The sequence below is a fragment of the Corynebacterium sp. TAE3-ERU30 genome (genome assembly GCF_019209925.1).
GTDB classification, from domain to species: Bacteria; Actinomycetota; Actinomycetes; order Mycobacteriales; family Mycobacteriaceae; genus Corynebacterium; species Corynebacterium megadyptis.
Window position 1 is genome coordinate 1 of the sequence record NZ_JAHUTO010000001.1, and the last position, 57671, is coordinate 57671.

Annotated in this window: 53 protein-coding genes, 1 tRNA gene and 1 rRNA gene (1 of these 55 running past the window's edge); 29 read left to right on the plus strand and 26 right to left on the minus strand. The window is 63.2% G+C overall.

Annotated features, from left to right (window positions below; all coding sequences use genetic code 11):
• The first annotated feature begins 3 nt into the window (after window positions 1-3).
• The 20 genes from rrf to der all read left to right on the plus strand — a co-directional run bounded on the left by rrf (window position 4) and on the right by der (window position 19526).
• Window positions 4-120: ribosomal RNA gene (gene rrf, locus KR227_RS00005) — 5S ribosomal RNA — on the plus strand.
• Window positions 121-282: 162 nt separating this feature from the next.
• A complete protein-coding gene (locus KR227_RS00010) occupies window positions 283-1449 on the plus strand; it encodes a M48 family metallopeptidase (protein WP_218363184.1) in 1167 nt (388 codons plus the stop codon).
• A gap of 116 nt (window positions 1450-1565) precedes the next feature.
• A complete protein-coding gene (locus tag KR227_RS00015; protein WP_218363185.1) occupies window positions 1566-2585 on the plus strand; it encodes an HAD-IIA family hydrolase in 1020 nt (339 codons plus the stop codon).
• Between the two features lie 3 nt (window positions 2586-2588).
• Window positions 2589-2792 (plus strand): hypothetical protein, encoded by a 204-nt coding sequence (locus tag KR227_RS00020; RefSeq protein WP_218363186.1) that lies wholly within the window; start codon window positions 2589-2591, stop codon window positions 2790-2792.
• The gene (locus KR227_RS00025; protein ID WP_218363187.1) at window positions 2792-3613 is read left to right on the plus strand and encodes a TlyA family RNA methyltransferase; all 822 of its coding nucleotides are present in this window, start codon (window positions 2792-2794) and stop codon (window positions 3611-3613) included. Before KR227_RS00020 ends, KR227_RS00025 begins: the two co-directional genes overlap by 1 nt.
• Window positions 3610-4593 carry an NAD kinase gene (locus tag KR227_RS00030; RefSeq protein WP_218363188.1) on the plus strand — a complete coding sequence of 328 codons (984 nt, stop codon included), beginning with the start codon at window positions 3610-3612 and terminating at the stop codon, window positions 4591-4593. The genes KR227_RS00025 and KR227_RS00030 overlap by 4 nt, the downstream gene beginning before the upstream one ends.
• An 82-nt stretch (window positions 4594-4675) precedes the next feature.
• On the plus strand, window positions 4676-6409 hold the full coding sequence (recN, locus tag KR227_RS00035) for a DNA repair protein RecN (protein ID WP_218363189.1): 1734 nt from the start codon (window positions 4676-4678) through the stop codon (window positions 6407-6409).
• A 75-nt stretch (window positions 6410-6484) separates the two neighbouring features.
• Entirely contained in the window at window positions 6485-7690 is a 1206-nt protein-coding gene (gene steA / locus KR227_RS00040; RefSeq protein ID WP_218363190.1) for a putative cytokinetic ring protein SteA, read from the plus strand.
• On the plus strand, window positions 7691-8731 hold the full coding sequence (locus KR227_RS00045; protein WP_218363191.1) for a copper transporter: 1041 nt from the start codon (window positions 7691-7693) through the stop codon (window positions 8729-8731).
• A 95-nt stretch (window positions 8732-8826) separates the two neighbouring features.
• Window positions 8827-9474: an NUDIX hydrolase gene (locus KR227_RS00050; RefSeq protein WP_218363192.1), complete on the plus strand. Its 648-nt coding sequence runs from the start codon at window positions 8827-8829 to the stop codon at window positions 9472-9474.
• Window positions 9475-9480: 6 nt separating this feature from the next.
• Window positions 9481-10392 carry a site-specific tyrosine recombinase XerD gene (gene xerD / locus KR227_RS00055; protein ID WP_218363193.1) on the plus strand — a complete coding sequence of 304 codons (912 nt, stop codon included), beginning with the start codon at window positions 9481-9483 and terminating at the stop codon, window positions 10390-10392.
• 175 nt (window positions 10393-10567) lie between these two features.
• On the plus strand, window positions 10568-11440 hold the full coding sequence (locus KR227_RS00060; protein WP_151528838.1) for a ParA family protein: 873 nt from the start codon (window positions 10568-10570) through the stop codon (window positions 11438-11440).
• 40 nt (window positions 11441-11480) lie between these two features.
• Window positions 11481-12311 carry a ScpA family protein gene (locus KR227_RS00065; protein WP_255549027.1) on the plus strand — a complete coding sequence of 277 codons (831 nt, stop codon included), beginning with the start codon at window positions 11481-11483 and terminating at the stop codon, window positions 12309-12311.
• 84 nt (window positions 12312-12395) lie between these two features.
• On the plus strand, window positions 12396-13220 hold the full coding sequence (locus KR227_RS00070; RefSeq protein WP_218363195.1) for a sulfurtransferase: 825 nt from the start codon (window positions 12396-12398) through the stop codon (window positions 13218-13220).
• 41 nt (window positions 13221-13261) lie between these two features.
• On the plus strand, window positions 13262-13792 hold the full coding sequence (gene scpB, locus KR227_RS00075) for an SMC-Scp complex subunit ScpB (protein WP_218363645.1): 531 nt from the start codon (window positions 13262-13264) through the stop codon (window positions 13790-13792).
• A 206-nt stretch (window positions 13793-13998) separates the two neighbouring features.
• Window positions 13999-15288: an adenosylmethionine--8-amino-7-oxononanoate transaminase gene (locus KR227_RS00080; RefSeq protein WP_255549028.1), complete on the plus strand. Its 1290-nt coding sequence runs from the start codon at window positions 13999-14001 to the stop codon at window positions 15286-15288.
• 93 nt (window positions 15289-15381) lie between these two features.
• Window positions 15382-16068 (plus strand): dethiobiotin synthase, encoded by a 687-nt coding sequence (gene bioD / locus KR227_RS00085; RefSeq protein ID WP_218363197.1) that lies wholly within the window; start codon window positions 15382-15384, stop codon window positions 16066-16068.
• Window positions 16069-16094: 26 nt separating this feature from the next.
• Window positions 16095-17042, plus strand: a complete 948-nt coding sequence (locus KR227_RS00090; RefSeq protein WP_218363198.1) for a pseudouridine synthase — start codon at window positions 16095-16097, stop codon at window positions 17040-17042.
• A gap of 22 nt (window positions 17043-17064) precedes the next feature.
• A complete protein-coding gene (gene cmk, locus KR227_RS00095) occupies window positions 17065-17850 on the plus strand; it encodes a (d)CMP kinase (RefSeq protein ID WP_218363199.1) in 786 nt (261 codons plus the stop codon).
• Window positions 17847-19526 carry a ribosome biogenesis GTPase Der gene (gene der, locus KR227_RS00100; RefSeq protein ID WP_218363200.1) on the plus strand — a complete coding sequence of 560 codons (1680 nt, stop codon included), beginning with the start codon at window positions 17847-17849 and terminating at the stop codon, window positions 19524-19526. The genes cmk and der overlap by 4 nt, the downstream gene beginning before the upstream one ends.
• Before the next feature lie 83 nt (window positions 19527-19609).
• On the opposite strand, the gene KR227_RS00105 is transcribed toward der, so the two are convergent.
• The 4 genes from KR227_RS00105 to KR227_RS00120 all read right to left on the minus strand — a co-directional run bounded on the left by KR227_RS00105 (window position 19610) and on the right by KR227_RS00120 (window position 22447).
• A complete protein-coding gene (locus KR227_RS00105) occupies window positions 19610-20446 on the minus strand; it encodes a PASTA domain-containing protein (protein ID WP_218363201.1) in 837 nt (278 codons plus the stop codon).
• Between the two features lie 211 nt (window positions 20447-20657).
• A tRNA-Pro gene (locus KR227_RS00110) sits at window positions 20658-20731 on the minus strand.
• Between the two features lie 77 nt (window positions 20732-20808).
• On the minus strand, window positions 20809-21252 hold the full coding sequence (locus KR227_RS00115; RefSeq protein WP_370625105.1) for a YchJ family protein: 444 nt from the start codon (window positions 21250-21252) through the stop codon (window positions 20809-20811).
• Window positions 21245-22447, minus strand: coding sequence for an alpha/beta fold hydrolase (locus KR227_RS00120; RefSeq protein WP_218363202.1), 1203 nt, complete (start codon window positions 22445-22447; stop codon window positions 21245-21247). The genes KR227_RS00115 and KR227_RS00120 overlap by 8 nt, the downstream gene beginning before the upstream one ends.
• A gap of 262 nt (window positions 22448-22709) precedes the next feature.
• Here KR227_RS00120 and secA2 point away from each other — a divergent pair, with 262 nt between their 5' ends.
• From secA2 to KR227_RS00145, 5 genes are all read left to right on the plus strand, one after another.
• Window positions 22710-25025, plus strand: a complete 2316-nt coding sequence (gene secA2 / locus KR227_RS00125) for an accessory Sec system translocase SecA2 (RefSeq protein WP_218363203.1) — start codon at window positions 22710-22712, stop codon at window positions 25023-25025.
• A 292-nt stretch (window positions 25026-25317) separates the two neighbouring features.
• Entirely contained in the window at window positions 25318-25752 is a 435-nt protein-coding gene (odhI, locus tag KR227_RS00130) for an oxoglutarate dehydrogenase inhibitor Odhl (RefSeq protein ID WP_151528827.1), read from the plus strand.
• 189 nt (window positions 25753-25941) lie between these two features.
• Window positions 25942-26607: a MerR family transcriptional regulator gene (locus KR227_RS00135; RefSeq protein WP_218363647.1), complete on the plus strand. Its 666-nt coding sequence runs from the start codon at window positions 25942-25944 to the stop codon at window positions 26605-26607.
• Window positions 26608-26697: 90 nt separating this feature from the next.
• The gene (locus tag KR227_RS00140) at window positions 26698-27288 is read left to right on the plus strand and encodes a bifunctional nuclease family protein (protein ID WP_218363204.1); all 591 of its coding nucleotides are present in this window, start codon (window positions 26698-26700) and stop codon (window positions 27286-27288) included.
• A gap of 224 nt (window positions 27289-27512) precedes the next feature.
• A complete protein-coding gene (locus KR227_RS00145) occupies window positions 27513-28055 on the plus strand; it encodes a MerR family transcriptional regulator (protein WP_151528825.1) in 543 nt (180 codons plus the stop codon).
• 134 nt (window positions 28056-28189) lie between these two features.
• Here KR227_RS00145 and KR227_RS00150 read toward each other — a convergent pair whose 3' ends face one another.
• The 6 genes from KR227_RS00150 to gndA are packed head-to-tail and all read right to left on the minus strand — an operon-like array spanning window position 28190 to window position 35899.
• A complete protein-coding gene (locus KR227_RS00150) occupies window positions 28190-29653 on the minus strand; it encodes a hypothetical protein (protein ID WP_218363205.1) in 1464 nt (487 codons plus the stop codon).
• A gap of 57 nt (window positions 29654-29710) precedes the next feature.
• Complete coding sequence (locus KR227_RS00155; RefSeq protein ID WP_218363206.1) at window positions 29711-30592, minus strand: 3-methyladenine DNA glycosylase; 882 nt, start codon at window positions 30590-30592, stop codon at window positions 29711-29713.
• Window positions 30585-31652 carry a hemolysin family protein gene (locus tag KR227_RS00160; protein ID WP_218363207.1) on the minus strand — a complete coding sequence of 356 codons (1068 nt, stop codon included), beginning with the start codon at window positions 31650-31652 and terminating at the stop codon, window positions 30585-30587. The genes KR227_RS00155 and KR227_RS00160 overlap by 8 nt, the downstream gene beginning before the upstream one ends.
• A complete protein-coding gene (locus KR227_RS00165; protein ID WP_218363208.1) occupies window positions 31649-33034 on the minus strand; it encodes a hemolysin family protein in 1386 nt (461 codons plus the stop codon). The genes KR227_RS00160 and KR227_RS00165 overlap by 4 nt, the downstream gene beginning before the upstream one ends.
• Window positions 33035-33072: 38 nt before the next feature.
• The gene (locus KR227_RS00170) at window positions 33073-34437 is read right to left on the minus strand and encodes a DEAD/DEAH box helicase (RefSeq protein ID WP_218363209.1); all 1365 of its coding nucleotides are present in this window, start codon (window positions 34435-34437) and stop codon (window positions 33073-33075) included.
• A 7-nt stretch (window positions 34438-34444) separates the two neighbouring features.
• Window positions 34445-35899 carry an NADP-dependent phosphogluconate dehydrogenase gene (gndA, locus tag KR227_RS00175; protein ID WP_218363210.1) on the minus strand — a complete coding sequence of 485 codons (1455 nt, stop codon included), beginning with the start codon at window positions 35897-35899 and terminating at the stop codon, window positions 34445-34447.
• 104 nt (window positions 35900-36003) lie between these two features.
• Between gndA and KR227_RS00180 the strand changes: the two genes are divergently transcribed.
• Both KR227_RS00180 and KR227_RS00185 read left to right on the plus strand, forming a co-directional pair.
• Entirely contained in the window at window positions 36004-36444 is a 441-nt protein-coding gene (locus tag KR227_RS00180) for a PaaI family thioesterase (RefSeq protein WP_218363211.1), read from the plus strand.
• 37 nt (window positions 36445-36481) lie between these two features.
• A complete protein-coding gene (locus tag KR227_RS00185; RefSeq protein WP_218363212.1) occupies window positions 36482-37090 on the plus strand; it encodes a bifunctional 2-polyprenyl-6-hydroxyphenol methylase/3-demethylubiquinol 3-O-methyltransferase UbiG in 609 nt (202 codons plus the stop codon).
• On the opposite strand, the gene KR227_RS00190 is transcribed toward KR227_RS00185, so the two are convergent.
• The 6 genes from KR227_RS00190 to KR227_RS00215 form a co-directional block, all read right to left on the minus strand.
• Entirely contained in the window at window positions 37087-37848 is a 762-nt protein-coding gene (locus KR227_RS00190; protein ID WP_218363213.1) for a cyclase family protein, read from the minus strand. The two genes, KR227_RS00185 and KR227_RS00190, sit on opposite strands and share 4 nt — an antisense overlap.
• 102 nt (window positions 37849-37950) lie before the next feature.
• Window positions 37951-39222 (minus strand): amino acid permease, encoded by a 1272-nt coding sequence (locus KR227_RS00195; protein ID WP_218363214.1) that lies wholly within the window; start codon window positions 39220-39222, stop codon window positions 37951-37953.
• A gap of 305 nt (window positions 39223-39527) precedes the next feature.
• A complete protein-coding gene (gene pflA, locus KR227_RS00200) occupies window positions 39528-40397 on the minus strand; it encodes a pyruvate formate-lyase-activating protein (protein ID WP_218363215.1) in 870 nt (289 codons plus the stop codon).
• Window positions 40398-40440: 43 nt separating this feature from the next.
• Window positions 40441-40692 (minus strand): autonomous glycyl radical cofactor GrcA2, encoded by a 252-nt coding sequence (gene grcA2, locus KR227_RS00205; RefSeq protein WP_018019663.1) that lies wholly within the window; start codon window positions 40690-40692, stop codon window positions 40441-40443.
• Between the two features lie 82 nt (window positions 40693-40774).
• Window positions 40775-42883 (minus strand): pyruvate formate lyase family protein, encoded by a 2109-nt coding sequence (locus tag KR227_RS00210; RefSeq protein WP_218363216.1) that lies wholly within the window; start codon window positions 42881-42883, stop codon window positions 40775-40777.
• A gap of 375 nt (window positions 42884-43258) precedes the next feature.
• Window positions 43259-44686, minus strand: a complete 1428-nt coding sequence (locus KR227_RS00215) for an NAD(P)/FAD-dependent oxidoreductase (protein ID WP_218363217.1) — start codon at window positions 44684-44686, stop codon at window positions 43259-43261.
• Between the two features lie 422 nt (window positions 44687-45108).
• On the opposite strand from KR227_RS00215, the gene KR227_RS00220 reads away from it, so the two are divergent.
• Entirely contained in the window at window positions 45109-46425 is a 1317-nt protein-coding gene (locus tag KR227_RS00220) for a cyclopropane-fatty-acyl-phospholipid synthase family protein (protein WP_218363218.1), read from the plus strand.
• Window positions 46426-46682: 257 nt separating this feature from the next.
• Here KR227_RS00220 and KR227_RS00225 read toward each other — a convergent pair whose 3' ends face one another.
• From KR227_RS00225 to KR227_RS00250, 6 genes are all read right to left on the minus strand, one after another.
• Window positions 46683-47243, minus strand: coding sequence for a hypothetical protein (locus tag KR227_RS00225; protein ID WP_218363219.1), 561 nt, complete (start codon window positions 47241-47243; stop codon window positions 46683-46685).
• A gap of 103 nt (window positions 47244-47346) precedes the next feature.
• Window positions 47347-47493 (minus strand): hypothetical protein, encoded by a 147-nt coding sequence (locus KR227_RS00230; protein ID WP_192796001.1) that lies wholly within the window; start codon window positions 47491-47493, stop codon window positions 47347-47349.
• Window positions 47494-47556: 63 nt separating this feature from the next.
• On the minus strand, window positions 47557-47886 hold the full coding sequence (locus KR227_RS00235; protein WP_192796000.1) for a hypothetical protein: 330 nt from the start codon (window positions 47884-47886) through the stop codon (window positions 47557-47559).
• Window positions 47887-49345: 1459 nt separating this feature from the next.
• The gene (locus KR227_RS00240; protein ID WP_192796229.1) at window positions 49346-49507 is read right to left on the minus strand and encodes a hypothetical protein; all 162 of its coding nucleotides are present in this window, start codon (window positions 49505-49507) and stop codon (window positions 49346-49348) included.
• A gap of 9 nt (window positions 49508-49516) precedes the next feature.
• Complete coding sequence (locus tag KR227_RS00245) at window positions 49517-50230, minus strand: YceI family protein (protein ID WP_370625108.1); 714 nt, start codon at window positions 50228-50230, stop codon at window positions 49517-49519.
• Window positions 50231-50251: 21 nt separating this feature from the next.
• Entirely contained in the window at window positions 50252-50587 is a 336-nt protein-coding gene (locus KR227_RS00250) for a hypothetical protein (protein ID WP_192795998.1), read from the minus strand.
• 166 nt (window positions 50588-50753) lie between these two features.
• On the opposite strand from KR227_RS00250, the gene KR227_RS00255 reads away from it, so the two are divergent.
• On the plus strand, window positions 50754-51152 hold the full coding sequence (locus KR227_RS00255; protein ID WP_151528807.1) for an RNA polymerase-binding protein RbpA: 399 nt from the start codon (window positions 50754-50756) through the stop codon (window positions 51150-51152).
• 141 nt (window positions 51153-51293) lie between these two features.
• Here KR227_RS00255 and KR227_RS00260 read toward each other — a convergent pair whose 3' ends face one another.
• The 4 genes from KR227_RS00260 to cobN all read right to left on the minus strand — a co-directional run.
• Window positions 51294-52103: a polyprenol monophosphomannose synthase gene (locus tag KR227_RS00260; protein WP_218363221.1), complete on the minus strand. Its 810-nt coding sequence runs from the start codon at window positions 52101-52103 to the stop codon at window positions 51294-51296.
• 74 nt (window positions 52104-52177) lie between these two features.
• A complete protein-coding gene (gene lnt / locus KR227_RS00265; RefSeq protein WP_218363222.1) occupies window positions 52178-53641 on the minus strand; it encodes an apolipoprotein N-acyltransferase in 1464 nt (487 codons plus the stop codon).
• A complete protein-coding gene (locus KR227_RS00270) occupies window positions 53641-54192 on the minus strand; it encodes an FxsA family protein (RefSeq protein ID WP_218363223.1) in 552 nt (183 codons plus the stop codon). Before KR227_RS00270 ends, lnt begins: the two co-directional genes overlap by 1 nt.
• Window positions 54193-54340: 148 nt before the next feature.
• On the minus strand, window positions 54341-57671 hold the 3' portion of the coding sequence (gene cobN / locus KR227_RS00275; protein WP_218363224.1) for a cobaltochelatase subunit CobN. The gene runs 290 nt beyond the window's last position; the window shows 3331 of its 3621 coding nt (coding positions 291-3621); its start codon lies off the right edge, out of view — the gene reads right to left on this strand; it ends in the stop codon at window positions 54341-54343.

The following is a 57671-nucleotide window of genomic DNA, read 5'->3' on the forward strand; positions in this document are numbered from 1 at the left end:
TGTGTCGGTGGTTATAGCATCGGGGACACGCCCGGTCCCATTCCGAACCCGGAAGCTAAGCCCGACAGCGCTGATGGTACTGCACCCGGGAGGGTGTGGGAGAGTAAGTCACCGCCGACCTAAAACTTCACAGTGCAACATATAAAGGATGTGATAGGTAAGAACGGAGTATTCTCTGCTTACCTATCACATCCTTTTTTTGCATGCCCGAACCAGAACTGCTCTAATCTAGAGCCCATAGAGCACGACCACAGAGCCCAAGAAAGGGTGTCACAACCTCCCATGGCAGACAACGACGGACGCCACCGCGATAACTCCTCCCATTCCCCACGCCGCGAACACGGCCATAAGCACGGCGGCGGCAACCGCGGATCCCAGGGACGCTCGCGGGGTGACCGTGAGCACCGCGGCTACAAAGACCGGGACGGTCGCCGCTGGGAGGAACGAGGAGATCGCCGCCAGCGCGACGACCGCCGTGATCGTCGTGACCACCGCGACCGCGATAACCGCGGCTACCGCGGCGGTGATAGGCGAGAGCGCTATGAGCGTGGCGATAACGAAGAGCGTCGCCATAACGGACAGCGCCGCGACCGCGATGACCGCGGCTACCGCGGCGGCGAACGCCGAGGCGGGCAGGGCCGTGACTCTGACCGTCGCGATCGCCGCAACGACGGCCCGCGGGGTGGTTCTCGCGGCCACGCACAGCGCGGCGGCCGTAACCGCACTCCCGGCTATCGCAGCGGCGGCACCCGGGCCAACTTCCGCAATGAAAAAGAACGCGCCCGCCAGAACGAGCCGGCCATTCCTGAAGATATCAACTGGAAGGATCTCGATCCCTCCGTTCGTCAGGACCTGCGGAGCCTGTCAAAGGACAACGCGGAACGCGTCGGCGCCCACATGGTTGCTGCCGCCGCCTTCATGGCCGAGGATCCCGCGAAGGCCCTCGCTCACGCCCGTGCCGCCAAGGACCGCGGCGGCCGCGTCGCTGTGGTGCGCGAAACCGCAGGTATCGCCGCCTATCACGCCGGCGAGTGGAAGGAAGCCCTCTCCGAGCTGCGCGCCGCGCGCCGCATGAGTGGTGGACCGGGGCTTCTCGCAGTGATGGCGGACTGCGAGCGCGGCCTCGGCCGCCCAGAAAAGGCAATCGAGATCGCCCGGGAAGAATCCACCTCCGGTATGAGCAAGGCCGACAAAGCCGAACTCGCGATCGTGATCGCCGGCGCCCGCCGTGATTTGCAGCAATTCGACGCCGCCGTGCTCGAGCTGGAACGCTTCGGCCTGGAAGATATCGAGCCGGACTTGAGCGCCGCCCGCCTGCACTACGCCTATGCCGATGCTCTCATCGATGCCGGCCGCAGCGGCGAGGCAAAGAAGTGGTTCGAAAAGGCTATCTCCGAAGACCACGAGGAGCTTCTCGACGCCCGTGCTCGCCTCGCCGAGCTTGGCTAAACGAGGCCGCATACCCGAGATCCCCGCACCAGCCACCACCCGCAGCATCGTGGGTGGTGGCTGCGCTATGCAGGGGCTCTCGGTGCCGCGCTGCGCGGTGGGTAGAATGATGAGCCATGTGCCTGAGCAAGAATTTTGACCTGCTGATCTTCGACCTTGATGGAACGGTCTACGCCGGCGGCGACCCTATCGAGCACGCCGTGGAATCCATCACAGCGGCAGATATGAACTGCCAATACGTGACCAATAATGCCTCTCGCGCCCCCGAAGTCGTCGCCCAGCAGCTCAGCTCCCTCGGCTTAACGGTGAGCCCTGGCGATGTACTCACCTCCGCCCAAGCCGCCGTGGCGATGCTCGCCCAGGAAGTCGAGGCCGGGGCACGGGTGTATGTGCTCGGCGCGGACTCCTTCAAAGAACTCACCCGCGATGCCGGCTTCGAGGTGGTCGCATCCGCCGATGATCGCCCGGCCGCAGTGTTGCACGGCCATAGCCCCGCCACTGGGTGGGCGGAGCTCTCCGAGGCCGCCCTCGCCATTGGGCGCGGGGCACGCTATTTCGCCTCGAACCTGGATACCACCCTGCCCATGGAACGTGGCCTGCACGTGGGCAATGGCTCCATGGTGGCGGCCGTGGCCACGGCCACCGGCGTTACCCCGCAGTCCGCGGGCAAACCAGGACCCACGATGTTCCTCGCGGCAGCGCACCGCGCCGGCGCCCGCCGCCCGCTGTCTATCGGCGATCGCCTGAACACCGATATCGCCGGAAGCGTGGCTGCAGGAATGCCGAGCTTGCATGTGCTCACCGGCGTCAGCGGCTGCTGGGACGTGCTCAACGCCCCGGTCGCAGAACGCGCCACCTATGTGGCCGCAGACTTAAGGGCGCTGGATCTTGCCGCCGACGCCGTGGATCCTTTCCACAGCGATAGCCACGGCAATTTCACCGCCACCTTTGATCCCGCACGCGGCGAGCTGAGTATCGGCGGCACGGCCATCGATGACGACGATGCCGCCTTCGAGGCACTCCGCGCCGCACTCGGTGCCGTGTGGAGCGATAGCGAGGACGCTCATGAACTCACCGCCGCCGCGGTGCGCACCACCTCCGATGCGGCCGAGCGCGCCGTCGCCCAGTGGTGGTAGACCGTGGCGCCACAGTCCATGCCCACCCCCGGTGATCTCTATGCCGCCCAGAGCGGCAGCGGAGAGGGCGACGTCGATAAGCTCAAAGAAGAGGTGACTGCGCTCTTAGAGCAGCCGACCGCCGATGCGGCGGAGGAGGCGCGCGTGCTGGCGCAGGCCCATGAATTGGTGCATCAGGCCTTGGAAAGAAAAGTAGAAGGATCCTAGTGAGTGGACGCAGACGGCTCGATCAGGAGCTGGTGAAGCGCAAGATCGCCCGGTCGCGGGAACAAGCCCAACAGATGATCCGCGAGAACAGGGTAATGGTGGCGGGCATGCTGGCCACCAAGCCCGCTACCCAAGTGACCGGGGATATCTCCATCAAGGTGCAGCAGGCCGACTCCGATCAGTGGGCCTCCCGCGGGGCACACAAGCTGCTCAGCGCGCTCGATGCCTTCCGCGAGGAGGGCCTCAGCCTCACCGACAAGCAGATCATTGATGCCGGCGCCTCGACCGGCGGGTTCACCGATGTGTGCCTCCAGCAGGGCGCGGCGCAGGTCCACGCCGTGGATGTCGGCTATGGCCAGCTGGTGTGGCGGCTGCAAAACGATGCGCGGGTGCATGTGCTCGACCGCACCAATATTCGGCATCTCACCCCAGAGATGCTCGGCGGGCAGGCCGACATGATGGTGGGCGATCTTTCCTTCATCTCCTTAAAGCTGGTGCTGCCGGCTATCGTCTCCTGCCTGCGCGATGGGGCGGAACTGCTGCCCATGGTCAAGCCCCAATTCGAAGTGGGTAAAGATCGTATCGGCGCCGGCGGGGTGGTGCGCTCCGCGCAGCTGCGCGAGGAGGCGGTGCGCGATATCATCGACGCCGCCGCCGACTTGGGGCTCAGTGTGCGCGGAGTTGTGGCCAGTGGCCTGCCCGGCCCCGCTGGCAACGTAGAGTATTTCCTGTGGTTGATCAAGGATGGCGGCGCGAGCCAGCCTGCCGCCGCACGCATTGACGCGATGGTTCATCGCGCCATCGAGGAGGGACCCCAATGAGCAACACGGCACCTGAGACCCCCGCGCACCCCGCCGCGGGCCAGGACGACACCACGCGCAGCGTGTTGTTGGTGCCACACACCGGACGCAGCTCGAATGTGGAGGCCGCCGCGCGCGCCGCAGAATTGCTTCTCGACGCCGGCATCGAGGTACGGGTATCTGTCGATCCGCAGGCAGCGCCCCTGGACAGCCACCCTATTTTTTCTCGGCTCAAGCAATTCGGGCACGATGTTTCGGCCACCGAGGGCGTGGAGATGGTGCTCGTGCTCGGCGGCGATGGCACCTTCCTCCGCGGCGCCGACCTCGCCTATTCCGCGGACCTGCCGGTGCTCGGCATCAACCTCGGCCATGTGGGCTTCCTCGCCGAATGGGACTCCGATTCGCTCGACCTAGCTATCGAGCGGGTGGTGGCCCGTGATTATGAGGTGGAAGACCGCATGACCATCGAAGCGGTGGTGCGGGGGCCGAATAATGAGGTGGCCGGGCGGAGCTGGGCGCTGAATGAAGTGAGCGTGGAAAGTCTCAACAGTCGGGGAGTGCTGGATGCGATCCTCGAAGTGGATGGCCGTCCCGTAAGCTCCTTCGGCTGCGATGGCGTGCTCGTGTCCACCCCCACCGGCTCTACCGCCTATGCCTTTTCTGCGGGAGGCCCGGTGCTGTGGCCGGAACTCGATGCGATCCTGGTGGTGCCCAATAACGCCCATGCGCTCTTCGCGAAACCGCTAGTGGTCAGCCCAGATTCGCAGGTGGCGGTGGAATCGGTGTCCACGACCTTCCCCGCCCAGGCAGTGATGGATGGTTTCCGGCAAGTGGCCATGCCGCCGGGGTCGCGCATCGAGATCAACAAGGCCGCCACCCCAGTGCGCTGGGTGCGTCTCGACCGCAAGCCCTTCGCCGATCGGCTCGTGACCAAATTCCGGCTTCCCGTGGAGGGCTGGCGCGGCCCCTCGGCCGCGAATAATCCGCACGCTACAGCGTGACGACGCCGTCTGCCTGCCAACTGGTGCTCGCGGGCGCATCCTCAACGCACAGCTGCACCCCGCTTCCGCTACGCTTTAAGGCATGCTTGCTGAACTGGCGATCAACAACGTAGGCGTGATCCCCTCGGAGAGTGTCGAATTCTCGGGGGGATTAAGCGTGCTCACCGGCGAAACCGGCGCGGGTAAGACGATGGTGGTCTTTGGTCTGCGCATGCTTGCCGGCGATCGCGCCGACGCCTCTAGGGTGCGCAGTGGGGCCAGTGAAGCCGCCGTGGAGGGGCGTTTTTCCACCGCCGGTATGGCCAGCACCCAGTGCGCCACGGTGGAAGAGATCGTGAGCGAGGCAGGGGGAGCGCGCGACGAAAATGAGGAGTTCATCGCCACCCGCGTGATCAAGTCCACCGGTCGCTCGCGGGCGCATCTGGGCGGACGCTCGGTGCCGGCCGCGACGCTGAAACACTTCGCGGGGGAGATGCTGGCCATTCACGGCCAAAACGATCAGCTGCGCCTGGTCAGCCCCGAGCACCAGCGCGCCGCCCTAGATCGCAGCGACGAGGCCATCGCGCCCCTGCTCGCTACCTACACCGAGTGCTACACCACTTGGCGCAACCTGGCGCGCGATCTTGCCCAGCGCACCGCCTCACGCCGTGAGATGGCCCAAGAAGTCGATCGGCTCCAGTTCGCCATTAACGAGATCAGCACAGTAGATCCCCAGCCCGGGGAAGATACCGAGCTGCAGGCCATGATCCGCCGACTACAGGACGTCGACACCCTGCGGGAGCAGGCGCAGAACGCCCTGGTTGCCCTCGACGGTATGGAGGCACTAGGCGATGGCGGCTTCGACGAGCAGGCCTCGGCATCCGATCTGCTCGGGGAAGCCAGCGGCGCGCTCGCCGGATCCGAGGACCCAGATCTTTCCCAGCTGGCCGAGCGCCTAGAAGAACTCACCAGCCAGCTGGGCGAGATCAGCGGCGAGCTCGGCATGTTTCTTTCCACCCTGCCCTCGGACCCGCAGGCGCTGGAGGAGTCCCTGCAGCGGCAGCAGGATCTGAAATCCCTCACCCGCAAATACGCCCCCGATATCGCCGGGGTGCTGGCGTGGAAAACCAAAGCCGAAGCCAAGTTGGCCAGCATCGATACCTCGCCGGAGGCGCTGGAAGAGCTGAAAAAGAAGGTCGCGCGCGCGGAGAAGAAACTCACCGCGGCCGCGAAGAAGCTCAGTGCCGCCCGTGCCCGCGCCGCCACCGCCTTGGAACAGGACGTGACCGCGGAGATCCGCGGACTTGCCATGCCCAAGGCGGAGTTTGTGGTCTCGCTTGAGGCGTGCACACCGACACCCCACGGCGCAGAGACCGTGGAATTTCGCCTCGCCGCCCACCCAGGTGCCAGCCCCCAACCCATCGCGAACGCGGCATCCGGCGGTGAGCTCTCCCGTGTGATGCTCGCCCTCGAAGTGGTGGTGGCCCAATCTCAAAGCTCCACCACCTTAGTATTCGACGAGGTGGATGCCGGGGTAGGCGGGCGCGCCGCCGTGGAGATCGGGCGCCGGCTGGCGCGACTCGCCCAGCGCAATCAGGTGATTGTGGTGACGCACCTGCCGCAGGTGGCCGCCTATGCGGATCAACACCTGCACGTATCGAAGGATGTCTCCGATTCTTCTGTGACCTCGGCCGTGGAGGATCTCACGGGGGAGCGCCGCGTCGAGGAGCTGGCGCGCATGTTGGCCGGATTGGATGACACCGAAACCGGTAAGGCCCACGCCACGGAGCTACTCGCCACTGCGGCGCGGGACAAAGAGGGCTGGGGCGAGGGCTAAGAAAATATCGCAGCGGAGGGGATTTGTGCAGCGCGTCCGCGCGCCTCACCCACTTCAGCGCCGAGAACTTGCACAATGGCGGGCATGAGTCTGTTCTCGAAGAGCGATGACCTCCCAGGTGTGCACGCCACTGCCCGCGACTGCACGGCACGGGGTCGCGGATGGAAGAAACTATCGGAAGGCGATATTGCCGTCGTAGACGCCCCGGATATCACCCGTGCGCAGGCGCAACGGCTTATCGACGCCCGCCCGGCGGCCGTGGTGAATATCGCCCAGTTCTCCACCGGCGCTATGCCTAACTTTGGGCCGCAGCTAATGGCGGACGAGGGCATCATGCTGGTCGAAGGACTCGGCGCCGAGGCGTGGTCGACGCTGAAGAACGGCAAAAAAGCCCGCCTCACCGAGGAGGGCGAGTTCTTCCACGGCAGCAGCCTTATCGGCTCCGGCGATGTGCTCACCGCAGAAGAAGCATTGAGCCGCTTCGGTGAAGCGCAGCAGACCCTGGTGGATAATATGGAAGCCTATTTTGGCAATACCACCGAGTTCATTCGCTCTGAGTCGCCGCTGCTCATCGATGGTATCGGCATCCCCGATATCGATTCCGACCTCAAAGACCGCAAGGTTGTGGTGCTTAGCCCGGGACGGGGCCACCGCGAAGAGCTGAAGCGCCTGCGCAACTTCATTCGGGAATACAGCCCCGTGCTCATCGGCGTTAATGCCGCCGCAGACACCCTCGTCGAGGATGGTTACACCCCCGATATCATCGTCGGTAACCCCACCACGATCGGCGCGGACGCCCTGCGCTCCGGGGCGCTGGTGATTCTGCCGGCCGACCCCGATGGCTATGCCGCCGGTTTGGAGCGCATCCAGGATCTCGGGGTGGGCGCGATGACCTTCCCGGCAGCTACCGAGTCCGCGACGGATCTTGCGCTGCTGCTCGCCGATTATCACGGCGCCTCGCTGATCGTGAACGTCGGCGCCGTCTTCGACTTACAGCACATGTTCGCCAACGCTGAGACAGCCACCCCCTCGGGCCTGCTCACCCGCGCCAAGGTGGGCAATAAGCTCGTCGATGGCCACGCTGTGGCCGATCTCTACACCGTGCGTTCCAGTGCCTCGCTCGGATGGATGTGGGCGTTGCTGGGTATCCTTGTTGCTCTCGCCGTGATCGTGGTTATCGCTGGCACCAGCGGCGATGCTAGTTTCACCCAGAACCTCGTGGACACCTGGAATAGCTTCGCTCTCGCTGTGCAGGATCTTGTGAAGGGATGGTTTAACTAGATGGGTACAACATCCGGATCAGCCTCCATTGCCATTGCTGGCGCCGCCTTCGGTGTGGCAGCTGGCGTGCTCTTTGGCACTTATGCCCTGGCTCCGAACTTGCCGGGAGACAGCGTCGGCGTGCTCAAGAGCGAGAGCTCGAAGAAGCTCGAGGCGCTGGAATCCCAGTCCGAGATCGCCGCCGCCCAGGCGGATGCGGCGGACTCCGTGGCCCGCAATGTCGCCGAGGCCGTGGTCCAGGGCACCCTCAACGACACCCCCGTGCTGGTGCTGCGCACCCACGACACGGTGGGCGAAGACTTCGACGTCATTAACGACCTCTTGACCAAGGCCGGTGCCAGCAGTGCCGGCTCGATCACGCTCGACGAGAGCTTCTTCAGCCCCGCTGGCGCGGACAAGCTGAAGTCGATCGTCACCGCCACCTTGCCGGCGGGGGCCCAGCTCTCCGAGGAGCGCCTCGATTCCGGCTATCACGCCGGCGAGGCCCTTGCCCAGGCGCTGCTTCGCAAGCCCGATAGTGAGGAAGGCCGGGCCTCGGATGCGGATCGCGATGCTCTGCTCGGAGCGCTGAAGGAGGCCGGCTACCTCGACTATGAAGAGGGAAGTCTCTCCCCGGCTGCGGCCGTGGTGATCCTCAGCGGCGATTATGAGAACACCGGCGATAGCGACAACGCCGGTGACGTGGCCAAGACCGCGAAGAATCTCGCTGATTTTGCGGAGGCCATGGATGGCCGCGATAGCCCTACCGTGTTGGCCGGGCGCTACTCCGCGGCGGCCGAGAATGGCCCTTTGGGCATCGTGCGTGCCAACCCCGAGGCCGCGGAGGGCGTGAGCACCGTGGATTCCATCAACCGCGCCTATGCCCGCATGAGCGTGGTGCTGGCGGTGAAGCAGCAACTTGACGGCGGCAGCGGCGCCTATGGTGCCGCCCCGAACGCCGAGGCTGCACATCCGCCGAGCAGCAATACACCCGTCGATGACGAGGTTGTCGACGCCACCGGCGACGCCGCTGAGGACAACGCCGAGGACAGCGCCGAATAGGCCCGGTCGCGGCAGAATTGAGAACTGGCGGGCTGATGCGTAGTAGCATTCAGCCCGCCACACGTATTTGGCCCCACCCAGAAAGAACCCTCACCATGAGCCACGAATTCATCGTCGAAGATTCCGAAATTCTCAACGAGTCGCCCATTCTGGCGCTGCGTCGCGACACGGTCACGATGCCTGGGGGCAGCTCGGCGAAGCGGGAGATCATCGAGCACTTCGGTGCTGTGGCGGTGGTGGCGCAGCGCGACTCCGGCGAGATCGCGATGGTGCGCCAGTACCGTCATTCGGTGCAGCAGCGGCTGTGGGAGCTGCCGGCCGGGCTGCTCGATGTGGCCGAGGAGCCGGCTTTGCGCTGCGCCCAGCGGGAACTCCAGGAGGAGGCGGGTTTGAGCGCCGCACGCTGGCATCTGCTGTGCGATGTCGTCTCCTCGCCGGGCTTTTGCGAAGAGGCCATCCGCATCTTCTTGGCGCGCGATCTCACAGAGGTGCCGCGGCCGGAGGCGGTGGATGAGGAAGCAGATATGACCCTCGAGTGGGTGCCAGTGGAGAAGGCCGCCGCTGCGGTGCTGCGCGGGGAGATCGTTAATTCCATCGCCATCTCTGGGATTATGGCTGCCTACTACGCAGCAGAGCATGAGGACGTGCTGCGTAGCGTGGACACCCCCTTTGAGCTGCGCCCGACCCGCTTGGCGTCCCGGCGTGCCGCGCAGTGGGGCGAGGGAGACCTGAAGCGGGTGTAGCTGGTTGTGACTCCCGAATCTCTTGCCGAGCGCTGGCTCGTGCACCTGCGCGTGGAACGCGGTCTCAGCGCCAATACGCTCTCGAACTATCGCCGCGATGTCCAGCGTTATCTTTCCTGGCTGGACGTGCAGGGGGTGCGGGATCTCGCCGCCGTGGATGCCAGCATGGTGGAAACATTCTTAAGCGATATTCGCCGCGGCGGATTGTCGGTGCGCTCGGCGGCGCGGGCGCTCTCGGTGGTGCGCGGGATGCATGCCTTCGCCCTCGAGGAAAACGCGGTGGCGGCGAATGTGGCCAAGGAGGTCACGCCGCCGAGCCCACCGCAGCACCTGCCGGATACGCTCAGCGTGGCGCAGGTAACGGCCATGCTCGATGCGGTGCCGCAGGGGGAGCACGCCTCGGCGGTGGATCTGCGCGATCTGGCGGTGCTCGAGCTGCTCTATGGCACCGGCGCGCGTATTTCTGAGGTGGTGTCTTTGCGTGTCGACGACATCTCGGGGATCGACGAGGGTGCACTCCTGCTCAAAGGCAAGGGGGATAAACACCGCGTCGTTCCCGTCGGCGGTGCGGCCCATAGGGCTGTGGAGGCCTATATGGTGCGGGCGCGGCCGGCGTTGAACACCAAAGGCGATCATCACCTCTTTCTCAACCTGCGCGGTGGCCCATTGTCGCGGCAGTCCGCGTGGGCTCTGGTCAAGCGGGCTGCGGCGCGGGCCGGTATCACGGAGTCGATCTCCCCGCATACGCTGCGGCATAGCTATGCCACCCACTTGATCGAGGGCGGTGCTGATGTGCGCGTGGTGCAAGAGCTGCTGGGGCACTCGTCTGTGACGACTACTCAGATTTATACTCATATTTCAGCGGATGCCCTGCGCGAGTCCTGGGCGGCGGCACATCCCCGCGCGCGGGAAAAGTAAAGCATAAGACCTTGACTTAAGGGTGCTGTGCAACGCGCCGTCGATAAGCGTAGGGTGAAGCGCTGCCGCCCGTGTAATCTATGGGTAAAGAACACTGATGTGATTCGAGTGATCTCGCGCGTGTGGGGCGCGCCGCGAACCAGCGGGCGAGATAGTCAAGGAAGAAGGGTTGATCGTGGGAGAGCAGGGATTGTTCGACAAGCCAGAGGACGAGTACGGCTTGACGGGCCGACCCCTGCGCACGCTGCCCGAACCGGCGCCGGTGGATCGTCATGGTCCGGCGCACATCATTTCGATGGTGAACCAGAAGGGCGGAGTGGGCAAGACCACCTCCACGATTAACCTCGGCGCCTGCCTCGCGGAGCTGGGGCGCAAGGTGCTGCTGGTGGATCTCGATCCGCAGGGCGCGCTGACCGCAGGGCTGGGGATCGCGCATGATGAGCTGGATCTGACCATTTATGACGTCATGCTGGACTCCCGCTCGTCGATCCTGAACGCGATTCATAGCACCGCCATGCCTGGGCTGGATCTGGTGCCCGCCAATATCGATCTCTCGGCGGCCGAAATTCAGCTGGTGAATGAGGTGGGGCGCGAGCACACCTTGGGTCGCGCGCTGCGTCCGGTGCGCAAGGATTATGACTTCATCATTCTGGACTGCCAGCCGTCCTTGGGCTTGCTCACGGTGAACGCTTTGGCGGCCTCGCATGGGGTGATCATTCCCATGGAATGCGAGTACTTCTCGCTGCGCGGGCTGGCGCTACTTACGGACACCGTGGAGAAGGTGCGCGACCGCCTGAACTTCGATCTGGAGATCACCGGCATTTTGGTGACCATGTTCGACCGCCGTACCTCGCATGCCCGCGAGGTGATGTCACGGGTGATCGAGGTCTTCGAGGATCAAGTCTTTGACACCGTCATCACCCGCACGGTGCGTTTCCCCGAAACCTCGGTGGCGGGCGAGCCCATCATCATGTGGGCGCCCAGCTCCCAAGGCTCGCAGCAATATCGTGAGCTGGCGAAGGAAGTCATTGAGCGCAGCGAAATCTAGCGCCGCCCGTTCCACCTCCCGTGCCGCAGGCGGGGCAACCCTGCGGCAATCCCAGGAGGCGATCGAGGCGTCCTCGCAGCCGGAGATTCCCGGCTTTCAGCTCAGCCTGCACAATTTCACCGGGCCTTTCGATCTGCTGCTGCATCTGATCAATCGTCGGACCCTCGAGATCACCGAGATCGCCCTCAGCGAGGTCACCGACGAATTCATCTCCTACACCAAGCAGCTCGGCGAGATGCACGACCGGCTCGATGAAACCACCGAGTTTGTGCTCATCGCCTCCACCTTGCTGAGCTTGAAGGCCGCGCGCTTGCTGCCCCAATCAGGAGATGAGGACATCGAGGACGCCGAGGTTCTCGAGATGCGCGATCTGCTCTTTGCTCGCCTGCTGCAATACCGCGCCTATAAGAAGGTGGCCGATCTTTTTGCCGAATGGCAGCGCAGCGCCCAGCGCCGCTATCCCCGGGCCGTGGCCTTAGAGGAGCGCTTCGCCGAGCTGCTGCCGCCGGTGCACCTGGGCATGGACGCCCAGGGTTTCGCGCAGCTTGCCGCCGGCGTTTTTCGCCCCCGCCCGCCCGAGGAGGTTTCGACCTCGCATCTGCACTTCCAGCCGGTATCCGTGCCGGAGCAGGCCGGTAAACTGCTGGGCCTGCTGAAATTCATGGGCGCATCCCAATGGGCCAGCTTTGCCGCGCTCACCAAGGACTGCGGGGTGAGTATGGAGATCGTCGGCCGTTTCCTTGCCCTCCTGGAGCTCTATAAGGCCCATGCGGTGCAGGTGGAGCAAGAAGAGGCGCTGGGAGAGCTGCGAGTGGCGTGGACCGGCAAAGATGTGGACCCCGCCGTGGTGGCCTCCGCCAACTGGTCCTAATCCCACACCTCGGCGCGCCTGTGGTTATGCCGCGGGGGCACTCGCCGGCGCCAGTGTCCGCTGCGATGCCTATAGTTGGGTGACATGAACGCAGTAGTATCTCCGACGTGGTTGGCCGAACGCCTGAATGAGAATCCAGAGAGCATCGTGGTGCTTCTCGCGGCGATGGGACGCCCGCGCGATAGCTATACCGTGATTCCTGGCTCCAAGCTGGCCGATATTGAGACCGAGTTTTCTGATACCAGTGATCCGCGGCCGCATACCGCCCCCGCCGATCTGGCGCGCGTGTTCGCCCAGGCTGGGGTACGCGCCGATACCACGGTGGTGGTCTATGACCGGCACGGCATCATGGTGGCCCCGCGTATCTGGTGGCTGGCCCGCCAGGCAGGCATCGACAATGTGAAGGTTCTCGATGGCGGTCTCCCGGCATGGACTGCCGCTGGATTCAGCACCGAGGAGATCTCGCGCGAGCAGGCGCTGGAGTGGACCAGTGCCGAGGCGGGCGAACTCGACACCACCGAGCGGAACCTGCTCGTGGACATGGACGAGGTAGAGGCCGCCCTCGCCGCCGGCCGACCCGTGTTCGATGCCCGCAGCGCCGGTCGCTTCGACGGCACCGAGCCCGAACCGCGGGAGGGGCTGGCCTCCGGCCACATGCCAGGCTCTGTCAATATTCCCTTTAGCTCGCTTCTCGACGATAACCAGCAGCTGCGCGACGCCGCGGTGCTCAAGGAGCGCTTCGGTGGCCGTGCCGCCGATGAGGAGCTCATCATGAGCTGCGGCTCGGGTGTGACTGCCTGTGTGCTGGCGCTGGCCGCCACCGAGGCGGGCGCGGAGAATGTCAAGGTCTATGACGGTTCCTGGTCCGAGTGGGGGAATCCCGCCAATAACAAGCCGGTAGCGCCCTAGTGACAGAGCAGGACACCACCCACCCAGCACCCGTTAGCGGGATGCGGGCGCGTCTCGAGGCCATCGTGTTGGTAATCGATGCGCCCGTGTCCACGGCGCAGCTCGCCCGCGTGCTGGAGACCACCCCAGCGCTGGTGGAGCAGGAGCTGCGCGCCATGGCCGCCGAATTCGATGCCCGCGGTAGTGGCTTCGATCTGCGCGAAAGCGAGGACGGCTGGCGGCTGTATACCCGATCCGAGTACGCCGATAGCGTGGAGCGCTTCGTGCTCGATGGGGAGAAAACGAAGCTCACCCGCGCCGCCTTGGAGACCTTGGCTGTGGTGGCCTATCGCCAGCCGGTGACCCGCGCCCAAGTGGCTGCGGTGCGCGGGGTGAATGTGGATGGCGTGATGCGCACCTTGGCGCAGCGGGGCTTAATCCGCGAGGTCGATCCGCCCGAGCCGAGCACGGGCGCGCATCGCTATGAGACCACGCAGCTCTTCCTCGAGACTCTCGGAATCGAGGATCTCGGGGCCTTGCCCTCCTTGGCGCCGCTGCTTCCGGACGTGGAATCCATCGAGGAACAGTTCTGAGAATATAAACCTAAACGCCGTTCAAATGCGGTGTAATGGGCGGAATTAAACAACGTCCAAGTGCTGCTGGGAAAGCCCGCCGGTAATGGCCAAAGTCCATGGTGAAGGGGTGTAGCCTAAAGGGCGTGGTTCACCAGTTGCATAACACCAGCGTCCCATCCGCAGCCCCGGATACTACGTATCAGCCCGCCGCGGCACAGAGTCGACTGCGTAGTAGCACGGATCTTCTCGACTTCGATCGCCGCCACGTGTGGCATCCCTATGGCCCCATGCCCGCGGCCATGCAGAGCCGACTCGTCAGCGCCGCCGAGGGTGTCTACCTTGAACTCGATGGTGGCAGCCGAGTGATTGACGGCATGAGTTCCTGGTGGGCGGCCTGCCATGGGCACCGCCACCCAGCCTTAGTGGCCGCCGCCCAACGGCAGATCGACACTATGCCGCATGTGATGTTCGGCGGTCTCACCCACGCCCCAGCAATTGAGCTGGCCGAGCAGCTCGTGGATCTCACCCCGGCGGGTCTCGACAAGGTGTTTTTCGCGGATTCCGGCTCGGTCTCGGTGGAGGTCGCGATCAAAATGGCGCTGCAGTATCAGCGCGGTCAGGGCCACCCCGAGCGCACCGGTCTGCTCACCTGGCGCTCCGGCTATCACGGCGATACCTTCGGCGCGATGAGCGTGTGCGATCCCGAGGGCGGGATGCATTCGCTGTGGCAGGGCGTGCTTGCTACCCAGCGCTTCGCGCCCCCGCCGCCAGTGCGCGGTTGCGATCCGGCCGAGAGCGAACGCTATCTGCGCCAGATGGAGGAGCATATCGACGCCACCACGGCCGCGATCATCATCGAGCCCGTGGTCCAAGGCGCCGGCGGCATGCGCTTTCATGATCCCGCCCTGGTGGCCGGGATTCGCCGGCTGTGTGATCGCCACGATCTGGTGCTCATCGCCGATGAGATCGCCACCGGCTTTGGCCGTACCGGCGAGCTATTCGCCACCAGCGGCGCCGGTATCACTCCCGATATTATGTGCGTGGGCAAGGCCCTGAGCGGCGGGTTTATGACGCTCGCTGCCGCTCTGACCACCGCGGAGGTGGCGGAGGCTATTTCCAGTCCTGCTGGCGGTGGCGCCCTCATGCACGGCCCCACCTTCATGGGCAACCCGCTGGCCTGCGCCGTGGCCGGGGCCAGCGTGGAGCTGATCGCCTCGGGCTATTGGCGAGAGAGCGTGCCGCGGATCGAAGCTGAACTCACGGCGGGTCTCGAGGGGCTTGCCGATCAACCCGGCGTGGCGGATGTGCGGGTGCTCGGCGCTATTGCCGTGGTGGAAATGGAGAAGGCAGTAGACATGGAGGCCACCACCGCCGCCGCTCTGGCCGAGGGCGTGTGGCTGCGGCCCTTCGGCCGGCTCATCTATGCCATGCCGCCCTTTATTTCCAGCAGCGAGCACATCGCCAGCATTACCCGAGCGCTGCGTAGCGCGGCCGCAGCGGCGCTGCAGCACTAACACAGCCGCGCCCTTAGCCGCGCCCGCGCCGCCGAGCATTGTAGTCACCCTTGCGGCACAGCCTGCCGCACGTCCGCGAAGGAGCCGCCCACCATGGCCATTGTTGTGATCACCGGAACCAATACTGATGTGGGAAAAACCTATGCCACCGCCGCGCTGGCGGCCGTCGCCAGCGATATGGGCCTAGAAGTCACCGTGGTGAAACCCGCCCAGACCGGGGAACCGGAGGGGCAGGGGGATCTCGCCACCGTGCAGGCACTGTGCCCAGCGGTGGAGCGGGTGGTGGAATATGCCCGTTATCCCGAGCCGCTTGCACCGAATATCTCGGCCCGGCGCGCCGGCATGGAACAGCTGGAGCTGGAACCCACCGTGCAGCAGATCGCGGAACTCGATGGCCCGGGCCGGTTGGTGCTCGTCGAAGGCGCCGGCGGGCTGCTGGTGCGGATTGCCGACGAGTGGACCATTGCCGATGTGGCCGCCCGCCTGGAGGCGCCGCTCGTGGTGGTCACCTCGGTGGGGTTGGGCTCGCTCAACCTTGCAGAGCTCAGTGTGGAGGCGGCCCGGGCCCGCGGGATCACGGTGGCGGGATTGATCGGCGGCAGTGTGCCGCCGGAGCCAGATCTTGCGACCCGGCTCAATCTTGAGGAATTTAGTGTGGTCACGTCCACGCCCTATGTGGCGAGTGTGCCGCAGGGGCAGGCGCGGCTGGCCGATGAGACTGCCGCGCGCGCTCTGATAGCCACTCTGACCGGCTGCGGTGATACACTGGGCGGTCGATAATTGCACCGCAAGTTTTAGGAGCATACATGACATCTTCCGCTCGCCGAGATGGCACACCGGACAACAAGGGCTTCCGCTCGCGTTCGTCTCATAGTGCCGAGTCGGCTCAACCGAATTCCACCGAGCAGCCCGAACAGCGCGCCCAGCGTGGCAGCTCCATCTACGTCTCGCAGGCGAAGCCGGCGCGACACCAGCACGTCAGTCCCGAGGACATCACCGCCAACCCCTCCCACGACAAGGGCGAGGGCGTGCGTTTGCAAAAGGTGCTTGCCCAGGCCGGCGTGGCCTCGCGACGCATGTCCGAGCGTCTCATTGATGAGGGGCGCGTCGAGGTCAATGGCCGTATCATCACCACCCAGGGGGTGCGCATCGATCCGAATAACTCGGTGGTGCGCGTCGATGGGGTGCGCGTGCGCATTGATGAGAACCTGCAGTACTTCGTACTCAATAAGCCCCGCGGCATGCAGTCCACCATGAGCGATGACATGGGTCGGCCCTGCGTGGGCGATATCGTGGGGGAGAAGCTCTCCGCCGGACAGCGGCTCTTCCACGTCGGCCGCCTCGACGCCGATACCGAGGGTCTGCTGCTGCTGACCAATGACGGCGAGCTGGCTAACCGGCTCATGCACCCGCGCTATGAGGTATCGAAGACCTATGTGGCCAATGTGCTCGGTGAGGCCGATCGGAAGCTCATCCGGCAGCTGCGCGAGGGCATCGAGCTCGAGGATGGCATCGCGAAGGCAGACAAGGTGAGCATCATTGATGCCAACCAAGGTCGCTCCCTAGTGCGCCTGGACCTGCACGAGGGCCGTAAGCACATTGTGCGCCGCATGCTCAAAGAGGCCGGCTATCCCGTCCAGCGACTGGTGCGCACCAAGCTGCACACCGTGCAGCTGGGCGAGCAGACTCCGGGCTCGCTGCGGGCGTTGAACGACTCCGAGCTGCGCAGCCTCTACAAGGCTGTGGAGCTCTAGATCAAGGGGCGTGTGATCAACTATGAAATGCAGCATTGCTAATAAGCCCGCAGGCGGCTTGATCGTGGCCATCGATGGCCCCTCCGGCACCGGCAAATCCAGTGCCTCCCGCGCCCTGGCCACCCGGCTGTGCGCCAAGTATCTCGATACCGGCGCGATGTATCGCGTGGCCACCTTGCACGTATTGCGGCGCTCCATCAAACCCGAGGACACCGCCGCCGTTGTTGAGGCGACTGTGCACCTGCCGCTGGCCGTCAATGACGATCCTGAGTCCACCGAGGTGCTGCTCAATGGCAAGGATGTCTCGCAGGAGATCCGTGGCCCCGAGGTGACCAAGGCTGTCTCCGCGGTGTCCGCGATCCCGCAGGTGCGCGAGAACCTCGTGCGCCTGCAGCGCACCTTGGCTGCCTCCGCAGGGCGCTGCGTAGTAGAAGGCCGCGATATCGGTACCGTGGTGCTTCCCGACGCCCCCGTGAAGGCCTATTTGACCGCCAGCCCCGAGGTACGTGCCGAAAGGCGCCATAAGCAAAACCGCAAGGAGGGCCGCGGTGGCTATTTCGAGGACGTGCTGGCCGATGTGAAACGCCGCGACCAGGCCGATTCTTCTCGCGCCGCCTCGCCGCTGAAACCGGCCGAGGACGCGCACATCATCGACACCTCGGACATGAGCTTCGATGAGGTCCTCGACACCCTGATGGCCTTGGTCGAAGACTCCGCCATCGCCACTGACACCGACTCTGCGTCTGCGGGCACGGAGACGGCGTCGACAAGCACCACCGATACCACCACCGAGAGGAGGCGATCATGAGCACCACTCACAGCGCTGGAGACAGCGAGAACCACGAGGATCTCGATCGCGACACCGAGTTCGTCTACGCCGTAGCTGATGGCGGCGAACTGCCCGCCGATGAGGCCTTCACCGAAGAGGATGTGCTCGCCCCAGGCGAGGGCTATGGCGCCTCCGATTTTGATGAGGACGATTTCGACGAAGCCGACTTTGGCGAGGTCTACTACGCATCAGGCTATGGCACCGAGGATCTCGAGGATCTTGAGGTCGAGGGGCCCGTGGATGAAAACGACCCCCGCTTTGGCCCTGATGGCCCCCGCACCGAGGAAGAGTGGGCGGAGCTCGAGGCCGCGTTGGGGATCACCTCCCCAGAGATCGTGGAAGAACAGCTGTGCACCGTGGCGATTGTGGGCCGGCCCAATGTGGGCAAGTCCACGCTGACGAACCGCTTTTTGGGTCGCCGCGCCGCCGTGGTGGAGGACTTTCCTGGGGTGACCCGCGATCGCGTCAGCTATCTTGCGGAATGGAATGGTCGCCGCTACTGGGTGCAAGATACCGGTGGCTGGGACCCCGACGCCAAGGGCATGCATGCCGCCATCGCCCGCCAGGCAGAGAATGCCATGGCCGAGGCCGACATCATCCTATTCGTGGTCGATACCACGGTGGGTATCACCGATGCGGACGCGGTGATGGCCCGCAAGCTGCACCGCGCCGACGTGCCGGTGCTGGTGGTGGCCAATAAGTTTGAATCGGATGGCCAATACGCCGAAATGGCGGAATTCTATGCGCTCGGCCTCGGAGATCCCTACCCGGTATCCGCTCTGCATGGTCGCGGCGGCGCCGATGTGCTCGACGAGGTTGTGCGGCTATTCCCCGATACGCCCAAGGCAGCCTCTATTACCTCCGGCCCGCGTCGCGTGGCGCTGGTGGGCAAGCCGAACGTGGGTAAATCCTCGCTGCTGAACAAACTCACCGGCGAGGACCGCGCGGTGGTGGACAATGTTGCGGGCACCACTGTGGACCCGGTGGATTCCTTGGTGCAGCTGGATAACCAGTTGTGGAAGTTCGTGGATACCGCGGGTTTGCGCAAGAAGGTCAAGCATGCCCGCGGCCACGAGTTCTACGCCTCCTTGCGCACCAAAAACGCGATCGACTCCGCCGAGGTGTGCGTTCTCTTGGTCGATTCCTCCCAGCCGATCACGGAGCAGGATCAGCGCGTGCTCGGCATGGTGATCGAGTCCGGTAAGGCCCTGGTGATCGCCTATAACAAGTGGGATCTGATGGACGAGGACCAGCGGGATCTGCTGGAGCGTGATATCGAGGAGAAGCTCGCGCATGTGCCGTGGGCGCGGCGCGTGAATATCTCCGCGAAAACGGGGCGTGCCCTGCAAAAGATCGAACCCATGCTCATCGAGGCGCTGGAGAGCTGGGATACGCGTATTTCTACAGGCAAGCTCAATAACTGGGTGCGCGAAACCATTGCCCAGAACCCGCCGCCGATGAAGGCTGGCCGGTTGCCGCGCGTGCTCTTCGCCACCCAGGCCTCCACCCGTCCGCCCGTGATCGTGCTGTTTACCACCGGCTTCCTCGATGCCGGCTATCGCCGCTACCTAGAGCGCAAGTTCCGCGAGTCCTTCGGTTTCGAGGGCTCGCCGGTGCGCATCGCCGTGCGCGTGCGCGAAAAGCGGAAGCGTTAATCGCACGCTTATCGACGCAACAATGCCCCTCAACCTCTGATGGTTGAGGGGCATTGTTGTCTGCTGCTGCGAGCGAGAAGGAGCTACTCGATGACCAAGGTGATCGGTGTGGCCTTATCCGTCTCGGTGGCGACGGGCGGATCCACCCGAGTGACCGTGCCGGTGAGCAGATCCGTGCCGCTGATCTCGGCGCCGTTGGCATCGACGGTGCGGACATCGGAGAAGCCGCGCGCCTTGAGCTGAGCCACAGCCACCACGCCGTTATCGTCGAGAACATCCGGAATTTCGGCGGCAGGGGCCTGCACCTCAGAGGTGAGCGATTCGACGGATTCGCGCAGGCGGTCGGTTTCTTCCTCCAGACGCTGCTGCACCTCGGGGTCCTCAGTGGGGGCGGGGGCCTCCGGTTCGACGGTCTCGGTGACGGTCTCTGGCGGCGGCGGGGTAGTGGACTCGGTTGCGGAGTCCTTATCGCCGCCGAAGGCAAACATGCCCAACACCACGGCCAGCACGACCAAGGCGAGCACCGCGATCACCCACGGCAGGGAGGAGGACTTTTTCTCCTCCTGCGGCGGCACATAATTCGGCGGAGGATAGGCGGCTGCCTGCGGCTGGGCTGGAGGTTGTCCCTGCGGCTGGCCCTGGGAATAGCCCGGCTCCTCCTCCAGCGGTGCGTAGTACTGGCGCGGGCGCTCCCCAGCAGGCTGCTGCTGGCTGCCCTGCGGGCCGAGATATTGTGTCTGCTCGGTGCGCGGCGGTTCATCCGGCGCGCCACGATACTCGCTCGTGGCGAAGTCCTCGGCATCGTCGTAGTGGCCATAGGAATCCCCGCGCCCCTGGGGCGAGGTATCGCGCGGAATGAAGCGAGTGGGCTCGTCGTCGTAGTCCTTCCACGAGTCCCGGTGGCGATCGTCGGTCATCATCTGTCCTTTCCGCACGCGCCGCGGCTCTATCGGCGGCACATCGCTGTCATTAGGCTCGAAGCCATCGTCTCAAGGGTAGTGGGATACGCCAATATCTACCAAGCACCTGCCCGCCGCGAAGAGCGCTGCATGGCCTGCGGGCACAGTTGGCCGGGTGGTGGCAAGGAAAAACCGCAGACCGGACGATGTCCGGCCTGCGGCCTCTGAAGAGTCGGACTGACAGGATTTGAACCTGCGACCCCTACACCCCCAGTGTAGTGCGCTACCAAGCTGCGCCACAGTCCGATGTTGTTCACCCGCGCCACGGGGGCGGCGTGTTCCAACAGCGAGTAGATTACAGCAGTGTTGGCCGGCGAGTCCAATCAGCAGGTCAGAGGAATTTTTTTGGTGTAGAACCAGAGCCCGGCGCGGCGGCGGAACAGAGATCGTTCCCGTTGAATGAAGGGGCCGTTCGGGCCGCGATGATAGGCGGCAAAACTGACTGTTCCTACATCGTCCATGGGGCCGCCCTGGGTGGTTTCGAGAATGTCGAGCCGGTAGAGCTTCATTGATTCACCGTTAAGCGATAAACGCGCCGGCGAATCCTCTGGTGCCCAGGTGGCGAGTAGATAATCGCCGTGGCCCACAGCGAAGGCGGTGTAGCGGGCGCGCATGGTGGCCTCGGCCGTGGGGGCCGGCGGCGCACAGGTGACGTCCCAGGAGCAGCTGATTCCGTGGTAGATACCGCAGCACTCGCCGTAGCTTTGTCCAGAGCAGCAGGGGCAGCGGGTGTCCCCATCGAGGATGTGACCCGGCATATTAGTCATCGATATCCTCGATCCGGACATGAGAGAGCATGGCGGCGACAGGGGAATTATCGCGTGCGGCGAGCAGTTCCGCGCGCTGCTCATCGCTGAGATTGCCGATCAGGGAGATATTGCGGCGCAGTACCGGCTGGTCGGAGTCGGTGCCGACCACCGTGGTCACGGAGACCCGGACGTCCTCCAGCTCGCGAATGCGCGACTCGCGGGCGGCAGCGCGGATTTCCTCGGAGGTGGCCGCGGCGAGCGCAGCAATGAGCAAGGAGCTGGGCGCGATACCGAGGTTTTTGCCGCCGAGTTCCTTTTCGCGGTCGGTAGTGAAGCTGCGTGAGCCAGTGTGGACCAAGTCCGTGAATGCGCCGGCGGGAATGGACTGCGCTTGGGCCACGCCCTCGGGCAGGACATCCTCGGCGTCGGAGTCGGCCGTCGATTGCAGATAGGGGCTTACCCACGTGGCGATGAGGTGCGCGGCGCGCTGCGCGGCCCCAGGGCGGGTGGCCAAGTGATCGACCTTATCCAACGCCACCAGCGACTTCGGGTAGCGGGCGCAGAGGAAGATCTTCTGGGCATTATCAATGCCCACCGTCTGGTCCACGGGGGAGTGCAGCAACAGCAGGGGCACCTTGAGCCGGTGCAGGTAACTTTCCGGATTGACTTCGGCGAGATCCTCGAGGAATTCGCGGGAAATGGTGATATCGCGCCCGCCGAGCTTCAGCGTCACTGCGCCATGCTCATCCACATCGCCGATACGGTCGGCGAAGTGCAGCACGGCGTGCGCGGGGTCGAAGGGGGCGCCAATAGTGGCCACCGCGCGGATTCCGCGCATGCGCTCGATCGTGCTGGCGGATACAGCCCGCAGTGCGGCCGCCCCGCCGAGGGAGTGCCCCACCAGTAATTGCGGCGCCTCGTAGTTGCTCTCGAGCCACTCATAGGCGGCGCGGATATCGGCGACATTCGAGCTAAAGGAGGTGCGGGAAAACTCGCCCTCCGATTGTCCCAGGCCGGGGAAATCGAAGCGCAGGCAGGCGATGCCCTCATCGGCGAGTGTCTTGGACACGCGAGAGGCCGCCGGCGTGAAGCGGGAGCCAGTGAAGCAGTGGACAAACATGGCGAAGGCTTTGGGAGTGCCATCGGGAAGGTCGAGGGTTCCTGCCATGAGCGAGCCGGTGGAGGACGGTAGTTTCACTGAGACTGAGTGCATGCTGCCCAGTCTAATCAGTGTTCGCCGCGGCTTCACCGACGCCTCAGCGCCTCTCTATAAAGGCATTCCGAGCTGGGCGTTTAGGTAGGCAATGGGCGGCTGAATGGTGCCGGATTTCTCGGAGAGGTGGGATGAGTGCGTGTGGGAGGCTGCCGAGAGTGTCTGGGGCGAGCGCTAAGCTGGAACACCGATAGCACGCGATGACTTCTGGGGTGGGCCCACGCCCGATCTGGGAGCTGTTCGAGGAGGATGGCCAAAAACGGTGGCTGGCATGAAGTGGTTTTGGAAGGCGCTCGGAGCGAAGGAGACCAAGCACGAGAAGAAGAGCTTGGGTATAGCCGAGCAGGCGCAGCAGATTCTGCGCAGCGAGGGCTCCGCTCTTGGCGGCGACCATGCCGCAGCAGTGGCGGCGGAGTGCTTATCCGGCAGCCCCCGTGCCGCGGGCACCACGATCAGCGATATGCCACGGCTTCTCGCCGCCATCGGCGCCTGCAGTGCCGCCGCCCATGATGAGGAGCCGTTTATCTCGCAGTACCAGGCCGCGCAGCGGCTGCTGGCCGGCGATGTGATCCAGATGGCCACCGGTGAGGGAAAGACCCTAGCTGGGGCCATGGCGGCGGTGGGCTTTGCCCTGCAGGGCCAGCGGGTGCACGTGATCACGGTCAATGACTATCTTGCGCAGCGCGATGCCACCCGGATGGAGAGCGTGTTCCGCCCCTTTGGGGTGAGCGTGTCCTTCATTTCGGAGAAAATGACGGCGGCGCAGCGTCGTCACGCCTATGCCGCGGACGTGGTGTACAGCTCGGTCAATGAGATCGGATTCGATGTCTTGCGGGATCAGCTCATCACCCGCGCCGAGGATGCGGTGCAATCGGGCGTGGATGTGGCGATCGTCGACGAGGCCGATTCGGTGCTGGTGGATCAGGCTCTGGTGCCGCTGGTGCTGGCGGGCACGGATCAGTCCACGGCGCCGACCGGGCGGATCACCGAAATCGTGCGTCGGCTCAAAGAGGGCGAACACTTCGATGTTGATGATGAGCGGCGCAATGTATTTCTCAATGACGCCGGCGCGCACTATGTCGAGGAAGTCCTGGGCATTGACACCCTCTACGACGAGGAGCACATCGGCACTACCTTGGTGCACGTCAATCTCGCGCTGCACGCCCAAGCACTGCTGATTCGGGATGTGCACTATATCGTGCGCGAGGGCAAGGTGTCGCTTATCGACGCCTCCCGCGGGCGCGTCGCTGACCTGCAACGATGGCCCGATGGGCTGCAAGCCGCAGTGGAGGCGAAGGAAGGCCTGGTCGTCTCTGATGGCGGGCGCATCCTCGACACCATTACGCTGCAAGCGCTGATGAAGCGCTATCCGCTGGTCTGCGGCATGACCGGCACCGCGGTGGAGGCTACCGATCAGCTGCGCCAATTCTATGACCTGCGGGTATCGGTGATCGAGCGGGATACGCCGCTGCAGCGCTTCGATGAACAAGACCGCATCTATGCCACCATCGCCGAGAAGAACAAGGCAATTGTGGAGGAGATCGACAGGCTGCATCGCCGGAACCAGCCGGTGCTGGTGGGCACCCACGACGTGGCCGAATCCGAGGAGCTGGCCGCAGCCCTTGCAGAGCGCGACATTCCGGTCAGCGTGCTCAATGCAAAAAATGATGCCGAGGAGGCCACGATCGTCGCTGAGGCCGGTGATCTCGGGCGGGTGACGGTGTCCACCCAGATGGCAGGCCGCGGCACCGACATCCGGCTCGGCGGCGCCGATGAGGCCGATCACGACGCCGTGGTGGAGCGCGGCGGACTTGCCGTGATCGGTACCGCGCGGCATCGCACAGCCCGGCTCGATAATCAGCTGCGCGGGCGCGCCGGACGCCAGGGCGATCCCGGTAGCTCGGTGTTTTTTGTTGCCCTCGACGATGATGTGGTGCATGCCGGCGGCGGAGGCACGCAGATCCACGCCCGCCCAGATGCTGCCGGAGCTATTGATTCGAAGAAGGTGCGCGACTTTATCGAGCACTGTCAGCGCGTCACCGAAGGCCAGCTGCTGGAGATCCACGCCCAGACCTGGAAATACAACAAGCTGCTGGCAGATCAGCGCGTGATCATCGATGAGCGGCGCCAGCGCCTGCTGCATTCCGAGCAGGCACTCGAGGAGTTCCGGCAGCGCAGCCCCCAGCGCACCGCTGAGCTGGAGGAGACCGTCGAGCACGAGACGCTGGTGCAGGCTGCCCGCGAGATCATGCTCTATCACTTGGACTATGGCTGGAGTGAGCATCTCGCGCTTCTCGACGATGTCCGCGAGTCCATTCACCTGCGGGCGATTGCGAAAGAAACGCCCATCGACGAGTTCCACCGCATTGCTGTCTCCGAGTTCAAGCAGCTCGTGCAGCAGGCCGTGGATGATGCCGTGCAGAGCTTCGAGGATGTGCTGATCGATAACGAGGGCGCGCACCTCGGCGATGAGGGGCTCGTGCGCCCCTCGGCCACATGGACCTACATGGTCAATGACAACCCCTTGTCCGGCAGCGGTAACTCGGTGATGGGCGGGATATCAGGAATGTTCCGATAACTCCCCTCATCACCGGCGTGTGATGAAGCTCATAGGCTATGTCGGCCGTGGGCGAGGCTGCCCAGCGCGCTAAGGTTTTGTTACGCAATCGTAACGGGCTCAGGCACTGGGCTTAAACACCCAAGAGCTACTACGCCACGTATGATGTAGACATTACGACCCTGCAGCGACGAGCTGTGCTTGATAGATTCCGTAGGGCAGACGATTTTGTTCACCCAGCGCTACGGCGGCCACCGCACCCGCGGTGAGGGACGAAGACACACTGTGCTCGAGCAACCGGAGGTTTTTCTCAATGAGTGACAACACTGACGTTTCCCAGACTCAGGTGGAGACAACATCTGTTTTCCGCGCTGATCTGCTTAAGGAAATGGAGTCTGGGGCTCAGGCTGCACCGGCGAATGCTGGCGCGGGCAACCTGCCCGAGGGGGCAGCATTGCTGGTGGTGAAGCGGGGCCCGAACGCCGGTTCGCGTTTTCTGCTCGACCAGGAGACCACCACTGCGGGGCGCCACCCAGAGAGCGATATTTTCCTTGATGACGTCACCGTGTCTCGTCGCCACGCCGAGTTCCGTCGCGATGGCGAGGGCCAGTTTGAGGTAGTGGACGTGGGAAGCCTGAACGGCACCTACGTCAACCGCGAGCCGAAGAATGCTGAGGCACTGCACACCGGCGATGAGGTGCAGATCGGCAAGTTCCGCCTCGTTTTCCTTGCCGGTCCAAAAAAGTAGTAGCGCCCCAGCCCTCGGCTAGGCTACAAAGGATGCATACGGGTCGTGTCGTAGGCGTAGAGACGCCGCGCGGCACCGCGTGAACCGAAAGATCAAAAGAAGAAACCTAAGGGTAAAAACAACGTGAGCGCACTACGGGATTCTAAAGACTGCAGCGTGAAGCCACTGCGTCATGCGCGCCAGCAGACCATGTCTATCGGCGTGGTGCTGGAGCGCCTGCGGGGCGAGTTCCCTGATGTGACGGTGTCTAAGATTCGCTTCCTCGAATCCGAGGGCCTCATCACACCTTCCCGCACTCCCTCCGGCTATCGCCGCTTCACGGACAAGGATGTGGAGCGTCTCCGCTACATCCTCGTCACACAGCGCGATAACTACACGCCGCTGAAGGTCATCCGCCAGCAGCTCGAGGCCATGGACTCCGGCGAGGTGACCGCGCTGCTCAGCGCCACGAAGGTGGAGCCGATCATCAGCCCGGAGGAGTTTCGGGCCCCGGCCATTACCCGGCTGACCGACGATGACGTCGCGGCGCAGGCCGACGTGGACAAGGAATTCGTCAGCGAGCTCGCTGGCGCAGGCTTGATTAGCGCCGATCCCGCTGGTTTCTTCACCGCCGATGACGTGCGTGTGGCCTCGACCGCGCGGGCGCTCACGGAATTCGGTTTCGATGTTCGCCATCTGAAGTCGGTGCGTCATTCGGCGCGCCGCCAAGCGGATCTTATTTCCCAGGTGACCACCCCGGTGGCGCAGTCGGGCTCGGACGTGGCCAAGCACAAGGCCCAAGAGATTTCCGAGCAGCTCACCGCCTTGGTGGTGTCGCTGCATGCGAGCCTGGTGAAAAACGATCTTCGCTCCTAGCCGCACCGAGTAACACCACCATGAGAGTCACGGGGTAGCGCCGCTACATCGTGGCTCTTTTTTAGCATTGAGTATAAGGACGCTACTCCCATGAATGATCGCAGTTTTATTGATCTCGTTTATCACGGTGTGTTCGTGATTCCGCCCGAGGACTATAACGTCATATTCCTCCGCGTCGTCGGCACCACCCGCATTCTTCCGATCTGGATCGGCGAGGATGCTGCGGCCGCCATCGCAGCGCGCGAGCAGGGGAGAGCACCGGTGCGCCCGCGTGCCCATGATGTGCTCTTACAGCTCGCTGACTCCCACGCCGGCTCCGCGATGGAGGTACGCATCGACGGCTATGTCCGGGGTCGCTTCACCGCCAGCTTGGTCTGCGGCGATGGCACCGTGCTGGATATGCGTCCCTCGGATGCGATCTTGTTGGCGCGAGAAGAACAGCTCCCGATCTCCGTGGCCGAGGACGTGCTGCGCCGCACCGGCGTGTTCGTCTCTGCCGATGATCTCTCTCGCGGTTTTGGTATCGACTGCGAGGATGTCAGTGATACCGCGGATGAATTCTCCTCGGCCTCCGGTGATGCCCAGGCAGATGCGGACTTTGAATCCCTGCTGCGCTCGATGGGAGTGGAAGAATCCGACCTGCGCGGCGATAGCAGCGAGGACGATAAAACTGACCTCTAGTGTGACAAAAGGTGACAAAGTGATTCAGGCACCCTAAGCTTAAACTAAAGGTTTAGAGTTTCGGCGTGTCTCCACTGTGGCTCACGGTGCTCTCAGTATTCTGAGTAAGCACTCCTGATCTGGAGGCATAAGAGCGAAACGTGTGTCTCATAATGAACGAGGACTGTACCTCGGCACTATGGGACACGTATCCTGAGAGAAAAATAACAAGGGAGAAATTACACATGTCTGAATCCACCACCCACGGCGTGCAAGAATCCCTCTTCACCATGGGGCCCGATGAAGAGGTTGGCTACCGCGTTCCCATCGCGTGCCAGGTAGCGAATATCACCTACCGGCAGCTGGATTACTGGGCGCGCACCAAGCTCGTGACCCCGTCGATCCGCAGCGCCCGTGGCTCCGGCTCGCAGCGTCTGTACTCCTTCAAAGACATTCTCGTGCTGAAGATCGTCAAGGGGCTGCTGGATACAGGTATCTCCCTGCAGAACATCCGCCTCGCGGTGGATAAACTCCGCGATCTTGGCGTGGACGATCTCGCCACCATTACTCTCGTCTCCGATGGCACCACCGTCTACGAGTGCCGCTCCTCGGAGGAGGTCATCGACCTTCTCGCTGACGGTCAGGGCGTCTTCGGTATCGCCGTGCCGGGCATCATGAAGGAGCTCACCGGCACCATCTCCGCATTCCCCTCCGAGCGCATCGATGGCGATGCCGAGCTCGAGGTGGAAGACGAGCTCGCTATTCGACGTCGCCGTCGCAGCTCCTAAACACTCGTTTCACCGCACACAGCCCAGGGATAGTTGGTGGATTCTATCCCTGGGCTGTGGCATGTCCGCTTATCCCAAAAGCTACTACGCAGCAGAGAAACTCTGCTGCGTAGTAGCCCTGATGTGGCTGTGGCTTAGGGGCGCTCGATACCGAAGGACTGCTGCAGCCCCTCGGCGATTTCGGGGGTGTCGGTGGCGGTGCCGACATAACCGCCGGTGCTGCGGGCGAAGTCGGTGACCACTGTGTCCTCTGCGCCGCCGCCGACGGTGAGCACGTCGAGCTGCACATTGGCATCGGCGTAGCGCTGCAGGATCGTGCGCAGCTGTTCATCATTCATCGGATCGACGGTGCCGGAGGTCACGAGCACAATCTGGACGGCCTCGCCGGTGCTCGCGGCGTAGTCGGCTGCGACAGGCAAGGCGGCGGCCAGGGCCTCGCGGGTCTGGGGCTTTCCCCCAGTGCCGAAGCGCTTCATGGCGTCGACGATGGCGGTGCTATCGCTGCTGAAGGCGATGTTATTGCGCCATCCCTTGGTCACACCGGGGTTGAGCGGGGACGAGTAGTTCCACAAGGCCACCGTGCCGCCGCCGCGGATCGCGGAGACCACCAGGGGATCGGCGATGCGGGCAGTTTCGGCATAGAGGGAGTGCCCAGAGGGCGAGGCATTCATCGCCTCGGAGGTATCGAGCAGCAGCAGGGTGTGGTTGATCGGCTGCGTGGTGGAGCCAGTGGATTCTTCCGGAACCTGGGCATAACGCTCGTTGAGAATATCGGCGGTGGTGGCCCAGGTGACGGACTTGTCCTCGGCGCCCTCGTTATGGGCGGTGACGAACTTGGCGAAATGCGCCCCGGCGCGAGACTGTTCCTCCGAAATGACGTCATGGGTCACCAGCGGCACCACGAAGGTGGGAACCTGGGTGTCATCGGGGGCGAAGAAGTCCATGCCCTCGGGAGTCTCGGACTCGGTCACGGCGAGAAGCTGGCTCTCGGCTGCGGGTTCGAAAGAGGGCAGGGTATTGTCCTTGAGCAGCTGTGCACCGGTATCGGGGTTGTCTTTGGACACAGCGGCGGCGACTAACGCGGCGGCCGGATTCTGGGTCGGATCGGGGTAGAACACGCGCTCGGCGGGCTGTGCGTCCCAGCCCTGATCCGGGGCCGGGGAATCGGGCTTAAAGGCCAGACCCACGGGGGTGCTCGCGGCGATAGCCCAGGTATCGCTGGCGGGAGAAAGCTGTGCAGCATCGAGCTGGCGTTGTACCTCGCCGCGGGTTCCGGTGGAGATCAGAACGGCTGCGCCGGCGGGATCATCGACGGTGTTCAGGTTCACGCAATGATCTTTGACCACGGGGGAGCTCTGCGAGTATTCGTCGACAAGCGAGGAGACCACCGCATCGGGGGTGGAGGAGCTGACCGCTACGGGCACCGGCAGATCGCCCTCGATGCATTCTTTGGCGAAGGTGCTATCAGCGCTATCGGCGGATGAGCGCACCGCAAGCCACACGACGAGGGCTATGACCAGTGCAATCACCACCACGCCTGCGGTGATGAGCTCCTTCGATAGCCGGTAATTAGATTCTCCGGATGCGTGACGGGCCACGGGTGCACCTCTTCCTCACATTGTGATTAGTGTGAACCTTTAGCTGTGGTTCAAGACTCACTCATTAAGTGTAGTGGCAAGAGCACGCTCGACGTAGTAGCGCAGACGGTGTCGGATCGGCTCGGCGCCGCGAGACAGCGCGCGCTGGCGGGCCACATACTCGGCTTTGCCCGCAGCGGTTTCCACGGCCACGCTGCCGAAGCCGAGACCGCGGCAATCATAGGGGGAGGCCTCCATGTCGAGGGTGCGTGCCTCGCAGGCCAATTCGAAGGCGTCGATAACAAGTTCGCTGGGGACTACCGGCAGCATCTTAAAGGACCACTTATATAGGTCCATGGTGGCGTGCAGACAGCCGCGCTGTTCGCAGCTGAGTTGATCCTCGCGCTTTAAGGGCCGGATATTCAGCGGCCGCGCCGGCGGGGTGTAGAAGCGGAAGGCATCGTAGTGGGTGCACTTCAGCGGGCCATGGGCCTCGACCACCGCATCCGTGCCGGCAGCGCCCAAGCGAAGCGGCAGCGCGTGGCGGGCCTCATCGGTGCGGTAAACCATGGCCCATTCGTGCATACCGAAGCAATCGAAACGAGCGGGGTTGCTCTCCTCGCGCTGCAGTAGCTCGGCGAGGAAGCGCCAGAGGCGGACCCGCTTAGGGGCAAGGGCCGACAGATCCACGCTGGTACGAGCCTCATCCCCGGCGCCGGTGGAGCGATAGAAGGACCACTGGGCGTGTGGGGCATCGCCTATCAGCGTGCAGTCCATCCCTGGATGCCACCGGCGCATCTTGCCGGGGGAGAAGGGATAGTAGTCGAACATGAAGTCCCACACCGGGTGCTTTTCTTGCCGTGAGCGACGGCGCAGGTGCTGCTCGGTGAGCGCGTCGACGCGACGCTCATGCTCTCCGCGTCGCCGCTGCCACTCGGCAGGGGCGAGCAGATCAGGCATCTGCGGTGTCCTCGTGGGTCCAGTCACGCACGTTGCCCACATACTCCTCGATGAGATCCTCGAGGGTGATCACGCCGATGAGCTGGCCGCGATCGCGCACCTGCGCCATATGGGCGGAGCTACTACGCATCCGGCGCAGAGTCTGATCCAGCACGCCGGAGGCGTCGATATTGATCAGCTGGCGGATCTGGGAGCGCGGAATCACGTCCTGCTCCGAGGAGCTGGAGGAGGCGAGGCGATCAAGCACGTCCTTGATGTGGACATAGCCGAGATAGTTGCCCGTGGCCCCAGTGATGGGGAAGCGAGAATAGCCGGTCTCATTGACGGCTTCTTCCAGCTGCTGCACAGTGGGGCCGCGCTCGCCGAAGGGAATGGCGTGGACATCTTCCTTGCGGATGAGCACCTCGCGCACCGAGCGCTTATCGGTGCGCAGGGCCTTGGCGAGGCGGGCATGCTCCTCGGCGTCGAGAAGCCCCTCGGAGCGGGACTCAGAGACCATAATGGCCAGCTGCTCGGTGTCCACTGCGGAATCCAGCTCGTCTTTTTGCTCGATGCCGAAGAGCCGCAGGGTATGCCGTGCCACCCAGTTCATGAAGTTCAGGATGGGCAGCATCATCTTCACAAAGAGAATGTGGGCCGGAACCAAGATCATGGCCAGGGTTTCGGGGCCGGCGAGGGCGATATTCTTCGGCACCATCTCGCCAACGAGAATGTGCAAGAAGGTGATGACTGCTAGGGCGATCGCGAAGGAGATCGCGTGCAATAAGGATTCGGGCACACCGAGGGCGCCGAAGGGGCGTTCCAAAAGGTGCGCGATTGCTGGCTCGCCAACTTTACCGAGCAGCAGCGAGGCGATGGTGATGCCCAGCTGCGCACCGGCGAGCATGATGGAGAGATGCTCCGTGGCGTATTCGACCTTCTTTGCCCGCGTTTTTCCTTGGGCAATGAGCGCGTCGATGCGGTCCTTGCGCGAGGAGATGAGCGAGAATTCGGCGGCGACAAAGAAGCCGTTGAGAGCCAAAAGGACAATGGCGAAGATGATTGCTTGGATTCCACTCATGAGGCGTACTCCGCTGCTTCTTCGTTGCTGATAGAGGTAAAGAATGCGCGTTCGACGCGGCGATCGTCCATGGCTGCGACCGAGGCGATCCAGCGCCCGGTCATGCCGGTTTCGAATTCATCGCGCATGTCGTGCTCCGTGAGCGGGAGCAGGACGACGTCGCCCGGCTGGGGGATGCGGCCCAAACACGTCATGATCAGCCCGCCGACAGTTTCATAGCGGTGATCATCGGGGGCGGCATAACCAATGGCTTCGGCGAGCTCGTCGACGCGAACCAGCCCGGCAACCTCCCAGGAATCGCCGACGCGGCGGAAGTCCTTTTCCGCCTCGGCATCGTCGTGTTCGTCATAGACCTCGCCGAGCAGTTCCTCGACCACGTCCTCGATCGTGACGATACCGGCGGTGCCGCCATACTCATCGGCGACCAGCACCATCTGGGAGCCGGCGGAGCGTACCGCATTGAGCACGGCATCTCCATCGAGGGAATCGGGCACGGTATTGACTTCGCGGGCCAGCTGCGCCACCGGGACCTCGGGGCGCCGGTGCCTGGGGATGGAGAACGCGTTTTTGATGTGCACGACGCCGATGGTGTCGTCGAGATCGTCGTCCACCACGGGGAAGCGGGAATGACCCGACTCCAGTGCCAGCTGGACCAGATCCTCCACCGAGTCCGTGCTGTGCAGGAACAAAATAGTAGAGCGGGGAGTCATAAACTCCTCGGCGGTGGCTTCGCCGAACTTCAGCGCCCGATCAATCATGCGCGCCTTGGAGACATCGAAGGTACCCACTTGGGCGGAGTTACGCACCAAAGCGCCCAACTCTTGGGCGGAGCGGGCGCTGGCCAGCTCATCGGCGGGCTCGATACCGAGCTTGCGCACAATAAAGTTGGCCGAGGAGTTCAACGCGGTGATAAACCACTTGAGTGCCTTGTTAAACCACTGCACAGGGGTGACCACCACGCGGGCGGTGGCCCACGGATCGGTAATCGCCATGTTCTTAGGCAGCAGCTCGCCATAGATCATGGACAAGAAGGTGGCCACGATCAGGGCGAGGATCAAAGCGATGGGCGAGGCCGCACGCTCCGAAAGGCCCACTAATTCCAGCAGCGGGGTGAAGAAGCGGGCCAGTACCGGCCCCGCTAAATAGCCCGTTGCCAGGGTGGTGATGGTGATGCCCAATTGGGCACCGGAGAGTTCGAAAGAGAGATTCTCGTGGGCATCGCGAACGCGCTGAGAGACAGCGTCTTTTTTGCGTGCGACGTGGTTATCGATGGTGGAGCGCTCGAGCCCGGTGAGAGCGAACTCGATTGCCACGAATAGTCCCGTGCCGGCGGTCAATGCCACAAAGCCGAGGAGAGCCAGAATGCTGAAAAGTATATCCATAATTGTTGATCGGCTAAAACAATACCGAACTATCTATCCTACGTGGGAATATGTCGGCGTGTCGTCACAGAGCCTTTGCCCCAGGCGCCGCCCTTTTTCTTCTTCTTCGGCCGAAACCCGCGGCGCCCACCCTGCGCGGGTTGCTGCGCGGTGCTGCCGCGTGAGCCCGCAGCAGAGCGGCGGGAGCCAGAGCTCGACTTCTTGCCCGTGCGCCCGCCTGATTGGGTACGTGCAGACTCGCCCAGGGAGGGGCGGGTCTGGCGAAGCGGGCCGATCAGCGAGTCGAGCTCGGCGGAATCGAGTTCCAGCTGGCGGGGAGTCACCCCGGCGCTGCGGAATTGTTCCTCGGCGCGGTGCTGGCGGTTGGCGTCGATAATGCTCAGGCTATTGCCTGTCGCACCGGAGCGAGCGGTACGGCCGGAGCGGTGCACAAAGGACTTCGGGTCGAAGGCCAGACCGAGGTGCACCACCAAGTCAATATTGGCGATGTCGATGCCGCGGGCGGCGATATCGGTGCAGATCAGCACGGGCTCCTCGCCGGAGGAGAAGCGCTCCACGGCCGCGGTGCGCTGGGCCTGGGTGCGATCGGAGTGCACCGAGCAGGCGCCGGTATCGCGGGCGTAGCGATCGACGTCTTCCTTCGTGGAGCAGAAGATGATCGTGCTCGCGCGCCGGCGGGCGAGGCGATGAATGAGCGCGTCGCGTTGCTCCTTCGTGCGCACCATCACCAGCCACTGGCTCAAACCCTCGACCGCGGCGGTGGCGGCGCCATCAGAAAGCTCGTGGATGCGGGCATGCGGGGCCAGCCGTCGGGTGCTCTGATCCACCGTGGCGGAAAACACCAGCCTCTGGGCGCTCTCGGGTATCCGGGCCGCGATGGCATCGAGCTGCGGGGCAAAGCCCACCTCGGTGAGGTGATCGGCCTCATCGACGACGAAGATCTCCACCGCGTCCAAGCTCAACAACTTCCGCCGGCGCAGATCGAGCAGCCGCGCGGGAGTGGCCACGGCGATATCCACCGGGGCGGCCAGCTGGGTGCGGTGGGTGGCGACGGGTACCCCGCCGCTGAGCACAAGGGTGCGCAACCCCACCGCGGCAGCAAGATCCTCGATACGATCGGTGATCTGCTGCGCTAATTCGCGGGTGGGGGCGAGAATGAGTGAGCGCGGCTGGCCGGGCGCGGAGGTGCGAGAGATTCGCTCATCGGTGGCGAGCCGCGTGATCAGCGGCAGGGCAAAGGCATAGGTTTTCCCCGATCCGGTATGGCTGCGGCCGATAACCGAGGCCCCCGATAGCGCATCAGGGATCGTCGCCTCCTGGATCGCTGTCGGGTGGGTGAGCTCACGGCGGGTGAGCTCGTGAACGAGCTGATCGGGTAAAGCGAGATCCCTGAAGGTGCGCACAGTGCTCCTAGGCTTCGACCTCGGTGCGGTCACCGCTCCAGAGGGTGTGGAAGCTGCCCGGACGGTCGATGCGCTCATAGGTGTGGGCGCCAAAGTAGTCACGCTGCGCCTGAATGAGCGCGGCGGGCAGGCGCGAGGAGCGCAAAGAATCGTAGTAGGACAGCGAGGAACCGAAGACCGGAATGGGCAGACCCAGCTGGGTGGCGGTGACCACCACGCGACGCCAGGCATCCATGCTCTGCTCCATCTCCGCACGGAAGTAGGGATCGAGCAGCAGCGAGGTCAGCTCCGGAGTGGAGTCGTAGGCCTCGCGGATACGATCTAGGAACTTCGCGCGAATGATGCAGCCATCGCGCCAAATGGTGGCGAGATCGCGGGGATCAACATCCCAGCCGTGCTCGGCGGAGCCGGCCTTGATCTCGTCGAATCCCTGCGAGTAGGCCACCAGCTTGGAGGCGTAGAGAGCGGCGCGGACATCGTTGATGAAGTCCTCACGCGTCACGCCGAGGTCCTTGAGGGTGCGCAGGGAACCGGAGGCGAGCTCACCGGAGGTAGCGGCACGCATCGCGCGATCGCCGGAGAGGGCGCGGGCGAAGACGGCCTCGCCAATACCGGTCACGGGGATACCGAGATCGAGGGCGGCCTTGACGGTCCAGCGGCCCGTGCCCTTTTGCCCGGCGGCATCCACCACGATGTCGACCAAGGGGGTGCCGGTCTCGGCATCCACCTGCTTGAGCACCTCGGCGGTGATCTCTACGAGATAGGAATCCAGATCGCCGTTGTTCCACTCAGAGAACACCTCGGAGATCTCCTGGGGAGTCATGCCCGCCGCATAGCGCAGCAGGTGATAGGCCTCACCGATGACCTGCATATCCGCGTACTCGATGCCGTTGTGCACCATCTTCACGAAGTGGCCGGCACCATTGGGGCCGATATGGGTGCAGCAGGGCACCCCGTCCACCTGAGCCGAAATGGACTCCAGCAGCGGCCCGAGCGATTCATAGGACTCGGCGGAGCCGCCGGGCATGATGGCCGGCCCATTGAGAGCGCCTTCCTCGCCGCCGGAGATGCCGGCGCCAACGAAGTGCAGGTTGCGGGCGCTGAGCTCCGCTTCACGACGGATGGTATCGGTGTAGAGCGCATTGCCACCATCGATGATGATGTCGCCTTCATCCATAGCCTCGGCCAGCTGCTCGATCACGGCATCGGTGGCCTTACCGGCCTGCACCATGATGATGGCGCGACGGGGACGCTCCAGCGAGGCCACGAATTCCTCGATGGTGGCGGCGGGCAGAAAGTCTCCTTCATCGCCGTGGTCGGCGACGAGGGCCTCGGTCTTGTTGTAGCTGCGGTTGTACACCGCAACGGTGTGACCCTTGTGAGCGAAGTTGCGGGCGAGGTTGGACCCCATTACTGCGAGGCCAACGACACCAATGGGGGCGAGTTTTTCTGCATTCGACATGTGCTCAATCGTAGACGTCACGCTACGGGAGAGTCATATCGAGCGCATCGGCACGCGCAACGATGACTTCACGGGGTAGGACGTGTGGCGTATAGACTGGTCGTATGTCTGTCGCAGAGTTGTTGAATACCGCTATCTCCCGTCCGCTCACCGATGCCGAACTCAGCGAACTCAATGAGATCAACACGGGTCTTGATGCCACCCTCGGGGTGAACTACACCGTGGTCTCCCGCAAGCAGGTGCGCGCCCAGATTTCTGTCGCCGAGGGGCATCTGCAGCCCTTCGGTCTGGTCAACGGGGGTGTGTTCTGCTCCCTCGCCGAGTCCACCGGCTCTCTTCTCGCTATGATTCTTGCCGATGGCCAGCCCGTGGCCGGGGTGAATAACACCACCGATATGATCTCCTCCGTCAAGGCTGGAGTGGTGACGGTGATTGCTGCCCCGCTGCATAACGGCGCGACCACCCAGCTGATCAGCGTGGAATGCTTCCAGCGCGATCGGCTTGTTGCCCGTACCACCCTGCGCACGATCCGCCTCGAGGGATAACCCTCTCGTGGCCGCCGCCCATTGAGTAAAGGACGCTATGCCCACCTGGCACGAGATGCTCGCCTCCAACCCTGACCATTCCGAGAACTACGCCGCCCGCTGGCGCGCCTTCGCCGCAGAGGGCCGCGATATCGTGGGCGAGGCACGCACCATCGACGCGATGGCCGAGCGTGGTTCGCGCATTCTCGACGCCGGCTGCGGCACCGGCCGCATCGGCGGCTACCTCGCGGAGCGCGGCCACACCGTCGTGGGCGTGGACCTCGATCCGGTGCTGATCGATTACGCCCGCAAGGATTATCCCGACGCCGAGTGGCATGTCGGGGACCTCACCGCCGGCGAGGTACCCGATGGTCCCTTCGATCTCATCGTCTGTGCCGGCAATGTGATGGGTTTCCTGCCGCCCGAGGGCCGTCTCCCAGCACTCGAAGCGCTGCATGGTGTTTTGGGCCCGCACGGTCGCGCCGTGATTGGTTTTGGGGCGGGCCGCGGCTATGAATTCGACGACTTTTTCGCCGATGCTCACGCCGCAGGCTTCGTGGACTCCCTTAAGCTCGAAAGCTGGGATCTCAAGCCCTTGCGCTCCACCTCGTCCTTTCTGGTGGCCGTGCTCAGCCCGCGTATGCTGCTGCCGGGATTCGGCGGCTAGCGGGCTGCCGGCTCCGGAACAATAGCGAAGGCGCGGGCAGGAAAGCCCGTGCCGTGCAGCGGCTTCGGCCACGAGGCCACGATGAGCGCGCCTACCTCAGGGACCTGATCCAGGTTGCACAGCATCTCGATCTGCCACCGGTCATGCTGCAGCAGCAGCAATTCGCTAGGCAGCTCACCGCGGCTCACCCGTGCCCCGAGATCGGTATCGGTGGTTTCATGCCCGAGCGCGGTGATATTCCGCTCGGTGATGAGCCACTCCACGACCGTCGGGTTCCACGCAGGATAGTGGTTGATGCCCTCCTCATCGGCGTTATTCATTGCCGTTGCATCGGGCCAGCGCTGCGACCAGTCAGTGCGTAGTGCCACAAAGCTGCCCTCGGGGATGGGCTGGTGGCGCTTCTCCCACTCCAGGATGTCCTCGACTGTGGGGCTGTAATCGGCGTCCGCGGCGGCCTGCTCATGGACATCGATCACCACGAGCGGCAATACCATCTGCTCGACGGGGATCTCATCTAAGGGGCGAGCCCCAGTAACAAAGTGCACCGGCGGATCCACGTGCGTGCCCCATTGGCCCACAACGCTATAGCGGTCGATTTCGAAGCCATGCTCCTCCACGGTGTAGAGGCGCTCGCGCGTTTCATCGGGTAGCGCCCCGAAGTGGGGCTGGCCGGCGTGGAAACTGTGGGTGAGATCCACCCAGCGATAGTCCTGGCGCAGTGAGCGGGCTAGGGTCCATAGTTCAGGAAAAGTAGACATGTAGACAGCATAGTCTATTTTTCGCTGGGTGCGCAGATAGGCGACGCCCACTCCCGCGGTGTGTGGCGGGAGGTGGGCGTCGATAAGCGTGGTGCGTAGTAGCTAAAACAGGCCGATAATTTTGTAGATCACGGCCGAGATCGCGATGATGCCGGTGACAATCACGAACCAGTTCGAGGCGTACTTTCTAAAGGGTGCGAGGGCGTCGACCTTATAGATGGCCACCATCGGCATGAGGTACAGGATCGAGGCAATGACCGGGCCGGAAAGCGTCTCAATAACCTCCAAAATAGAAGGGTTGAGCACGCCGGCGATCCAGGCGGTTATGGCGATAAAGACGTTCACCGTGATCATGAGCGTGCGCTCGCCGAGGCGATCGACCATCTCTGGGCGGGCATGGCGCACAATGCCGGCGGCCCCCTCGGCGGCACCAAGAGTGTGGCCGAAGAAGGAAGAGACGATGGCCACGATGGCGATCGCCGGGGCCAAATAGGTGATGACCGGGGCGTCGTGCACATTGCCGAGATAGGACAGCACCGGCAGGTTTTCCTCGCGGGCGGCGGCGAGGCCGTCCGTGCCCAAAGACAGCACACACGACCAGACGAAGAGCATGGTGAATACCGTGAGCAGCATGGCGGTGCGACGCAAGACGATGGAGGCGTTCTCGGCGCTGCGCGGGCCGTGGGTGCGCTGCATGGCCAACGAGAACTGCGAAATCGCAGGGGAGTGGTTGAAAGCAAAGACCAGCACGGGGATGATCAGCCATACGGAGACGAGGAAGTCTCCGGCGCCAGGCATCGCGGTGAGACCATCCAGCTTCCAGGTGGGAATCAGGTAGAGCGAAATACCCAGCAAGGCGATGATCAGCGGGTAGACCAAGAATTGCGTGACAGCCAACATGAGCTTTTGTCCCACCACCATGGGCACCATCATCGCGGCCACCAGCGCCCCGGCGAGGATCCAGCGATCAATGGCGGGACCGCCGAGCTGATTCTGGATGAGACTATCGACGGAGTTGGTGATCGATACCCCGTAGATGAGCACGATGGGGTAGATGGCGAAGAAATAGAGGATGGTGATCGCCCAGCCCCACGCCGTGCCGAAATAATCGGTGGCGACGACGGTGATGTCTTCGCCCTGGCGAGGAGATTTACAGACGAAGCGGGCGAGCGCCCGGTGGGAGAAATAGGTCATCGGCCCGATGAGCAGGGTGACGATGAGCAGCGGCCAGATGCCGGCGGCACCGGCATTGATGGGAAGAAATAGGATGCCGGCGCCGACAGCGGTACCAAAGAGGCTCAGCGCCCAGCTGTTGTTGATGCTGCGGGCCTCCGTGGCGCTGTCGGGCGCCGACACAGTAGTGGGAGCGGTCATACTCACATATCCCTTCTGGAAAAGGCCTCGCGAGGCCTTGGCGATAGGATCGTGGGCCGAACACTCACACAGCTGGGTTCAGCCCAATTGTTATACCCTTCACGCTAGCAACCCTACTGTTGCGTAGGCCATGAAAATGGGGTCGTTGTGTCTTGGCATTAAGACTTGATTGACCGTGAGCAATGGCAACGGGGGACAGGCGCATCGACGCAGCTCATAGCCCATAACAAACACCGCCACCGCAACCGAGACGATGTCGGTTGCGGTGGCGGTAGTTATGTCTACACCCGCTGGGAGTGGCGGTGCTAGTACACCGTCAGGCCGCGGGAACGAAAGACCTCGCGAACCTCCTCCACGGCCGCCGCAGAGGGCGGCTTGACCCCGGAGAGCTCATAGGGCAGGCCCAGTTTCTCCCACTTGTCTTGGCCCATGTTGTGAAAGGGCAGTACCTCGACGCGCTCGACGCTGGAGGACCAGCGGGAGACGATATCGGCTACTTTCTCGACATTGTCAGGATCGTCGCTCCAGCCGGGTACGAGCACGAAGCGGACCCAGATGGCCACGCCCTTCGCGCTGAGACGATCGCCGAAGTCAATGGTGGGCTGGAGCTCGCGGCCACCAGTCACAGCCCGATAGGTATCCGGGTCACCGGATTTCACATCGAGCAGCACGAGGTCGATATTGTCGAGGTCCTCATCGCTGAGTCGGGCCCCCAGATACCCGGAGGTGTCGATGGCGGTGTGGATGCCGGAGTCGTGCACGGCACGTAGCACCTTGCGGGTGAACTCGATCTGAAAGAGCGGCTCCCCGCCGGAGATCGTCAATCCGCCGCCGGAGGCGCGAAACACGGCCTTGTAGCGGCGCACCTTAGAGACGATCTGCTCCACCGTGTGCATGGTGCCTTCCTTCATCCCCATGGTGTCGGGGTTGTGGCAGTACACGCAGCGCAGCGGGCACCCGGAAAGAAACATCGTCATCCGAGTGCCGGGGCCATCCACGGCGGTGACCAGCTCCCAGGAGTGCACCAGCCCGGCATTGCCGGTGCGGCGCGCCTCGAGCAACTCGCTGCGCTCCTCACCATCGAGCCCGGGCATACCCAAGCCGTGGGCGCTTCCGCGGTGGCGGGGGCCCTGCTGAGGGGAGAGAATTACTGCCGAGTTGAGGCCGTCGGCCATGGGGTGGAAGCTCCTTGGTGCTGGATCGTGGTGTCAGGCGCGCTTAGGCGTTGTGGTGGAAGGTACGAGCCATCACGTCGAGCTGCTGCTCACGGGTGAGCTTGACGAAGTTCACGGCGTAGCCGGACACACGCACGGTGAGGTTGGGGTAGTTCTCCGGGTTGTCCATGGCGTCTTGCAGGGTCTTGTGATCGAGCACGTTGATATTGGCGTGGTAGAGCCCAGAGCCGGCATTGTGCTGGGAACGGGCAGCCTTCATAGCAGCCATACGCTCGTCGAAAGTCTTGGTGGACATGGTGTTACTCCTTGGATAGTGGGTGGTGAAAGGTGAAGTCTTGGGGCCTCGCCCCGGGGTTCCGAGGCGAGGCGGGAGGGTATTAGGCGGGGCAGGTGGTGTCGTCGATGATGAAGCCGGCGTCGAGAATGCCCACCAAGTTGCCCACCTGTTCGGACTTATCGCGGCCCAAACCGGAGGGGGTGATGGTGTTCGTCAACGAGATGCCATCGAGTGCGTCCTGGTAGTCCAGCTTGCCCACCGAAAGCATGGAGGCGACCATGCCGTGGGTATCGGCGCCATTTTCCGGGTTAGCGCCGGGGCTAAACGGCGTACCGGCCTGGTGCCCGGAGGGGAAGGAGCCGGTGGCCTTGCCGTAGACCACGTTCGAGGTGATGGTGAGCACCGACTGCGTGGGGATGGCGTCGCGATACATCGGGATGGACTTGATCTTGTCCATGACGGTGTGGACGATCGTGGCGGCGATATCGTCGGCGCGGTCATCGTCATTGCCATAGCGCGGGAACTCGCCCTCGGTGACATAGTCTACGATCAGTCCGGTCTCATCGCGTACCGGGGTGACGGTGGCGTACTTAATCGCAGACAGCGAATCGGCGACGATCGAGAGTCCGGCGATACCGCAGCCCATGGTGCGGATGATATCGGAGTCGTGCAGCGCCATCTCGATAGCTTCATAGGCATAACGATCGTGGCAGTAGTGGATGATGTTGAGGGCCTCCACGTAGGTGCCTACCACCCAGTCGAGCATCTCTTCGTACTTCTGCCAGACCTCATCGAAGTCTAGCGGGCCATCGCCCTCGATCGGAGTGAACAGGCCTTCTTCGGTGATCTGCTTGCCGCTGACCTCGTCGCGGCCACCGTTCATGGCGTAGAGCAAGGACTTGGCGGCATTGACGCGGGCGCCGAAGAACTGCATCTGCTTGCCCACGGCCATGGGGGAGACGCAGCAGGCGATGGCGGCGTCGTCGCCCCATTGATCGCGGATCTGCTCATCGGACTCGTACTGAATGGAGGAGGTTTCGATGGAGATGGCGGCGCAGAAGTCCTTATAGCCCTTCGGTAGTGCCGGATCCCAGAAGATGGTGATATTCGGCTCCGGTGCGGGGCCAAGGTTGCGCAGGGTCTGCAGCAGACGGAAGGAGGTCTTGGTCACCAGCGAGCGGCCATCGGTGGCGAAGCCGGCATCGGACCAGGTGGCCCAGTAGGGATCGCCGGAGAAGATCTGGTCATAGTCGATGGTGCGCAAGAAACGCACGATGCGCAGCTTGATCACGAGCGCATCCATAATTTCCTGGGCATCTTCTTCGGTGATGCGGCCGGCGGCGAGATCGCGCTCGAAGTAGATATCGAGGAAGGCAGAGAGGCGACCGATGGACATCGCGGCGCCATCCTGGGACTTCACCGAGCCCAAGTAGGCGAAGTAGGTCCACTGCACGGCCTCTTGGGCGGTGGTGGCCGGCTGAGAAATATCGAAGCCATAGGCGGCAGCCATATTCTTCAGCTTCTTCAGCGCCTTGATCTGCTCGGAATGCTCCTCGCGGTAGCGCGCCCAGTGCTCAGAGAAAGGCTCATTGGCGTGAGCATCCTTCGCCCGCTGCTTCTCGGCGATCAGGGCATCGACACCGTAGAGGGCCACGCGGCGATAGTCGCCGATAATGCGGCCGCGGCCATAGGCATCGGGCAGGCCGGTGACGATGTGGGAGCTACGGGCCGCGCGGATGCGGGGAGTGTAGATATCGAAGACGGCATCATTATGGGTCTTACGGTAGGAGGTGAAGATCTTCTTCACGTCCTCATTAACCTCTTTGCCGGCTTCCTTAATGGCGGTTTCCACCATGCGCCAGCCGCCATTGGGCATCATGGCGCGCTTGAGCGGCACATCCGTTTGCAGGCCGACGATCACATCGTCGTCCTCGCTGATATAGCCGGCAGGGAAGGCATCCACATCTGCCGGGGTTTCGGTGTCTACATCGTAGACGCGACGCTTGCGCTCCTCGGAGAGATAGTTCTTCTCCAAGTGATTCCACACGCGCATGGTTTTATCGGTGGGGCCTGCGAGGAAGCTATCGTCCCCGTCATAGGGGGTGTAGTTGTTTTGGATGAAGTCACGCAGGTTGATCTCGGTCTGCCACGCACCGGCGGCGAAACCGTCCCAGCCAATGTTGTCGGGGTTCAGGGTGTCCTGAGACACGCGTTCACCTAGCCCTTCACTATGTTGTGTTCAACGTGCCGGGAGGCCACTGCACACCTTAGTGGGATCCCGACCTTCGTTAGTGGGTATATGTCCATGTCGAATACTACGCCGGTGTAGATAGCCCGTGAGAACATATAGATGCACGCCAGTAACGGTTCCGCTCGGTGGTGGGATGTCAAGTAGACACGAATGGGGTTACCTCAACAAAGCTGCAGGCACAGGTGTTTTTCTCAGATGCCAGACAATTTACTTGTGTGGGAAACGGGGGTAGCGGGGAGTTGGGGGTTGCTGAGTGTGATATAAGCAACGCGGCCACGATCCCCCGATTAGGGGTGTGGCCGCGGGTGCTCTCCGTCGCTGAAAACGAGGTGCTTAGTTGTCCTTGTTCAGCTGCTTCTGGGTCTGCTCATCCAGCGCGTATTGGCGGGTTTCTGCCGCCTCTACCGGCTGGCCCTGCTCGGCGCTGAGCTGGGCGAGCTTGTTCAGGCCATTGCGGCCATGCAGCTGCTGGCGGGTGGTGGTGATTTGCCAGCGGGCCCGCGAGAGCACGTTGAGGCCCCAGGACATGGCAGCCACAAAACGGTTGCGGAAGCCGACCAGGAACATCACGTGCACGGCCAGCCACAGCACCCAGCCAATAAAGCCGGTGACCTCGATGCGCCCCATCTTCACCACAGCGGAGAAGCGGGAGACGGTGGCCATGGAGCCCTTATCGAAGTATTCGAAGGGCTCGCGGGCGGCGACGGTGCCCTGCTCGGCGGCAATGACATCGGCGGCGTACTCGCCGGCCTGGATCGCCACCTGGGCCACGCCCGGAAGGTTATTGCAGTTCATCATGTCGCCGACAACGAAGATGTTGCTGCTGTCGCCCGCGGTGAGATCCTCGTTCACCAGCAGACGGCCGGCGCGATCGACCTCGGCACCGGTCTGCGCGGCGATGAGCTTGCCCAGCGGAGAAGCCTGCACACCTGCGGACCAGATCTTGCAGTAGGAGGGGATGGTGGTCTCGGTGTCATCCTGCATGTTCTTGTAGGTGACAGACTCGGCGTCCACATTGGTCACCATCGAGTTGAGGCGAACCGAGACACCGAGCTTCTCCAGCTGACGCTGTGCCTTGCGGCCCAAACGCTTGCCGAAGGGCGGCAGCACCTGCGGGGCGCCGTCGAGAAGCAAAATGCGGGCATTGGCCGGATTGATATTGGTGTAGCGGCCGGCAAGGGTGCGGTGGGCCATCTCGGCCAGCTGCCCGGCCAGTTCCACACCGGTGGGGCCGGCGCCGACGACGACGAAGGTGAGATAGCGCTCGCGCTCGGCCGGGTCGGTGGCCAGCTCGGCGCGCTCGAAGGCGCCGATAATGCGGGCGCGAATTTCGAGGGCGTCGTCAATGGACTTCATACCCGGCGCGAACTCGGCGAAGTGCTCATTGCCGAAATAGGACTGGCCGGCGCCGGCGGCGGCGATGAGCGAGTCATAGCTATATACGCGCTTGATTTCGCCGAGCTCGGCGGTGACCGTCTGCTCCTCGGCGTTAATGTCGGTGACCTCGCCCTTGACAATATTGATATTGTCCTGGTTCTTCAGCACCTGGCGGTTTGCTGGAGCGATCTCCCCCGAGGAGAGCAGGCCGGTAGCCACCTGGTACAGCAGCGGCTGGAAAAGGTGGTGGTTGGTGCGGTCGATGATGGTGATATCAACATCGGCCTCCTTAAGGCGCTGAGCAGCGAAGATGCCGCCGAAGCCGGAGCCAATAATCACCACGTGGTGGCGGCCGCTCTCTGGGCGGAAGGGCTGGTCAGACATAAAGATAAACTCCTCGAAACAAAGAACAGATTCTCGCGCGCCCAGCATGACATATATAAGGGCCCTGTGCTCGGCGGCCGCGGAAAGCGGCTCGAGTGCAAGGCAGGGCGCGCATAGATGCTCAGTTTATACCTCCGCCGTGGTGATAGAAAACACAGCCATGTTGAGGTGCGCCATTATCCCTTATGGTATTTGCCGCGGTGGGTGCCGTCTGCGGCCCCGCCTCCCCGAGCGAGGGTAGCGAGAGTTCTACCATGAATTCATCAATGGTGATGGAGCAACGAGGCGTCGTTGCGGCCATCCTCCCACTCCTCGCCGCCGCGGCGTCGGCCGTGCTCAGGCGCTAAGGAGGGGAGCGCACCACGCGCGTCATGTTCAGATTGCGCGTTATCTCGGATGTGGAAAGGGAGCCGGAAGAATCTATGCCCCGTTATAAGGCCAGCCACCTGGCGCATGTGGATGCGCAGCGGTGGCCGGGAGTGGCCACGGTGCCGGTCGCCTGGGGCGATCGGATTGCTTCGTGGCGGCTGCGGCGCGTGGAGGCTCACTTCGCTCGCGCTCTCGCCGACGCTGGGCTCAGCGTGGGCATCTCGCTCGAAGATTCCGACGTGGTGGTGGAGCACGAGGAGCTGTTCTACCGCCTCTCCGATGGCGGCTGGCTCGGCTTGGCCGAAAGCTACATGGCAGGGGAGTGGCATGCCCGCGATCTCGGTGCTGTGGTGAAGGCACTGCTGGGCACCACCTTCGGTACGGCCCGCCGCTTGCCGCAGCGCGGCCGCTATGAGGGCGGTGAACTGCCGCCGGCGCTCAGCGAGTTCACCTCCACCGACAGCATTCATGACGGCGGCGGCATGTTCGCCTCCGGGGTGGCCACGACCGAAAGAATCACCCGCAAAAGCTATACCCACAGTTCGCGGCCGAAAGCCGAGTCCTCGCACCACTTTGTGGATGACACGCGCATCTCCCCGCCAGCCGAGGTGGGCCGGGCGGATCTCGCCGATGCGCAGAACCGCGCTATCGACTCCCTTCTCGATGCCGCGCAGGTCGGCGGCGGCCGCGATGTGCTGGAATATCCGCTCTCCCGTGGCGCCCTGGCGATTCGTGCCGCCCAGCGCGGGGCCAGTGTGGATGCGCTCAGCCCCGATGCGGAGTTTGTGGCGGCCGTGGATGAGAGCGTGCAGCTCGCCGGAGTGGCCGATTCGGTGTTCATTCACACCATCGAACATCCCATCGCTACCCGCGAGGACTGGCGTTCGCGCTATGAATCCATCGTCAGCCTGGACAAGCTCGTGCCCATGGGCGCCGATGGGCAGCGGGAGTTCTTCCGCGCTATCGACCGCATGTTGTCGGTAGGCGGCGTCGCCGCGATCCAGACCCTCAGCGAAGGCAGCAACTTTTCTGCAGTCACGCGCCAAGCGCTCGCCGTGGAGCGGGCCTATATCTGGCCGGCCATGGACTATCCGAGCATCGAGGAGCTGCACAAGACGGTCGACCGCGATACCTCCTTGCGCATCATCGGCGAGACCCACTTCGCCTCCCACTACGCACAGGTTGCGGCGATCCAGGGCGAGCTTTTCGACGCCAACTCGCGTGACGCTGCCGCCGCCGGCTTCGATATCACCTTCCGGCGGTTGTGGCGTTTCCACCTTGCGCTGCAACAAGCGCTGTTGGAGGAGAACCATCTCGATGCGCTGCAGCTTCGGCTGACCTCGCGTAGTCGGGCCAGCCGGCGCAGCTAGTACTGTCTAGCGCCCCGAGAACGCATCAGAGCACGACGAAGCACACGCCCCTGACCAGTATCTGGCCGGGGCGTGTGTGTGAGTTGATGCTCGCTATTTAGATAGCGCCGAAGATCTGTCCGGCGCCGCCGAGGATCGTCTCGACGATGGCGACAGAGAAGTCGAGTGCATCCTGGTCAAAGTAGCCGGGGTGGGGTGCGGGTCCGGTAGGCATAGCTATGTCCTTACTGTGTGAAAAACGTGATGGGAAGGGGGTACTAGCGGATGGTGATGGTGGCGCCGGGATCAGTGAGATTGGTGTACGCGGCCAGCGGGGCCACGCGCTCACATTGCAGAACGCAGCTCGGATCGGCCTTTTCCGGGCGACCATCGCGGCGAACATCCTCGGCGTTGTACACGGTGGGAACGGCGATGACCTTTTCCCCAGGTACCGCACGGCTCGGGATGAACACGCGCAGGTTGGAGTGGATCTTGCCCTCTGCGGTGGCGCGATAGGTCAGCCAGGTGTAGACGCCCCAGTCGCGGCCGGTGCCCGGCTCACGGAGGGTGACGCGCACCGTGTAGTACAAGCCGGGGGTGAAACCGGTGCCGGTGAAGGTGACGCGAGCCCAGTCGCTCGGGCTGACTTCCTTCGCAGCGGAATCAGAAGCGGTAAAGGAGACGCCCTCCACCGCACCTTCAGCACGGTTCGGGTTGACGGGGGACTCGATCACCTGCGTGGGATCCCACCATGGGCGATCCTGAACAGCGTTGGCCGTACCAACGCCGACACAGAGAGTGCTCACGGCGATGACGCACGCGCTAATACCTTTAGTCAATGAACGCATAATATTCTCTCGGTAGAGGTTATAAGTGAGGAGAAAAAGCGGCGAGCCGGGAAGGTTCGGCCCGCCGCTAAGCACTGAGAACGGTGCCTGTGTACTACACGACGCCAGCGGCGAAGCCGAGCATCGCCTTGGTGGCATCAACTAGTGCAGGTCCAACCTCTTGGAACCAGTGGACCACCGGCATGGGGTCGCTGGGCGGGTCGAGCGGAATGCCTGCATTGGGGTCGTGATCTGCACCCATGATGTAATCCTTTCGGCTGAAAGTGCTTCGGAGGTGCTGGGCATGACCCAGCACTACGGAGTCTTAGGCCAGCTTGCCCACGAGGCCCAGGATGGCGACGGTCAGGTCGACAGCGTTGGAGAAGAAGCTGTCGACGTTGTCCACGCTGATCTCGGAGGAGAAGGCATCCAGGCTGGAGGTGTCAGCAACACCGGTGGTCTCGCCGGCGCCCGGAACCTCGTCTACCGGAAGATCGCCAGCGGGGGCGTCAACGGCAGGGGTGTCCACCTCGGGAACCTCGGTCTCGGGGGCGTCTACGACGGGAGCCTCAGTCTCAGGAGCGTCAGCCACGGGGGTTTCGGTCACGGTGGTGGTCTCGTCAATCACGTCGTTCTCAACTACTGCATTGTCCATGAAACAAACTCCTTATGAGTTGGATCTCGATTTCACGAGATTCTTCAGAATGTGGCACATAACGCGCCTTGTACACGTAACTCGCTAGGTGTGAAGTAACTCTCTGTAACGTCTCACCAGCTCGTTACGATGAACACTAACGGACGCAGAAGAAAACCGCTAGCACCTCGAAAAATGAGCCAACTTACGCTCCTGACAAGAAGCTAAGAAAAAGCTGAATATAGCGATTCTGAGAATGATTGAGCGGCTCAATTTACATCATTATTCGGAATGCTTAAGACTTGTTGAATAGTGCAACAAAATGATGTGCTACTGGAAGAGCTTTTCTATTAAAACCTATGGAATAACGGGCGTATGTGGTCTGATGACGGACATCGGTGCGGTAGTGAGTGCAGCAAGGGTGCTGGGTGCTGAGCAGTGATAATCCCTACTTGTCCGTAGGTTAGGGGAGTAAGGTGCACCTCGCCCATGGCCAGATTTATTGATTCACCCTATGGCGACATGAGGTGCCAGCCGGTCGTGTGTGGGGCGCGGGGGTGGTGGGATGTGTATAGACTTGTGGCCACCTCAGCAAAGGATGCACTGCACAGCGTCGCTCGCCAGCGTATGTGGGGACGCGTAAATGTCGACGTCTATCGCTTAACAAGGGGCCATAGCGGCCGATTCAGGGTAGGCTAATCTGGGGGTGATGTCCGATGTCGGTCGGGGGCTATGTGCCCTCATTCTGAGCACTTGTACACAGTCCACTAAGCGCGTGCTGTGACTCGCATGGGGCGCTGTGTCTGGGCCTGAGTGTGGCGTGAGGCGTGCGATGGCCACTGAGAACAGAGCACGGGACGAGGGCGTGGCCCCAGCGATGGCGGAATGGGGAATCTAGGGGCCGGGTGCGGAAGGGGCGAGACCGCTAGGCCTCGCTGGAGTATGGAGCGCGATGCGCCGCCAACGCTGAGCGGGGAATGGGGAGCATCGCTAAAGTGACATAATGTATATTATCGGACAAATGCCGATGCTGGTGGGCACATGCTGCTGTTATGGCTTCCGCTGTCAATCCGTGGCTGAGACTATTGTCCTCCCGCGCCGCTGTCTGCGGCTCTGTGAGTGCCTGCCGCGGCGTCGCCCTTCGGATCTTCGCTCACCGTGTGAGGTTCAGTCGCATCTCCCGCGGCGTCCGGCGCGCGCTCCGCGCTCAGCCGTTCTGGACACCCCGGTTGCCCATGTGCTCATCTGCGCTGTGCGGCCTTGGTGCGGTGTTGCCGCCCACGCCCACACGTTCGTGCGGCCACTGAGTGTGAGGCGCTCATCCTGCGATCGCTCTCGCTATGAGCGCGAGAGAATACGTCACTGCGTAGTAGCCCCGCCCAGGCGGCCCTCAGCGCGCACCTCTTCCCTATGCAGATATGCCACCTATTACGTCACAGTGACGAAATAAGTGGCATTCCAAGGCTATTGGATGAAGCGGCTAGCGCTGTTTATAGGCCGTAACCAACTGCCAGATGGTTAATGCGATCAGCAGTACGGAGAAACCGGCCAGCCACGGCAGGCCTTCGGTGTACATGAAGATACCGAAGATAATGAGTACGACGAGGCGCACCCACATGGCGGGAATCAGCTTATTCACCATGGCGTTTTCCTAGCTGTCCTTCTGCATGCTGATGCGGATATTAAGCTCGCCGTTCTCGGAGATCTTCGCGGCAATAAAGTCTGGAGTCTTGACGCCAAAGTCCTCGCGATTAAAAGGAATGGTGCCCGCCAGAATGATGGATTCGCCGCTGCGCAGCACCTCGAAGTCGGCACTCACCGGGTTGGTCACGCCCTTGATGGTGAACTCGCCATCGAGCTGCACGGTGGCCGGAGTGCCATCATCGGGCACTTGCGAGAGATCCGCAGGCTCGGTGAGCACGAAGCGGGCCTCGGGATAGAGCTCCGTCTCCAAGAGCTTGCGGCGCACGTTCACATCGCGGCGCTTCTGATCGGTCTCGACCTGTGTGAGGTCGGCCACCATTTCGGCGCCGGCTTGGACGGAATTATCACTGACCGTCGCCGAGCCGGTGACAGCTCGCGTGGAGCCAGAGGTGCTGCGGCGCTCCCCAGGCAGGATTTCCTCGAAGGTATAGCCCACCGAGGTGGTGTTTCCCTCGGCGCTGGGAACGACAGTCCACTCGCCATTGACGTCCGTGCTGGCCGCGTTGGCCTGCTCGGTAGAGATACCCCCGGTCTGCACTCCGGAGTTCATAACGGCCTTATACACCACGGGAGCCACGGCAAGCAGTGTGAGTACGACGATGACTACAACGGCACCGACGACAACGGCTTTATTAGCCCCTTTGGAAGCCCCAGTATTCATGTCTTGCATCCTAACCCAATTTTAGAAACGGAAATGTTCAATGGCCCGAGCCATGCGCTGCAGCTCCTCGCACAACTCGTCGATGTCCTCGGGCTCTGCATCCTCGGCCACCGCAGTGGCGATATCCTCGGCGGCGCAACGCAGCTCATAGAGCGAGTCCGTGAACTGGGCCCGTTGTTCGGGGGTGATCACCACTGCGTCGCTAGGAAGCTGTCGACTCTCCGCCAGTTGCCGGTGCTCATAAGCACGTTGCCGACACGAGGCGCTGCAGTACTTCTTTGGTCGCCCCCTGCCGCTAGTGGCGAATTCCTTTCCGCACCACTGGCAGGTGTGGGTCACAGAATCGCGTCTAGTCACGGCTGTATATATTAGCGCACCCCGCCCTGTGTGAGTGCGGGAGGATCCGCGTGGCTAAAATATGTCTGATGAGCTACAACCGCAGTGCTCCGTGGTGGAACTAAATGCACGGCATGTGCGTTGTACCTAAAGCAATACAGCCGCAAAGAAAAGGACGGATTCAAACATGGCAGATCGCGTACTGCGCGGCAGCCGCATGGGTGCTGTGAGTTACGAAACCGATCGAGATCATGATCTCGCACCTCGGCGCATGGTCAAGTACAAGACGGACTCGGGAGAGATCTTCGAGGTTCCCTTCGCCGACGATGCCGAACTCCCCGAGGAGTGGCTGTGCAAGAACGGCCAGATGGGCACCCTCATGGAAGGCGAGGGTGTTGAGGGTAAGCCGGTGAAGCCGCCGCGCACCCACTGGGACATGCTCTGCGAGCGCCGCAGCATGGAAGAACTCGATGAGCTGCTCGACGAGCGCATCGAGTATCTGCGCAAGCGCCGCCGCAACGCCGCCAAGCTGCTCAAGCAGCAGAAGGAAGAAGAAGAGCGCGCTAAGCAGGAGGCTGGCAAATAAGCCCAGCGCCGTGCACAGATAGACCACGACCCGAGAACCAACACGCAGCGGTTCTCGGGTCGTGGTCTTTGTCCTTATAAGCTACTCCCCTAGTTCCTGCCCCCACCGCGGGCGGCGGTGCTCGTGGCGGGGTGCAGGTAATTAGTGGTTGAACTTGGGGCGCGTCTTGTGGCGCTTGATTTCGTACTGCACCTGTTTGCTGGTCTCGTTGTAGAGATCGCGGAGCTGCTGGGCGCGGTGCTTGAGACCCCACAGCGTGACCTGGGATAGCGAGCTGGTGACGAAGCTGCCATCGAGCTTGGATTCGCCGATTTCGCGTTCGGTGAAGGTGATCGGGACTTCCTGGACATCGAAGCCCGCCTGGACGGCGCGGAAGGCCAGATCCACCTGGAAAATATAGCCGGCGTTGGACAGCTCCGAGAAGTCGATTGCTTCGAGGACCTCGCGTCGATAAGCGCGATAGCCTGCGGTCATATCACTCAGGCCTGCGCCGAGGGCGAGCGAGATGTAGATATTGCCGCCCTTGGACAGCACATAGCGCTTCTTGGGCCAATTGACCACGCGGGCGCCCGGAATATAGCGCGAGCCGATGACCAGATCGGCGCCCTCATCCACCGCGTTCAGCAGCTGATGAAGCTGCTCCGGGGCATGGGAACCGTCTGCATCCATTTCGCAGAGCACGCTGTAGTCGCGCTCCAAGCCCCAGTTAAAGCCCTCGATATAGGCGCCGAGCAGACCTTCCTTAACCTTCCGGTGGCACACAAAGATCTGTTCGTCCTGTGCGGCGAGCTCATCGGCGACGTCGCCGGTGCCGTCGGGGCTGTTGTCGTCCACAATGAGGATGTCCACACTCGGCGCGGCCTGGCGGATACGAGCGGTGATCAGCGGGGTGTTTTCGCGCTCATTGTAGGTCGGGATAATGACCAGTGTCTTCTCACTCGGCTTCGTCACAGATGTCGCTACTTTCCATTGCTACGGGACGCATCCGCACCAGCACGGTGAGAAAGCGCCACTAGGGGCTGACTTCAGGTTTTGCGACCACGCACTATACCGGCCGCAGCGGCTAACACTCCAATAATAGTGAGTCCGGCCTCGATCTGACCACCATGGATGGCTGCGATCGTGCGCGTGGACCGCAGCGGCAGCGTGTCCACCAGGTGATCCGCGGTGAAAATATCGGTCTGTTCCAGCACCTTTCCACTTGGGCTCACCAGTGCAGAGACCCCAGAGGTGGCGGCCACCACAACTGCCCTATCCAACTCTTTGGCGCGGAATCTGCTCATCGCCAACTGTTGATAGGTCATGTCGGTGAAACCGAAGGTGGCATTGTTGGTGGGCGTGGTCAGGATCTGCGCGCCGGCCAGCACGGCATCGCGGCCGGCGCGGTCGAAGGCCACCTCGTAGCAAGTGGATACACCCACCGCGATGTCGTTCATATGCACCACGCCCGAGCCCTCGCCGGGCTTGAAATCCCCGGCGAGATCAACGTAGTCGGAGAAGTGTCGAAAGAAATCTCGGTAGGGCATGTACTCGCCGAAAGGCTGCAGATACTTCTTGTAATGGTGCTCGCCCACTGTGCCATCGGCATTGAACACCACCATCGTATTGCGCGCGCCCACCTCATCGCGGGTGACCGTGCCTACCAAGAGCGGTGCGTTCACATGCTCCACCGCCTCCGCGATGCGCGCCCGGGCAGACGCGTGGGCAAAAGGATTGACATCGGCGGCGTTTTCCGGCCAGACCACCAGATCGACTGGGCGGTCAATGCGTTCGGTTTCGGCACTATGGTTGTTCAGCACTGCCTCGCGCTGGGCGTTGAAGTCCAAGCCCATGCGCGGCACATTGCCCTGCACGGCGGCGACCGTCACCTCGCCTGCAGAGGGGCGCTGCTCCAGCGAGGAGCTATATAGCGTGCCGCCGAGCAGTATCACGGCGACGGATGCGAGCGTGAGCAGCGACGATAGCCGCGCACGCAGGAGCAGGCCGGCGAGTCCGGCGCCGATGCCTACGGTGGCGGCGGTCACCAGCGCCGGTCCGCCCACCGGGGCTAGGGCGCTGAGGGGCCCAGTGATTTGTCCCCAGGCCACCCGCACCCAGGCGAAGCCACCGAAGGGCCATGTGGAGTGCAGCCACTCCACGGCCACATAAAACAGCGTGAAGGCCAGCGGCCCGAGGCGCGGTGCGATAGCGGAAAAGAGCAGGATATAGAGGGTATTGACGATAGCGAGGGCAATATAGGGCGGGGTGCCGACGAACTCGCCTACCCACGGCAAAAGCGGCAGATAGGCGCATAGGGCGTGGGTGGCGCCGATGAGCAGTCCGCTGCGCCAGGTGATCGGGCGCGCCAGCCAGCGGCGCCAGGGGTGCAGCGCGATATACAGCAGCGCGAAGCTCAGCACCCCGGCGAACCAATAGCCGTGGGGTTCGAAGGAAAAATACAAGAGCAGCCCTGAGAGGGCTGCGCAGGCGAGGTGGAGAAGCAGCGGCATTACTGAGATTCGGGGCTATCGCTATCGTTGCTCGGGCCGTTGCTGCGGCCCTTGTTCTGGCCGTTATGCGGGGTGTCGAAATCGTCCGGATTGACGCTTTCTGTCCACTTCTTGATTTCTTCTTCATCGATCACCGGTGCGAAAGAGCCATAGGTGCCGCGCTTTTGGGTCATCGTGAAGGTCTTAACGCTCAGCTTATCCAGGCGCGCCATGGTGGTGCGCGCCATGACCCGCCGGATCACCGCGCGGGTGGGCGGCAGAATGCAGAGCAAACCGGTGATGGAGGTGATGTATCCGGGCAGAGCGACGCCCACCAAACCGGCGAAGAGCAGGCCATAATCCCCTACTACCTGACCGGGGCGGGCCGCCGTGGGGTTGCTGGCGGCGCGGCGCACGATCGCGCGCATCTCATAGTTGGCGAACACAAAGCCGAGGATGAACAGCAGGCCAAGCAGTAGGATCGCCCAGCCGAAGCCAATCCACCTACCGACGAGGTAGAAGGCGAGGATCTCGCCGACGATGTACAGGGGGAAAAGTAGTCCTAAACGCACGGTGGTCGAGTCTACCTGAGCCTAAGGACACACGGGTGGAGCCAAGCGCCCGCCCCTACCCTCGCGGCGCCTGCGGGCTAGAAGAGACGACAAGCGCCCTCCCGAAGCACTGCGCGGGCAGATACTCGGGAGGGCGCTGTGGCCGTGGCTAGCTCTGAGAGTCGCCGCGGGCCTCGATATCGCCTTCCATCTCCAGGAAGGTATCGCGGAGCAGATCCAGACGCTCCTGGTCCGGCTCCTCCCAGAGGTTGCGGTCGGCGGCCTCGAGTAGACGTTCTGCGATATCCTTCAGCGCCCACGGATTGGACTCTTGGAAGAACTCGCGGTTGGTCTCGTCTTTCACATAGGTGTCAGTGAGAGTCTCATACATCCAATCGTCCATGAGGCCAGTGGTGGCGTCATAGCCGAAGAGATAGTCCACGGTGGCGGTCATCTCGAACGCGCCCTTATAGCCGTGGCGGCGCATCGCCTCGATCCAGCGCGGATTGACGACGCGGGCACGGAAGACGCGCCGCGATTCCTCGTGCAGGCTGCGGGTTTTCACCGTTTCCTGGCGGGTGGAATCGCCGATGACGGCGTCGGGGTTCTCCCCTGTCAGAGCGCGAATCGTGGCCACCATGCCGCCGTGATACTGGAAGTAGTCATCCGAGTCGGCGATATCGTGCTCGGCGGAGTCGATGTTCTTCGCTGCGACCTTGATGCGGCGGTAGGCGGCCTTCATCTCCTCACCGGCCTTCACGCCGGGGAGGTCACGGCCATAGGCATAGCCGCCCCAGGAGGTGTAGACGGCCGCGAGGTCTTGATCATCGCGCCAGTTGCCGGATTCGATGAGCTCGAGCATGCCGGCGCCATAGGTGCCGGGCTTGGAGCCGAAGATGCGGCGCGGGGTGAGCCCGGAGTCCACATCGGCCTGGGCGTGGGCGGCCACATAGTTCTGCTCGTGGGTCTCGTCCAGGCCGGCGACGAGCTGGACGGCATCGTCGATAAGCGTAATGACGTGCGGGAATGCATCGCGGAAGAAGCCGGAGATGCGCACGGTGACATCGATGCGCGGGCGGCCGAGTTCCTCCAGCGGGATCACGTGCAGATCCACGACGCGTCGCGAGGCCTCGTCCCACACGGGGCGCACACCCAGCAGGGCGAATACTTCGGCGATGTCATCGCCGGAGGTGCGCATGGCGGAGGTACCCCATACCGAAAGCCCCACCGACTCGGGATAGGCGCCGTCGTGATCCGACTGGTAGCGCTCGATGAGTGAATCGGCCAGCAGCTGGCCGGTCTCCCACGCGAGGCGCGAGGGGATGGCTTTGGGATCCACGGCGTAGAAGTTGCGGCCGGTGGGCAGCACATTGATCAAACCGCGCATCGGCGAGCCGGAGGGCCCGGCCTCGATGAAGCGGCCGTCGAGGGCGCGCAGGATCTGGGTAATCTCGCGCGGGGTGGCCGCCAGTCGCGGCACCACTTCCTCGGCGGCGAAGCGGAGCAGGTGTGCCAACTGCTCCGGCTTGGCGGTCTCCGGCAGCTCCACGCTGCGCAGCACCTCGTCTACCGCCTCCGGGTCCCAGTTGTGGTCGGAGAGGGAGCGGATCAGCGCGACAGCCAGCTCCTCGATGTTATCGACGCGGGTGCGGCTTTCATCGCCCGATTCGGAGAGCCCGAGGCTTTCGCGCAGGCCCTCCACCGCGCTGGAGCCGCCCCATAGCTGGCGGGAACGCAGCATTGCGGCCACCAGCTCCACGAGCTCCTCGTCCTTGCTGCGCTGGCCGAGCACGTGCAGGCCGCCGCGGATAGCGACGTCTTTGATCTCGCAGAGCCAGCCATCGACGTGCATGAGCATGTCATCGAAGACCTCCTCGTCGGGGCGAGATTCCCAGCCGAGGTCTTGGTCCATCTTGGCGGCTTGCAAAAGCGTCCAGATCTCTTGGCGAATGGCCGGAAGTTTGGCCGGGTCCATGGCGGAGATGTTCTGGTGCTCGTCGAGAAGCTGCTCGAGGCGGGTGATATCGCCATAGGATTCGGCGCGCGCCATGGGCGGGATCATGTGATCGACCAAGAGGGCGTGGGCGCGGCGCTTGGCCTGGGTGCCCTCGCCGGGGTCATTGACCAAGAAGGGGTAGATCAAGGGCACATCGGCGATGGCTTGATCCGGATAGCACTCATTGGACAGGCCCACGGTTTTACCGGGGAGCCATTCCATGTTGCCGTGCTTGCCCATGTGCACAATGGCGTGGGCGCCGAAGACCTCTCGCAGCCAGTAGTACACCCCCAGGTAGTGGTGGTTCGCGGGCAGATCGGGGTCATGGTAGATGCCCACGGGGTTTTCCCCGAAGCCGCGCGGTGGCTGCACCATGAGCATGACATTGCCGAACTTCAGGCCGGCGATATAGAGCTCGCCGGTGTCGGGATGCACGTAGTGCTCGCCGGGTGCCTGGCCCCAGTGCTCGATCATTTCTTCCTGCATTGCCTGCGGCAGCGTGGAGAAGAACGAGCAGTAGTCCTCCTTAGAGAGCTTGAGCGGGTTGGTGCGCAACACCTCCTCGGTGAGCCACTCGGGGTCGTGGCCACCGGCGTCGATCACGGCGTGCATGAGCGCATCGGAGTTGCCATCGGTGAAACCGGGGATCTGGGTGGTATCGCCGAGATCGTAGCCGGCCTCGTCCAGGGCGTGCAGCACCCGCAGCGTGGAGGCAGGGGTATCCAGGCCCACCGCATTGCCGATGCGGGCGTGCTTGGTGGGATAAGCGGAGAGCATGAGCACGATCTTCTTCTGCTCATTGGGAATCGAGCGCAGCTTGGCATGGTTGACGCTGATCGACGCGAGCCGCGCGCAGCGCTCCTTATCGGCCACATAGGAGATCAGGCCATCATCGTCATATTCCTTGAAGGAGAAGGGCACGGTGATGATGCGGCCATCGAACTCGGGCACGGCCACCGAGTTGGTGACATCGAGCGGGGTGAGGCCGTCGTCATTATCCACCCACTGGCTGCGCGGCGAGGTGGTGGCGATGCCCTGAATAATCGGCACATCCAAGGCGGCGAGTGCCTTCACATCCCAGGAGTCATCGTCGCCGCCGGCCTGCGCGCTTGCGGGAGCCTTGCCGCCGGCGGCCAGCACGGTGGTGATGATGGCATCCATGGTGGAGAGCTCATCGAGCAATTCCTCGGAGGCCTGGCGCAAAGACGCGGCAAAGAGCGGCACGGGCACCGCCCCCGCGGCCTGGATGGCGCGCGCGAGCTCCGCAATGTAGTCGGTATTGCCGGCGAGGTGCTGGGCGCGGTAGTAGATGATGCCCACCCGCGGCGCCGCATGCGCCGCGCTCGCGTCGGGCACTGCCTCGTCGAGATGGCCCCACATGGGCATACGCTCCGGCGGCTGGAAGCCAAAGCCAGTCAGCAGCACGGTATCGGAGAGGAAGTGGTGCAGCTGGACCAGGTTCTTCGCCCCGCCCTCGGCGAGATAGGTGTGGGCCTCGGTGGTC

What these genes read in the sequence shown, in the direction of transcription:
- KR227_RS00010 (WP_218363184.1), top strand. Translation starts at nt 283, where the DNA reads ATGGCAGACAACGACGGACGCCACCGCGATAACTCCTCCCATTCCCCA.
- KR227_RS00015 (WP_218363185.1), top strand. Translation starts at nt 1,566, where the DNA reads ATGTGCCTGAGCAAGAATTTTGACCTGCTGATCTTCGACCTTGATGGA.
- KR227_RS00030 (WP_218363188.1), top strand. Translation starts at nt 3,610, where the DNA reads ATGAGCAACACGGCACCTGAGACCCCCGCGCACCCCGCCGCGGGCCAG.
- recN (WP_218363189.1), top strand. Translation starts at nt 4,676, where the DNA reads ATGCTTGCTGAACTGGCGATCAACAACGTAGGCGTGATCCCCTCGGAG.
- steA (WP_218363190.1), top strand. Translation starts at nt 6,485, where the DNA reads ATGGCGGGCATGAGTCTGTTCTCGAAGAGCGATGACCTCCCAGGTGTG.
- KR227_RS00045 (WP_218363191.1), top strand. Translation starts at nt 7,691, where the DNA reads ATGGGTACAACATCCGGATCAGCCTCCATTGCCATTGCTGGCGCCGCC.
- KR227_RS00050 (WP_218363192.1), top strand. Translation starts at nt 8,827, where the DNA reads ATGAGCCACGAATTCATCGTCGAAGATTCCGAAATTCTCAACGAGTCG.
- KR227_RS00070 (WP_218363195.1), top strand. Translation starts at nt 12,396, where the DNA reads ATGAACGCAGTAGTATCTCCGACGTGGTTGGCCGAACGCCTGAATGAG.
- scpB (WP_218363645.1), top strand. Translation starts at nt 13,262, where the DNA reads ATGCGGGCGCGTCTCGAGGCCATCGTGTTGGTAATCGATGCGCCCGTG.
- bioD (WP_218363197.1), top strand. Translation starts at nt 15,382, where the DNA reads ATGGCCATTGTTGTGATCACCGGAACCAATACTGATGTGGGAAAAACC.
- KR227_RS00090 (WP_218363198.1), top strand. Translation starts at nt 16,095, where the DNA reads ATGACATCTTCCGCTCGCCGAGATGGCACACCGGACAACAAGGGCTTC.
- cmk (WP_218363199.1), top strand. Translation starts at nt 17,065, where the DNA reads ATGAAATGCAGCATTGCTAATAAGCCCGCAGGCGGCTTGATCGTGGCC.
- der (WP_218363200.1), top strand. Translation starts at nt 17,847, where the DNA reads ATGAGCACCACTCACAGCGCTGGAGACAGCGAGAACCACGAGGATCTC.
- KR227_RS00105 (WP_218363201.1), bottom strand. Translation starts at nt 20,446, where the DNA reads ATGATGACCGACGATCGCCACCGGGACTCGTGGAAGGACTACGACGAC.
- KR227_RS00115 (WP_370625105.1), bottom strand. Translation starts at nt 21,252, where the DNA reads ATGACTAATATGCCGGGTCACATCCTCGATGGGGACACCCGCTGCCCC.
- KR227_RS00120 (WP_218363202.1), bottom strand. Translation starts at nt 22,447, where the DNA reads ATGCACTCAGTCTCAGTGAAACTACCGTCCTCCACCGGCTCGCTCATG.
- odhI (WP_151528827.1), top strand. Translation starts at nt 25,318, where the DNA reads ATGAGTGACAACACTGACGTTTCCCAGACTCAGGTGGAGACAACATCT.
- KR227_RS00135 (WP_218363647.1), top strand. Translation starts at nt 25,942, where the DNA reads ATGTCTATCGGCGTGGTGCTGGAGCGCCTGCGGGGCGAGTTCCCTGAT.
- KR227_RS00140 (WP_218363204.1), top strand. Translation starts at nt 26,698, where the DNA reads ATGAATGATCGCAGTTTTATTGATCTCGTTTATCACGGTGTGTTCGTG.
- KR227_RS00145 (WP_151528825.1), top strand. Translation starts at nt 27,513, where the DNA reads ATGTCTGAATCCACCACCCACGGCGTGCAAGAATCCCTCTTCACCATG.
- KR227_RS00155 (WP_218363206.1), bottom strand. Translation starts at nt 30,592, where the DNA reads ATGCCTGATCTGCTCGCCCCTGCCGAGTGGCAGCGGCGACGCGGAGAG.
- KR227_RS00160 (WP_218363207.1), bottom strand. Translation starts at nt 31,652, where the DNA reads ATGAGTGGAATCCAAGCAATCATCTTCGCCATTGTCCTTTTGGCTCTC.
- KR227_RS00165 (WP_218363208.1), bottom strand. Translation starts at nt 33,034, where the DNA reads ATGGATATACTTTTCAGCATTCTGGCTCTCCTCGGCTTTGTGGCATTG.
- gndA (WP_218363210.1), bottom strand. Translation starts at nt 35,899, where the DNA reads ATGTCGAATGCAGAAAAACTCGCCCCCATTGGTGTCGTTGGCCTCGCA.
- KR227_RS00180 (WP_218363211.1), top strand. Translation starts at nt 36,004, where the DNA reads ATGTCTGTCGCAGAGTTGTTGAATACCGCTATCTCCCGTCCGCTCACC.
- KR227_RS00185 (WP_218363212.1), top strand. Translation starts at nt 36,482, where the DNA reads ATGCCCACCTGGCACGAGATGCTCGCCTCCAACCCTGACCATTCCGAG.
- KR227_RS00190 (WP_218363213.1), bottom strand. Translation starts at nt 37,848, where the DNA reads ATGTCTACTTTTCCTGAACTATGGACCCTAGCCCGCTCACTGCGCCAG.
- KR227_RS00195 (WP_218363214.1), bottom strand. Translation starts at nt 39,222, where the DNA reads ATGACCGCTCCCACTACTGTGTCGGCGCCCGACAGCGCCACGGAGGCC.
- pflA (WP_218363215.1), bottom strand. Translation starts at nt 40,397, where the DNA reads ATGGCCGACGGCCTCAACTCGGCAGTAATTCTCTCCCCTCAGCAGGGC.
- grcA2 (WP_018019663.1), bottom strand. Translation starts at nt 40,692, where the DNA reads ATGTCCACCAAGACTTTCGACGAGCGTATGGCTGCTATGAAGGCTGCC.
- KR227_RS00215 (WP_218363217.1), bottom strand. Translation starts at nt 44,686, where the DNA reads ATGTCTGACCAGCCCTTCCGCCCAGAGAGCGGCCGCCACCACGTGGTG.
- KR227_RS00220 (WP_218363218.1), top strand. Translation starts at nt 45,109, where the DNA reads ATGCCCCGTTATAAGGCCAGCCACCTGGCGCATGTGGATGCGCAGCGG.
- KR227_RS00230 (WP_192796001.1), bottom strand. Translation starts at nt 47,493, where the DNA reads ATGGGTGCAGATCACGACCCCAATGCAGGCATTCCGCTCGACCCGCCC.
- KR227_RS00235 (WP_192796000.1), bottom strand. Translation starts at nt 47,886, where the DNA reads ATGGACAATGCAGTAGTTGAGAACGACGTGATTGACGAGACCACCACC.
- KR227_RS00240 (WP_192796229.1), bottom strand. Translation starts at nt 49,507, where the DNA reads ATGGTGAATAAGCTGATTCCCGCCATGTGGGTGCGCCTCGTCGTACTC.
- KR227_RS00245 (WP_370625108.1), bottom strand. Translation starts at nt 50,230, where the DNA reads ATGAATACTGGGGCTTCCAAAGGGGCTAATAAAGCCGTTGTCGTCGGT.
- KR227_RS00255 (WP_151528807.1), top strand. Translation starts at nt 50,754, where the DNA reads ATGGCAGATCGCGTACTGCGCGGCAGCCGCATGGGTGCTGTGAGTTAC.
- lnt (WP_218363222.1), bottom strand. Translation starts at nt 53,641, where the DNA reads ATGCCGCTGCTTCTCCACCTCGCCTGCGCAGCCCTCTCAGGGCTGCTC.